Consider the following 55690-nt stretch of genomic DNA (forward strand, 5'->3'; position numbering starts at 1 on the left):
CCTGTCTTCAGGTCCGAAGCCCCAGCGCCAGATCAGCACGCCGAACAACAGCAGGGTGCCGGGGATCGTCACCAGCATTTCCGGCAGTTCCGGAAGCGCCCTTGCCGCATAGCCGAACGCGAAACATGCTGCACCCGCCGCCAGCAGGCTCCACCGCCAGAAGCCGACGGGGGCGCCCAGCGCACGGCCAAGCAACCACTGCCGCGCGATGCCGGCAATCGCCAGCGCCAGCAGCAACGCCGCCGCAGCGCCGACGTCCCCCAGCCACGGAATCAGCGCAAGGCTGAGCACCCCCTGCAACGCCAGCCCCAGCGCCGCGATCAGCAGATTGGCCTTGGGTCGTGCGAAGATCAGCCCCATTTCCGGGATGCTGCTGGTGGCGGCGGCCAGTTCGGCGGTCAGCAGCAGCGCCATCACCAGCGCGCCGCCCGCAAATTCCGGACCGAACAGGCCCAGCACCCCTTCGCCGGGAAGCCCCAGCGCCAGCACCACCGGAATCTGGAACGCCAGCACCCAGAACCCCACCTGCCGCACGTGGCGCGCCGCTTCGTCGGGCCGCCCGGCCTTCAGCGCAACCGACAGCATCGGCGCCAGAATCGGGTCGAAGCTGACGCGGATCTTGCCGGCCAGCGTCGCCACTTGCTGCGCAACATAATAAACACCGACCACCTGCGCGTCGGCAAACCGCCCAAGCAGGAACACATCGAGGCGGCGCGTCGCCCATTCCACCAGATCGGCGCCCGCCAGCGGCAGATTGCGCACCGCAATCGCCTGCATCCGCGCAATCGACGGGCGCCAGCCCTGCGGCAACCCGAACAGCCGGTAGGCCGGCCAAAGCGACGCAACGACCGCCGCCGCCATCGACAGCGCATAGGCCAGCAGCAGGCCGTCTTCCTTCAGGGTGGTGAACGCCAGCACCGTGGCGGCGATCGTCAGCACCCATGGTTCGATCAGCGAGCGGGCGCGGACGGCTGCATCGATACGGTGGCGAAAGGCAAGCCCCGCCAGCGCCACATCCGACAGCGCAACCGCAGGCACGATCAGCGCCAGCCAGCGCTGGCCACCCACCGAAACGCCCGCCGGGAACATCAGGCCGGGAAGCAGCAGCAACACCGCCACACCGACGCAGCTGAGCAGCAGCGACAGCAGCAAGGCATCCGCCAGCGCGTGCGTCTGCGGCTGGTCGTCGTGCGCCATTTCCGCTGCGATGCCGCGTTTCAGGCCGATCACCGCGATCGCCGCCACGAATTCCACCACCATCGACGCATAGGCGAAGCGGCCAAGTTCACCGGCGCCATACAGCCGCGCCGCCAGCACAAGGAACGGCAGCCGCGCCCCAAGGCGCAGCAGGAAGCCGGCGAAATTGGTGCGGCCTCCCCGGGCCAGCGCCGCGACCGACGTGCCCATGCTCTCGTTTGTTGCAGGCATCTGCGCTGCCCCTAGCGCCGCCTGCACCTTTCCTGCAAGAAGTGAACCGGGAGAGAAAAATCAGGAAGGGGAGAATTTGCGGGTCAAGCTGAGCCACCTGCTCGCCTGGTGCGGGCCTTGTCTTCCTGTGTCCGCACTTGGTTTGCCGCTGGTGGTGTTTCTGCCGCCACACTATTCCGGCACACTGGGCCTGCCGCTGACAACCGTCGGTTTCCTGTTCGCGATCGTCCGCGTGATCGACATCCCGATCGACCCGATCCTCGGAGCACTGATGGACGACAGCCGCACCCGGCTTGGCCAGTTCCGGCCGTGGATGCTGGCGGGCGGGCTGGTGCTGATGGCGGGAATCTGGCTGCTGTTCATGGCGGCGCCCGGCGTTTCGGCGATCGGCGCCTTCCTCAGCCTGTTGCTGCTCTATCTCGGCTGGTCGATGGTCTATCTGGCGCAGACATCATGGGGTTCAAGGCTGTCGCCCGACTATACCGAACGAACGCGCATCTTCGGCTACTGGACGGCGGCCAACATGCTGGCGACGCTGATGGTGCTGCTGATTCCGCCGGCGCTGGGCAGGCTGGCGCCCGAACAGCCGCCGGAATTCGCCATCCACGCGATGGGCTGGTTCGTGATCGCCCTCATCCCGCTGACCATCCTTCCCGCAACAACGCTGGTGCCCGAAGGCACCGCCGACGCCGAACGCCACCGTATCCGCTTTGCCGATGTGAAACGCGTGCTGGCCGACGGGCGCATGCAACTGCTGCTGGCCGGAGACCTGCTGCTCTGCATCGTGCCCGGCATCACCGGCGCCCTGTTCCTGTTCTTCTTCACCATGGCGCGCGGGATGCAGCCGGCCTTCGCCTCGGCGCTGCTCCTGGGCTATTTCCTGACCGGCCTCCTCTCGGCGCCGCTCTGGATGAAGGGTGCGCACCGGTTCGGCAAGCACCGCATGGCGGGCGTTGCCGGGCTGTGGATGGGGCTGGTACAGCTTCTGGTCTGGGCGGTTCCGGAAAGCGCCCCGGTTGGAATCGCCATCGCGTTTCTGGCAGCCGGGGTTCCGATCTCGGCGCCGCCGTTCCTGCTGCGGGCGATGCTGTCGGATCTGGGCGACGCGCAAGAGCTTGACCGCCGGCGTGCAGGGATCACCGCTGCCGGCACCACCGGGCTGAACTTCGCCATCCTGACCGCCACCCAGAAGCTTGGCTATGCAGTGCCGCTGGCAATCACTTTCCCGCTGCTGGGGCTGATCGGCTTCGATCCGAAGCCCGGTGCCATCAACAGCGACGAAGCGATCGCCGGGCTGTCGTTCCTGTTCGTGGTTCCGCCGCTGCTGCTGTCTATCCTGGCGGCGCTGGTGATCTGGCGCTGGCCGATCACTGCCGAAGTGCATACGGCCATCCGCGAGGAACTCGCTGCACTGTCCGCCAGTAGCTGACCCCGTTCAGCGCCGCGCGCCGTTCAGACGGATGGGCACGCCTGCCGCCCCCATACCGCGCAGCGCTTCCGGCAGCAGGTCTTCCGGCATATCCTGATAGCAGACGGGCCGCAGGAAACGTTCGATCGCCAGCGTGCCGACCGAAGTGCTCCGCCCGTCCGATGTCGCCGGGAACGGGCCGCCATGCACCATCGCGTGCGTCACCTCGACGCCGGTCGGCCAGCCGTTTGCCAGAATGCGGCCTGCCTTGCGTTCGAGCACCGGCAGCAACAACCGGGCAAACGGATGATCTTCGGCATCGACATGGATGGTCGCAGTCAACTGCCCCTCCAGCGCATGCAGCACGGCCAGCATCTCGTCGATGTCGGCGCACATTACTGCAATTCCGGTCGCGCCGAACAGTTCATGCCCCAGCGACGGATCGGCCAGAAGATCCGCCGCCGACAGCCGGAACAGCCCGGCGCAGGCCGAAGTCGGGCCGTCCGCCGCCAGCCCGTCGGCTGCGTGGCTGACCGCCGGATGGCTGCCAAGCCTGCGCCTGCCTTCCTGATATGCAGCGTGGATATTGGCGGTCAGCATCGGCTGTGCGGGAACCTGCGCCAACAGGCGGCCCGCTTCGTGCAGGAAGGCATCGAACGCCGGTCCGGCAATCCCCAGCACCAGGCCGGGATTGGTGCAGAACTGGCCCGCCCCAAGCGTCAGCGAACCGACATAGCCGGCAGCGATCGCCGCGCCGCGCAGCCGCAGCGCCGCCGGCAGCAGCAGCACCGGGTTCACCGCCGACATTTCAGCATAGACCGGGATCGGCACCGGGCGCGACGCCGCAATCCGCATCAAGGCCGAACCGCCCGCGCGCGACCCGGTGAAGCCGACCGCCATGATGCGCGGGTCGGCCACCAGCGCCGCGCCGACATCGTTCGAGGTTCCCTGCAACAGGCTGAACAGGCCGGACGGCATCCCGCACTCGGCAATCGCCGCCAGAATCGCGGTTGCAACCAGTTCCGAGGTTCCGGGGTGCGCGGGGTGGCCCTTCACCACGACCGGGCAGCCTGCCGCCAGTGCCGAGGCGGTGTCGCCCCCGGCGGTGGAAAAGGCCAGCGGGAAGTTCGACGCGCCGAACACCGCCACCGGGCCTAGCGGCACCGTGCGCAGGCGAAGGTCGGGCCTGGGCGGCACGCGGCCGTGATCGGCCTCGTCGATCCGCAGTTGCCGCCAGCCGCCATCCAGCACTTCGCGCGCGAACAGCCGCAACTGGCCGGCGGTGCGCCCGCGTTCGCCCTGCAACCGGGCCGTCGGCAGCCCGGTTTCCGCCGCTGCACGTTCGACCAGTGCATCGCCCAGCGCCTCGATCCGGCTGGCAATTGCTTCCAGAAAGGCCGCGCGGTCGGCCAGCGGGCGGGCGGCGTAATCGGCAAAGGCGGTTTCGGCACGGGCGCAGGCGTCGGCGATGTCGGCCATAGTAGCTTCGGCGAACTGCGGCGCAGCGATCGCCTGCCCCCGCACCGGATCATGGGCGGTGAACCGCCGCTCCGATACGCGGCGTTCGCCGCCAATGAACAGGTCGCCGGTCAGCATGGCCAATGTTGCTCCGTCAGGGATTGCAGGATGCGGGGCCGATACCGCCGCGCCACCGCCCGAGGCAAGGCCGCATCCGGTCTGGCACGCGATCACTGCCCCATGCTAGAAAGCAGCCATGGCCGACTCTCCTGATGCGGTGCCGCAGCCGCGCGAAAAGCAAAAGCCCCGCTACCTGCCGTCGCGGCGTGGTTTCCTGATCGGCACCGGCGCTGCGATCGGGCTGGTGGTGGGCTATGCGATCTGGCCGCGCGATTACCCCGGCGGCATGACCGCGCACGACGGCGAGACGCTGCTTGGCCCATGGGTGAAGATCGGTTCCGATGGCCAGGTAACGGTGCCGGTGCCGCAGGCGGAAATGGGGCAGGGCGTCTGGTCGGGCTTCGCCCAGATCGTCGCCGACGAACTTGGCGCAGACTGGCGGCGGATGGCAGTGGAGCCGGCGCCCTTTCACCCGGCCTACGCCAACATGGCGATGGCGCGCGATGGCGCTGCCGGCCTGCCGCCGATGGTGCGCGGACTTGTCCGGCGGGTGGGCGAAGAAGTGGTGCGCCGACTGGACATCCACCTGACGGGCGGCAGCACCTCGATCCGAAGCTTTCACGATGATCTGCGCCTTGCAGCCGCCGAAGCGCGGCAGCGGCTGGTGGCGGCGGTCGCCCGCGAATGGGAGGTGTCGGCCGATCTGCTGGACACGCAGAACGGCCATGTCGTCTACAAGGCGAACCGCATGGCCTTTGCCGACGCGGTGAAGCTGGTCGACCCGTCGGCCGAACCGCCGCCCGCAAAGCTGCGGCCGGAAAAGTCGCGGCTGCTGGCCGGCCGGGCGCTGCCGCGTATCGATCTGCCGCCCAAGGTGGACGGCAGCGCGCAATATGGCGCCGACGTGCGGATACCGGGCATGGTGTTCGCGGCGATCCGGCACGGCCCGGTCAGCGGTCGGCTGAAGGCAGCAACCGCGCCCAAAGGCGTGGCGCTGGTGAAAGGCCCGAACTGGGTTGCAACCACCGGCCCGACCAACTGGGAAGCGCGCCGCGCGCTGGATTCGGTGAAGGCGGAATTCGTCGCCGAAGGGCGCGCCGCCGGGCCATGGATTGCCACCGAGCTGGAAAAGGCCGCACGCGGGACGGGCGGCAAGGCCGTCGCCGAACATGGCGACGTGGACGGCCCGCTTGGCAATGCATCCGGTGTGGTGACGGCTGAATACCGCCTGCCCTATCTGGCGCACACCTGCATGGAGCCGATGACCGCGACCGCCCGCATCGTCGGCGGACAGGCCGAAGTATGGGGACCGACCCAGTCGCTGACGCTGGCGCACTGGCAGGTGGCGGATGCACTGGGTGTGGATGCAAACGCCGTCACCATCTATCCGACGATGATGGGCGGCGGCTTCGGCCGCAAATCGGAACCCGACGCCATGGTCGAGGCTGTGCTGATCGCCAAAGCCGTCGGCAAGCCGGTGCAACTGACCTGGAGCCGCGAAGAGGACATCGGCTCGGACCGTTTCCGCCCGCCTGTTGCGGCGCTTATGCGCGGCAAGCTCGATGGCGCCGACATCGCTGCATGGGAGGCCCGCGTTGCGGTGCCGACGCTGGGCGCCAGCTTCATGGGCCGCAACGTGCCGAAATTCGCCGCGCCCGATCCGGAAAAGCCCAACGCCCACGACATCGAGGGACTGGACGAAACCCCTTACACCGTCGGCGCGTTCCGCGCGGTGCATGTGCCGGTCGCGCAGCCCGCGCCGCTTGGGTACTGGCGATCGGTCGGGCACAGTTTTTCCGGCTTCGTCAAGGAAAGCTTCATCGACGAACTGGCGGCGGCCGCAGGCGCAGACCCGCTGTCGTTCCGGCTGCGGCTGCTGGAAAACCAGCCGCGCCACGCCCGCGTGCTGCGGGCCGCAGCCGACGCTGCAAACTGGACCGAACCCGCGCCGAAGGGCTTTGCGCGCGGGCTTGCCGTCCATGAATGCTTCGGTTCGATCGCGGCGATGGTGGTGACGGCCGGGATCGTCGGCGGCCGGGTAAGGATCATCGAAGTGGCAAGCGCCATCGATTGCGGCCGGGTGGTCGCGCCCGACAGCGTCCGCGCCCAGTTGCAGGGTGCAGCGGTGATGGGGCTTTCGGCGGCGCTTGGCGAAGAAGTCACCTTTGCCGACGGTGAAGCCGAGCAACGCAACTTCCACAGCTATACGGTTGCGCGCATGGCCGACATGCCATCCCGCTTCGTCACCGTGCTGGTGGAAAGCGGCGAAGCGCTGGGCGGAGTCGGCGAACCAGGGCTGCCGCCTGCCGCGCCGGCGCTGGCCAATGCCCTGGCCAAAGCCACGGGAAAACGCGCACGAACATTGCCGCTGGCCGGGCTTTACGCCTGAGATGACCGTGCTTCGGAGTGATGCGCCGGGAACCGCCCGGCGCGTGGGGGTGCTGCTGGTCAATCTGGGCACGCCGGATGCGCCGGATACGGCGTCCGTCCGCCGCTATCTGAACGAATTCCTGTCTGACCGGCGCGTCGTCGAGCTGCCACCATTGCTGTGGCAGCCGATCCTGAAGTGCTTCGTGCTGACCGCCCGCCCGGCGCGGACGGCGGCAAACTACGCCAAGATCTGGGACCGCGAAACCAACGAAAGCCCGCTGGCGCGGATCAGCCGCGAACAGGCGCAGGCGGTGGCGGCAGCACTGGGGCCGGACATCGAAGTCGCCTATGCGATGCGCTACGGCAACCCGCCGATCGAGGCGGGGCTTCGCGCACTGGAAGGCAAAGGCTGCGACCGGATCTGCATCGCCCCGCTCTATCCGCAGTATAGCGGCGCAACGACGGGATCGGTGCTGGACGAGGTGTTCCGCTGCCTGCGCGGACGGCGCCACATGCCGGCCATACGCTCGGTCGCACCCTATTTCGACCACCCGGCCCACATCGACGCGTTGCGCGAATCGCTGAGCCTGCATCTGGGTGGCCTCGGGTTCGAGCCGGAACGCATGATCCTGAGCTTTCATGGCATGCCGCGCCGCACGACCGAGCGCGGCGACCCCTATCATGCCCAATGCCTGGCAACCGCCCGCCTGCTACGCGAAGCCTCGGGGATGGACGAGCAGCATATGCCGGTCGCGTTCCAGTCGCGATTCGGCAAGGGCGCGTGGCTGCAACCCTATCTGCTGCCGATGGTCGAGCGTCTGGCAGCCGACGGCGTGCGGCGGATCGCCGTGATGGCGCCGGGATTTGCCGCCGACTGCATCGAAACGCTGGAGGAAATCGACATGCAGGTGCGCGACGCGTTCATGGCCGCCGGCGGCACCCATTTCGCCGCGATCCCGTGCCTGAACAGCACCGAACAGGGCACCCGGATGCTGCACCGGATTCTGGCCGACGCACTGGCCGGCTGGGACTGAATATTCTCTTTCGTCCGCAGCTTGTGCAAGCCAAAGCTTGGCGGTAGCCTCACTCCTCAGGTCACCAAGAGGGAGGCGGACATGGCGCGTGTAGCACTTGTTACCGGGGGAACCCGGGGGATCGGCGAAGCGATTTCGCTTGGCCTGCAAGCGGCCGGATTCAAGGTCGCGGCGAATTATGTCGGCTCGGACGACCGGGCGAAGGCCTTCACCGATCGCACCGGGATCAAGGCGTGGAAATGGAACGTCGCCGACCATCAGGCAACGCTCGATGCAGTGGCGGCGATCGAGGCTGAACTCGGCCCGGTCGACGCCGCCGTGAACAACGCCGGCATCACCCGCGACGGCACCATCCTGAAGATGACCTTCGACGCATGGAAGGAAGTGATCGACGTCAATCTGGGTGGCTGCTTCAACGTCGCCAAGGCGGTGTTTCCCGGCATGCGCCAGCGCGGCTGGGGGCGGATCGTCAACATCGGTTCGATCAACGGCCAGGCCGGCCAATATGGGCAGGTGAACTATGCCGCCGCCAAAAGCGGCATCCACGGCTTCACCAAGGCGCTGGCACAGGAAGGGGCAAAGTTCGGCGTCACGGTGAACGCAGTCGCGCCGGGCTACATCGACACCGACATGGTGGCCGCCGTGCCTGCCGATGTGCTGGAGAAGATCGTCGCCAAGATTCCGGTCGGCCGCCTTGGCCATGCAGCCGAAATCGCCCGCACCGTGGTATTCCTCTGTGCCGAAGATGCAGGCTTCGTCACCGGAAGCACCATTTCGGTGAATGGCGGCCAGCACATGTACTAGGGCGTTCTGTCGCCCGCAGTTCACCGATGCTGATCAAAAGATCGTTCACCATTCAGGGCCACCGCACGTCGGTGGCCCTTGAAGCGGAATTCTGGGCCGCATTCGATGCTGCCGTCGCCGCCGATGGGCTGACACCGACCAGCTGGCTGACGCGACTGGATGAAGCCCGCAGCACGCCCCTTGCCAGCGCCATCCGGGTGGAGTTGCTCAGACGAGCGTCAGCAGCATGAGCAGCCGCGTGTCGATCGCGCACCCACGCGCGCGGGCGGCAGCCAGAAAAGCGGCAATATCCGCCAGCGGCACCAGATGCGTGGTGATCCCCTCAGAACCGACGCCGCCGCCCGCCCCGGTGCGCTGCAAGCCGGTCGCGCGGAAGAAATGGAAGCTTTCGCCAACCATTCCCGGAGAGGAGGCGAATTCGCCGATGGCTTCCCAGCAATCGGCTTCATAGCCGGTTTCCTCGAACAGTTCCCTTCGCGCCGAGTGCAGGGCTTCCTCGCCCTCGGTTTCGTCGCCGACGAGGCCGGCTGGAAACTCGATCGCCGAGCGTCCGAGCGGCGGCCGGTATTGCTCGACCAGCACCACTTCACCGGCGGCGGTCAGCGCAAGAACCACTGCCGCCTGCACAGAGCGCACGCGCTTCACATATTCCCAGCGGCCGCCATCGCCATAGGGAACGACGTGCATTTCCAGGAACTGCCCGCACCAGGCCGGCGTTCCAGTCATCGGTCCGCCCTCGCCCGCGCTCAGGAGGCAGGCTTTACATAGGGGACGGGCAGCCCGTCAGCGCGCGGCGTCGCAGCAAATTCCGAACCGGCGCGCATCAACTGCCGGCCGATCGCATATTTGTGCACTTCGGTCGGCCCGTCATACAGGCGGAACGGGCGGATATCGCGGTAGATCATCTCGACGACGGTTTCGTCGGTGACGCCGATGCCGCCCAGCACCTGCACGCAGCGGTCGACCGTCTGGAACAGCCGTTCCGAGATTTCGGACTTCGCGATCGAGCTTTCGTGGCGACCCTTGGCGCCCTGGTCCATCGCCCAGGCGGCCTGCCAGATCAGCAGCCTGCTTACCTTCAGATCGATTTCATTCTGCGCCAACTGGAACGAAACACCCTGATGTTCGCCCAGCGGCTTGCCGAACGCGGTGCGGGTGCGGGCATGGTCGATCGCGATCGACTGCGCGCGCGACGCAGCACCCAGCCACCGCATGCAATGGGTCATGCGGGCGGGCGCAAGGCGCATCTGCGCATAGCGGAACGCTTCACCCACCTCTCCCAGCACGGCGTCCGCCGGCAATTGCAGATTGTCGAAGCGGACGACGCCATGCCCCTCGACATAGTTGCGATCGATCGAGTTCATCGTCCGCTCGATCGAGATTCCCGGCGTGTCGCCGCGGCAGAGGAACAGCGTCGGCCCGTCCGGCCCGTGCGTGTTGGGTGCGACGCGGGCCATGATGATCCATGTCCGCGCGCCATGGGCGCCGGTGATCAGCCACTTCAGGCCGTTGATGCTGTAGTTCCGGCCATCGAAGCGGGCTTCGGTCTTCAGTTGCGCCGGGTCGGCGCCGGCGCCGCCCGGTTCGGTCATGGCAAAGACCGACCGCTGGTGCCCCTCGACCACCGGACGCAGGAACTCCTCGGCCTGGTCCTCGCGGCAGATCTTCGACAGCAGGAACATGTTGCCCTCGTCGGGCGCGGCGCAGTTCATCGCCACCGGACCAAGTGTCGACCAGCCAGCAGCCTCCAGCACGACCGCCGTTTCCATGTGGCCAAGGCCCATGCCGCCGAATTTTTCCGGCGTCTGGATCGAGAGCAGGCCAGCCGCGCGCGCCTTTTCCACCATTTCCTGCCGCAGCCCGTCGGTCGGGCCGTGCTGGGTCAGTCGCGAATCGCGTTCATAGGGAATGATCTCGTCGATGACGAAGCTGCGCGTGCGTGCGGCGAGGGCTGCAAGTTCGGGCGTCAGCGAAAAGTCGATCATGCAAATTCTCCGGACTGGTCGAGTGCTTGCGACAAGATGGCGCAGGCGATGGTTTCGAAGCCCGCATAGCGCGGGCCGGCAAGCCTTCCCTGCTGCCACAAGCGATAGAGTTGCATCCAGGCCGTCGCAAGCCGCAGGCGTGCCAGCCCCAGATACCAGCCAAGATCGGCGGGTGCGCCGCCCGCTGCGCCGCCATAGGCCGCGACCACCGCCGCGCGGCCCGGCCATCCCGGCACCAGCGAGGGGACGGCGTTCAGCGCATGCGTCGGCGGCGGGTCGGATGGTTCGATCCAATAGGAAAGCAGCACCGCAAGATCGAACGCAGGCGGGCCTAGCGTGCCCATGTCCCAGTCGATCATGGCGGTGGCGGAACGGCGTTCCGGATCGATCAGCAGATTGTCGAACTTGGCGTCCATGTGCAGCACGCGGGCGGCGGTGTCGGCCGGCATGCTGCGGCCAAGCAGATCGACAAGCTGCCCAAGCATTTCTGGCGCGCTTTCGCCAAAGGCCTGTGCTGCGCGCCGTTCCCAGCCGCGAAGCTGCCGCTCGGCAAAGCCAGTCGGCCTGCCCAACACCGCGATCTCCGGCAGGCCGGTGTCGATCGCGTGCAGCGCCGCAAGCGCACCGCACAGCGCATCGACCAGCCAGCCGCTGTCGGCGGCTGCCATGCCGGCGGGCAGGCTGCCGCCGATGGCGATGCCGGGCCGCCACTCGATCAACTGAAACGGAACACCCAGCACCGACGCATCGGCACAGAATGCAAGCGCGCGTGGCGCCAAGGCAAACATCGGTGCCAAGGCAGAAAGCACCCGCGCTTCGCGCTGCATATCCGACGCCCCGTGCGCAAGCGCGCCCGAAGGCGGGCGGCGCAGCACCGCAGGCTTCCCATCGACTGCAACCAGGTAGTTCAGATTGGCAAGCCCGCCGGCGAACTGGCGCGGCGGTTGCGGCAGGGAAAGACGAAGCCCCTGCGATTGCGCCCAGCGCTGAATGGCACCCCAATCCTGCGGCAGCGGATCGGCGCGGAACGGGTCAGGCGGCGTGGCCTCAACCATCGACGCTACTGCTTTGGCGGCTTTCCTTCGTCGGCCGGCTTTTTCGCAGTCTCTTTCGGCGGTTCGGGCTTTAGCGGTTCGGCCTTCATGGTTTCGATCTTCGGCGGCTCGGGCTTTTTCGGTTCCGGCGCCACCTGCATCGCGGGCGATTCCACGGCAGGTTTCGCCGCTTCGGCCGCAGGCTTCGCCTCGGCTGGATTTATCGCTTCGGCGGGTTTGGCTGCCTTCAGCTTCCGGGCCGAACGGACGACGCCGGAAAAGGCGCGCGGAAGCGAAAGCGCCGCATCATTGCCGCTGACGGTGATGCAGTTGCCGCCAAAGAAAGCCCTCGGGCAAAGCAACCAGCGTTCCCCGTCGATGGTGCGAACCGACCGGGGCGAAAAGGTCATGTTCGAGCTATCCCGATCGAGGGAATAGCGTGCGCCCTGAAAATTGCGCTGGCTGAACATCGCAATCTCGGCGCTGGCGGATGTCCCGCCAAGCAGCAGCATTGCCATGCACGACACGGCGATGGCGGGCGGCAGGCTGATCTTCATCCGTTACACCTTTGCTCGGGCAGGGCACATCCCGCACTGCAACCTGCATCCTGCCAACTTTCCCCCGCACCTTCAACCAGTCGCTCTTCAACCGGGCGTCGGCCGCACTTGCAATCTTGCGTTGCGTGCGTAAGCAGGGGGCGGTCCCCGCCGGGTGGAGAGTTCCGGAACGGGGTAGTCTGGGAGTGGTCTATGGTCGAGCCTGGCTCGAACCTGAAGGAACAGGTGGCGCAAGTCACCGTCATGTCGGTCAAGGATATCCGCCCCGCGGCCGAAGCGCTGCGAGACATTGCATGGAAACGCGCCAGCTTCCGGGTAGCCGTCGCCGACAACATCGCCAGCAAGACCCCGCTGATGGACGAGGATGGCGCGATCCTCGCGCCGGAAGTGTTCGGCTGGAACGGGCCGGATGAACGCTGGTGGGCCGACAGCCGGATTGCGCTTTCCTCGCCGCTGCCGCGCGCCTGCCGCTACGAAAGCGAACCCTTCTGGGTGAACGCCGACGGGTTCCGCACCCGGCAGCCTAACCGGTACCTCGAAGCAATCGATCTCTCGAACTTCGAAAAGCGCGCGTTCTGCCGGTCGGCGATCGTCATTCCGGTGCACCTGCCGTTCGGCCAGATCGGCATCGCCACGTTCGGCATCACCGATCGCCTCGACCTGACCGCCGAGCACGAAGAACATGCCGACGATCTGTATCTGCTGACGCACCGCTTCCTTGCGGGCTGCGTGAAAGCGCTTCGCACACGGCAATGGCTTCCCGCCGACTGCCAGCTCACCAAGCGCGAAGTCGAATGCCTGCGCTGGGCGTCGATCGGCAAGACCGACAAGGAAATCTCGATGATCCTTGGCCGCAGCCACGCCACGGTTCGCTTCCATATCCAGAACGCCGGCGAAAAGCTGGATGCGGTGAACCGCAGCCAGACCATCTTCAAGGCGGCGCAACTGGGGTATCTGGGCTACGCAGCCTGACCCGTCAGCCGGAACGCAAGGGAACGCACGACATGCAGGGGGATCGCATCATGAAGACCATCTTTCGCCTGATGATCGTGCTGGTCGGGCTGTTCAACGTCATGGTCGGGCTGTCGTTCCTGCTCGATCCCGCCGGCATGGCGGCAAAATTCTTCCTGGTGCCGCAGGGGTCGCAGGGGCTGGCCACCGTACGCGCCGACTTTACCGCCTTCTTTCTGGCCGCCGGGCTGTTCGCGCTGGTGGGGGCATGGCGGGCGGACCCTGCACCGCTAAGGGTGCCGCTGCTGCTGATGGCGGTCGCGCTGTTCGGGCGCACGGTAAGCCTCGTCCTCGACGGTGTTGCGCCCACCGCCTTTCCGCCGATGTTCGCCGAAGCCGTGATGCTGCTGATCCTGCTGGGGGGGATGCAGGTGTTCCGCCGGGCCTGACCGGGCGCCTAGCGCGCCTGCTGCGCCCAGAAGTCGAATGCCTGCTGCTGCTGTTCGTGCACGAACGCCGCCGCCTCGGGGCCGACGAACAGGCCCTTCCATTCGCCCTGCGGCAGCGACAGCCACCAGCCCTGCCCCGGAAGCCCGTCTGACGCGCGCACGACGAGGCTTGCCAGTTCGGGCCGTTGTGTCGCGCGCTGGCGGCTGTCCACCTCGGACAGGGCGGCGCAGAGCTGCCCCACCTGAAAGCGCTGAAACGGCATCCCGAACCACTGGAACACTGCGCCATAGCTGACGGCCTGCGCGTTCGACGCCTTCAGGATCAGCAGGGCTTCCAGTTCATCGATCGGGAACAGCGGCATCGCAACGTCGAGGCTAGCGCGTGCGGCCCGCGCGCGCTACAGGCGCCTGCGATGAGCATCGGGAATTTTCCGCAGACGCGGATGCGCAGGCTGCGCCGCGCCACCTGGTCGAGGGCGATGGTCGCAGAGACCGGCCTGTCGCCCGCCAACCTGATCTGGCCGCTTTTCGTGTGCGAGGGGCGCGACACCAGCGAAGCCGTCGGCACCATGCCGGGGGTCGAGCGCCATTCCGTCGATCGGCTGCCCGCCCTCGCCCGCGAGGCCGAGCGGCTGGGCATTCCGGCGATCGCGCTGTTCCCCAATACCCCGCCTGAACGGCGCACCGCCGACGGAGCCGAGGCGCTGAACCCCGACAATCTGGTCTGCCGGGCGCTGAAAGCGATCCGCGACAGCGGCGCCAACGTCGGCCTGCTGGCGGATGTCGCGCTGGACCCCTACACCAGCCACGGCCACGACGGCCTGATCGACGACGACGGACGGGTGCTGAACGACGCCACCTTGGACGTGCTCGTCGGCCAGTCGCTGAACCAGGCCCGCGCCGGCGCCGACATCATCGCTCCTTCCGACATGATGGACGGGCGCGTCGGCAAGATCCGCTCTGCACTCGAGGCCGAGGGCCACACAGACGTGCAGATCATGGCCTACAGCGCCAAATATGCCAGCGGCTTCTATGGGCCGTTCCGCGATGCGGTGGGGGCCGGCGGCTATCTGAAGGGCGACAAGAAAACCTATCAGATGGACCCGGCGAACGCCCGCGAGGCGCTGCGCGAAGTGGCGCTGGATATCGCCGAGGGCGCCGACAGCGTGATGGTCAAGCCGGGGCTGCCATATCTCGACATCGTTCGCCGCGTCGCCGAACGGTTCGAAGTGCCGGTGTTCGCTTATTGCGTTTCAGGTGAATATGCGATGGTCGAGGCAGCTGTCGCAGCCGGCATGCTCGACCGCGACCGTGTGGTGATCGAACTGCTGACCGCCTTCCGCCGTGCAGGCGCGTCGGGCGTCCTTACCTATCATGCGCTGCACGCAGCCCGGCTTTTGAACGGATGACCGGGTTCGACCGCCTGCTGGCCCCCGATCAGGGCGGCCCGGCAAGCCAGATCCACCTCGTCGGCACAGACGGTTTCGCCGCCTTCCAGGCCGGGCTTGGTGAAACCGCACGCGCGGCCGTTGCTGCATCGGGCTTTCGCGCGCGTGAAGATACCGCCTGCTTCCTGCCAGACGGCGCAGGCACCGGCTGGTCGCTGGCGGTCGGGCTGGGGGAACGCAAAACCGCCGGACGCTGGACGCTTGCAGCCGCTGCCGCGCAGCTTCCCGAAGGGCGCTACCGCATCAACGGGCCGGTGCCGGCGGTGGCGCTGCATGGCTGGCTGATGGCGCAGCACCGCTTTGGCCGGTATCGCCGCGCCGACGACGAACGCGGACCACGGCAGTTGCTGGTATCGGATCCCGGCCCGATCGATCGCGCGCTTGGCGATGCACGGGCGACGGCGCGCCTGCGCGACATGATCGACACCCCGGCCGAAGACATGGGCCCGGCCGACATCGAAGCCGAAGTGCAGGCGCTGGCACAAGCCACCGGCGGGCGGCTTACGGTCGAACAGGGCGACGCGCTGCTGGCGCACAATTTCCCGGCGATCCACGCCGTCGGCCGCGCATCGCCGCGCCAGCCGCGCCTTGTTGCGATGGACTGCGGCGACGAACGGCACCCGCTGGTCGCCATCGTCGGCAAGGGCATCTGCTTCGATACCGGCGGCCTGAACCTGAAGCCCGGCACGTCGATGGGGCTGATGAAAAAGGACATGGGGGGCGCGGCCCATGCGATCGCGCTTGCCCGCATGGTGATCGAACGGCGGCTGCCGGTTCGCGTCAGGCTGGTGGCGGCCGCCGCCGACAACGCGGTCGCGGGCGGGGCGATCCGTCCCGGCGACGTGATCGCCACCCGCAAGGGCCTGACCGTCGAAGTGGGCAACACCGACGCCGAGGGCCGGCTGGTGCTTGCGGATGCGCTTGCCTATGCCGCCGAATCGGCGCCCGCCCTGATTCTGGATTTCGCCACGCTGACCGGCGCTGCCCGGGTGGCGCTCGGCCCGGACCTTCCCGCCATGTTCGCAAACGACGACGCGCTGGCGCAGGCGCTGCTCGATGGCGGTGCCAGCCATGACGACCCGGTCTGGCGGCTGCCGTTGTGGCAGCCCTATCGGCGGCTGTTCCGTTCCGCGATCGCCGACTTGAACAACAACGCCGAAAGCGGCTTTGCCGGGGCCATCGTCGGCGCGCTGTTTCTGCAACGGTTCGTGCCTGCCGACGTGGCATGGGCGCATTTCGACATTTACGGCTGGAACCCCACGCAAAGGCCGGGCCGCCCCAAGGGTGCTGCGGCGATGGCGCTGTTCGCGGCGCTGGATATGCTGGAAAGACGATTCGCATGAACAGAACCAGCCGCATCACCGGGCCGCGAACCGCCGGGCCGATGTCGCCGCTGGACCCGCGCGACCATGCGTGGCGTTCCGATCTTGCCGACATCGCGCTTGCTTCGCAGGTGGCAGTGCCCTGCTACGTCGAACCGCTCATCCGCGAGGCCGCGCGCCAGACGGCGGTGTTTTCCTCCGACGATGTATCGGCGCCCGCTGCATCCGAACTGCTGCCCGGCGAACGCTTCGCAGTGCTGGACATCGGCCATGGTTTTGCGTGGGGCTATTCCCTTGCCGACAATTATGTCGGCCATGTGCCCGAAAATGCCTTGCAGGCGCCGGCAAGCGGCGACACCGGCCGCATCGGCCCCGGAGACGCGCTGCTGTTCCGCGAGCCGGCGATCCGCGCCGCTGTCGCCGGAACACTGCCCCTCGGCGCGCAGATCCATTTCGAGGACGCCGATGATCGCTTCGTGCGGATCACCGCCGGTGCCTTCGCCGGTTGCTTTCTGCACCGCCGGCACCTGCTGCAAGCCGATGGCACCGCCATCGACTGGGTAGAGGTGGCGCTGGGCTTTCGCGGCGCGCCGTATCGCTGGGGCGGCCGCAGCCGGGCCGGGATCGATTGCTCGGGCCTGATTCAGGTTGCGCGCCAGGCTGCCGGTTTCCGCTGCCGCCGCGACAGCGACATGATCAGTGCCGACGCCGAAACCGATGTAACCCCGGCCGACGCCCGGCGCGGCGACATCGCCTGGTGGCCCGGCCACATCGGCATCCTGCTGGATGGCGCAACCCTGCTGCACGCCAACGCGTACTGGATGGCCTGCGTCGTCGAGCCGCTGGCCGACGTGATCGGCCGGGCGGAAGCCACGGGCGGCCCGTCTGTCCCGCGCATCAGGCGTTTCTGAAGCGCAACACCCACGGTAATTTCGCCGCAGGCGGCAGGCACTTCGCTTGCCCCGCGCCCGCCCCTCGGCTAATGCCCGCGACGGGACGGGAAGGATGCGCCCGAAAGGCCATCCCCCCATTGTGAGGCTGCCGACGGCTGCGTAGCGCGAAGCAGGTGGACAACCACAAGCGAGCGAGGCCGACGGAGCGCGAGGGAGTTTGTTCGTGACGGAATCCGTAAGACAGTCGATCAGTTCCGATACCCCGGACCATATAATGAACTACGACGGTCTGGCCCTGCCGGCAGACTATGTCCCGACCGAAGCCGAGCCTTTCATGAACGACCGGCAACTGGCCTATTTCCGCACCAAGCTGCTGAAATGGAAGGAAGACATCAAGGCCGAAGCCAAGGCGACGCTCGACTCGCTGAAGGAAGGCCCGATCCAGGAGCCTGACCAGACCGACCGCGCATCGTCGGAAACCGACTGGGCGCTGGAACTGCGCACACGCGATCGGCAGCGCAAACTGATTTCGAAGATCGACTCCGCCCTGCGCCGGATCGACGAAGGCGAATATGGCTATTGCGAAATCACCGGCGACCCGATCTCGTTGCAGCGGCTCGAAGCACGGCCGATCGCAACCATGACGCTCGAAGCGCAGGAACGCCACGAGCGCGAGGAGCGTTCCTCTCGCGACGACTGATGCTGAACTGCTGGAACGGCGGCAAACCCGCGCTTCCGGCCCGGTGTAGGCCACCGAACCGGAGCGCACCGTTCACGCCCGCATGAGGACTATGCCCCGCGCTGGATTTCCTCTTTCACTTTCAGCTTCTGCCGTTTCAGTTCGGCGATCACGGTCGTGTCTGGCAGCGGGCGGTTCATCTCTGTGTTGATCTTCCCGTCGAGCAGTGCGTGGCGGGCGTTCAAGGCTTCGAGATGGGCGCTGGCCATGATGGCGGATCCTTTCCTGATCGCATTCCTGCCAAGCCGGCCCCGGCCTGGCCAAAGGCAGTAAATCACGCTTTGCGGGGCTTGTCAGCCTTGCCGCGACATTCGGCTTCCGACCCCACATGTGGTGCGACAATGCTGCGCACAGCCGCCACATGCAGGAGCGCGGTGCCAAATCGAAACCAGCCCGGTCCGAATCGGCTTCTCAGGTTGACGGCGGCTTCCTGTTTGCGCCATGTCGTCGGCCATTCGGCAGCCGGTGCGGGACATTTCTTCAGCATGGACGAGACGGAGCTTAGGGCAAGGCTGCACGCGCTGACGCTGGAGCACCGCGACCTCGACGCTGCAATCGACGCGCTGTCGCGCTCGTCGAGTGTCGATGTGCTGCAGGTCGCCCGGCTGAAAAAGCGCAAGCTTCGCCTGAAAGATGAAATGTCGGCAATTCAGGACCTGCTGATCCCCGACATCATCGCCTGACATCCGGTTCCGTCAGTGCAGCGGGCAGGTTGCCGCCGACGATCCGCACCCGCTTCCAGCGCGCGTGCGCACCCGAAACCAGCGCAACATCGCGCCGCGCGACGCCGAAACTGACGGCAAGAAACCCCAGCAGCCGTTCGGTCGCGCGCCCGCCTTCGGCTGCCGCCGCCACCTCGACCAGCAGCAGCCCCGCCTGCACGCCGCGTATCCGGTCGGCGCGCGCGCCGGGGCGCGCTTTTACGTTCAGCAGCCAGTCGTCACCGTCGCGGCGGATCGCGGGTTCGTCGCTCATGCAGGCCGGCGTCGGCGCAGCAATGCCTCCTGCACGACGGTCGCCACCAACCGGCCGTCACGGGCATAGATCAGCCCGCGCGCAAGGCCCCGCCCGGCCTGCGCCGAGGGGCTGTCGGTCTGGAACAGCAGCCATTCGCCGACATCGACCGGCCGGTGAAACCACATCGCATGGTCGAGGCTCGCCATGAAAAGGTCCGGGCCAGGGCCGGGCAGCGTGTGCGACATCGCCGCCGTTCCCGCCAGCCAATAGTCCGACATCCACGCCAGCAGGCAGGCCTGACGATCGGGCGTTGCGCCGCCGCCGCTTGGCACACGCATCCAGATCGACCGGCGCGGTTCGGCCCCCTCGACGAAGGTGAAGCTCGACGGCTCCACCGGCTTCACTTCGACCCGCCGCTCGGTCTGGCGCCAGCGGTTTCGCAGCCAGTCCGGGGCGTCGATATCGGTGGCGTCGGCCAGTTCCTGCAACGTCTTCAGCGATTCCGGGCCGGCGACGCCGGCGGGCAGCGAAGTCTGGTGGTCGAAGCCTTCCTCTCCGGCGTGAAAGCCGCATTCCATGTGGAAGATGGGTTCGCCTTCCTGAATGGCGATCACCCGCCGGGTTGAAAAACGCCCGCCATCACGGGTGCGATCAACCTGAAAGATCGCCGGCACATCGGCGCGGCCCGCGCGCAGGAAATAGCCGTGCAGCGAATGCACGGCGCGGTTGTTGCCGATGTCGCCCACCGTCCGTGATGCCGCCGTCAGCGATTGCGCCAGCACCTGCCCGCCGAACAGCGCGCCGTTGGCATTGCTCTGATTCAGGTGGTTGCGGAACAGGTCGCGGTCGAGACGTTCGAGCGTCATCAATTCGGGCACGCTGTGGCCATCCCACTCCTGAACCTGCTGCATGCGCGTCTCCTCGTGCGTCGGACTGTTGATGAAATCGTGCCTCGCAGGATTGACCGGTTGCGTAAAGCCGTCCGCTGCGGCGATGGTGGGCGAATGCACAGCCCAGATCCCGCCGGCGCCATTCCTGCCGCCACCGTCATCATCGCCCGCGACAGCCGGGCGGACCTCGAGGTTCTGGTCATCGAACGGGCCAAGGGCATGGGCTTTGCCGGTGGCGCAATCGCCTTTCCGGGCGGCAAGGTAGACCAGACCGACCTGCCCGAAGGCGCCGGTTTCCTGCACTTCGACGGCATCGAACGCGACTGCGCGATCGCACGCGTGACGGCCGCGCGCGAAGCCTTCGAGGAAACCGGCATCCTGCTGTCGGCCGGAACCGCCGTCGATGCCGATGCACGCGCCCGGTTGCGCCCGGCATCGGATCAGCACCTGATCGGATTCGCCGACCTGCTGGCGGAAATCGGCCACCGGCTGGATGCAGCCAAGCTGATCCCGTTCGCCCGCTGGCTTCCGCCGCACGGGTTGCACAAGCGGTTCGATACCCGCTTCTATCTGGCCTCGCTGCCGGACGGAGAGGAAATGATGGCCGACGGCCACGAGGCAGTGCACGCACGCTGGGCGCACCCGGCCGATCTGCTGGCCGAGGCCGACGCCGGCAAGATCAGCCTGCTGTTCCCGACGCGCTGCAACATCGCCCGGCTGGCGCAGTTCGAAACCGTTGCCGCCCTGCTGGCCGACGACACCCCTGCCCCCTTCGTGCAGCCGGAAATCGGCGGCGATGGCTGGCTGACCATCCCCGAAGGCATCGGCTATCCCTACCGGCGCGAACGGCTGGAAGGGCTGCGCCGCGAATAGCCGGGCCGAACGCAGCGCCAAACCGTCAGCGGCGGCGCGCGACCAGAATGCCGTCCCAGCCCTTCACGCCCACCGTCTGCAACGCGGACGCGTCGAAGCGCCGGTCGGAGCGCATCGCGGCATAGAGGCTGCGCGTGCCCGTTACCGCCGGGTCGTCGCTGTGTTCGTCGAGGATGGCGCCGCGCCGCACCACATTGTCGACGATCATCAAGCCGCCGGGCCGCAGCAGGGTGCCCGCCCAGTCGGCATAGGCGGCGTTGTTTTCCTTGTCGGCGTCGATGAACACCATGTCGAAGGCGCGCCCGCCGGCGCCAAGATCATGATCGACGAGCGTCGGCAGAACATCGAGCGCGGCACCGACATGAAGGTCGATGCGATGCGTCAGACCGGCGCGCGCAAAGTTCGCGCGGGCAACTTCGGCGTGGCGCGGATTGGCTTCGATCGTCACCAGCTGGCCCCCATCCGGCAGCGACCGCGCCAGCCAGATCGCGGAATAGCCCGCCAGCGTGCCGATTTCGAGGATGCGCCTTGCTGCAACCGCCTGCGCCATGATCGCCAGAAACCCGCCCAGCATCGGCGATACGTCGATCTGGGGAAGGCCCGCCGCGCGCCCGGCGCCAAGCGCCTGTTCGAGGATCGGGTCGGCCGGCAGAAGGTGCAGCGCCATCCAGCGGTCGACTGCGGCGAAACGATCCTGATCCATCGGTCTATCCTCTCGGGGTGAACATAACCCCATGCACCGCGCACAGAAAGGGGGAGGAACGGTCGGCCCCTCCCCCTTTCTGTTCAGGCGGTCAGGTCAGGATGCGGCGAAGAACTGCTGCGTGCCGTGCGCCTCGATCGCTTCGGCCAGCCGGCCAAGCGCGTGCACATAGGCGGCGCTGCGAATGGTGATGCCGTGCGTCTTTGCGCGCTCCCAGATCGCCCGCCCCTCGGCTTCCATGCTGCCGCGCAGACGGTCGTGCACTTCGCCGACGGTCCAGTAGAAGCCCTGCCGGTTCTGCACCCATTCGAAATAGGAAACCGTGACGCCACCTGCATTTGCCAGAATATCTGGCAGCACCACGACGCCCTTGCGTTCCAGGATTTCGTCGGCTTCGGGCGTGATCGGCCCGTTCGCCAGTTCCAGCACGACCTTCGCCTTCACGCTGTCGGCGTTGCCGGCATGGATCAGGTTTTCCATCGCTGCCGGCACCAGAATGTCGCAGTCGATGCCGACAAGTTCGTCGGGGTCGATCGCCTTCACGCCATCCTGGCCGACGAGGCTTGCAAGCCCCGCACCCTTCTTGGCTTCGATCAGCTCTGCAAAGCCGATGCCTTCCGGCGCATGGATCGCATGCCGCGAATCCGACACCGCGACAATCTTGTAACCAACATCATCAAGCAGGCGCGCAATGTGTGTGCCGGCATTGCCGAAGCCCTGGATCACCACCCGGCCACCCGGCGCGACGCCCAGTTCCTTTTCCAGATGCCTGATCAGATAAAAGCCGCCGCGTGCCGTTGCGTCGTCGCGGCCCAGCGAACCGCCAAGCGCAATCGGCTTGCCGGTGATCACGCCCGGCGTCACCCGGCCGACGATGGTTGCATATTCGTCGGCCATCCAGCCCATGATCATGGCGTTGGTATAGACATCCGGGGCCGGAATATCGCGCTCCGGCCCGATCATGCTGGAAAACGCCTGCATATAGGCGCGCGACAGCCGTTCCAGTTCGGCCTTCGACAGCTCGCGCGGGTCGACCTGCACCGCGCCCTTGCCGCCGCCATAGGGCAGATTCATCACCGCGCACTTGAACGTCATCCAGAAGGCGAGCGTTTCCACTTCGTCGACATTGGCTTCCGGATGGTAGCGGATCCCGCCCTTCGTCGGCCCACGGGTGTCGTCGTAACGGCATCGCCAGGCCATGAACGATTTGCGCGATCCGTCGTCCATGCGAATCAGCAAACGGGTTTTCACCGTTTCACGCGGATATTTCAGCTTTTCGAGGACGTCCGGGTCGATCGACAGGTGATGGGCTGCATCATCGAGTCGCGTCAGGGCCTGGTCGAGCATGGTAGAAGTCATGGATACTCCGTCAAACTGGTCTTCGTCGTTGGTCAATCCCGGCTGGCCGACTGGATCACCTCCACGATCTTCAACTCGCGCTCATGGCCATCGCGGTCGGGCCACAGGATGGATTGCCCTTCCCTTAGCCCGATGAGACCCGCGCCAACCGGAGTGAGGATCGATATGCGACCAGCCGAGATATCGGCGTCCTTCGGATAGACCAATTGGTAGCTGTATTCCTTTCCGCTCGCCTCGTCGACGAAACGGACTGTCGCATGCATTGTAACAATATTGCTGGCTATGCGGTCGGCACTGTGAACGTTCGCGCGCTCAATCTCGGTCAGCAGCAACTTGCTGACTTGCGGCAGCCGCTCCTCGATGCTGATGGCAAGGCCTGCAAGGCTGTCGGCCTCGGTGTCGATCATGTGAATCGGCGGCCGACGGGTCGGCTTCTTCGCTGTCATGATGCTGTGCTTTCCTGTTGAACCGCGCGCGGGCGGCTGATCGTTCTGCGCTGTCGTGGTGCGTGCGGCGGCCATCGTCGTGGCGCTCGCTGTCGATGTGGGGTGCCCCGAGTTCGGGGCAAGGTCGCGCCGGAACCCGGGGCTACGCGCCCGAGATGGTCTGCCCTCCGACGAGGCAAATTCGCTTGATCTGGCGCTGATTCCGCATCCGCCAATGATGGTGTCGCAGATGCCTCAAGTCAAACGCTGAAGCCGCGAATCAGCCTTTCGGGCCGGAAACCGGCGCGCAGACCGGCTTCAGCAGGCCGTCGGCGACCGCATAGACCCAGCCGTGCAGCACCAATTCGGCGCCACGATCCCATGCGGCGCGCACGAACGGATTGGCCGCCAGCGCTTTCACCTGCTCGCGGACGTTGCGTTCGCAAAGCGCGTCGGCCTCGGCACTTGTTGCAGGTTCGGCGCAGGGGTGGGCGTGGTGCAGGGCGCGGATCGGCGCGATCCAGCGCCCGATCGAATCCGCCGTTTCGGCCTCCATCGCCGCCCGGATGCCGCCGCAGCCATAGTGGCCGACAACGATCACATGCGCCACTTCCAGTGCTTCGATCGCGAACTGCAACGCGGCCGAGAAGTTCGGATCGTCGGCGATGGCAAGATTCGCGACATTGCGGTGCACGAACATTTCGCCCGGATCGAGATCGACGATCTCGGTCGCGGGAACCCGGCTGTCGGAACAGCCGATCCAGAAATAGCGCGGCTGCTGCTGCCCGGCCAGCCGCTGAAAGAAGCCGGGATCGATGTCGGTGCGCGCTGCTGCCCAGGCACGGTTACGCAGCAACAGCGGCGCGAGGCCCTGTTCCCCCTGCTCGGCGCCGAAGTCCGCCGTCCTGCTGCGGTTGCCTGTCATGCTGGTTGTTCCCCTTTTTTCCTTCGTGTGCGTAGAATGGCCCGCAGCCGAACCCCAATGCGCCCGTTCGGCCATCCTGAAAAGGCCGGAACCTTGGAAAACGAACCATCTTCCCCCGCCTGTTACGCTGCAAGCGCCGACGACGCCTACATGGGTTATGCCAGTCGCGACGAAATCCTTGGCGCCCTGAACGAATTGCTTGAGGCCGAGCGCGCCGGGGCGCGCGTGGCGCTGGCAAGCTTCCGGCTGGACGCGGATGCCGCTTTCGGTGAACTGATGCACGCCGTCCGCCTGGACGAGTCGCGCTGGTGCGCGATGCTGGCGCGGCAGATCGGGCGGCTGGGTAGCGCGCCATCGGGCAGGATCGGCGATTTCCGCGACAAGGCACTGGCAATCGCCGACCCGTGGGAACGGCTGGCGTTCCTGAATCGTGGGCAGGGCTGGGTCGTCCGCCGGCTGGAAGCCCTGCTGCCGAAGATCCGCGACGACGCCCTGCACCACGACCTGAAGGATATGCTGGACTGCCATCGCCGGAACATCGAACAGGCAAACGGCCTGCTGCGCCAGCGCGGCTGACCGGCGCGCGAATTGCACCAGCACAGGCCTTCGCCTAGGAATCCACAAAGGCACCAGCAGCACCGGAAAGGCGACAGATGCCCGAAATCAGCCACGACGGCGGCATGGATCGCGACATATTCGAGGCATTTGTCGAACAGCTTGATCGCTATGTCCGCGACCGGCTGATCCCCGCCGAAGCCGAGGTGCTGGAAACCGATCGTGTGCCGGCGGAAATCCTTCGCGAAATGCGCGAACTGGGGCTGTTCGGAATCACCATTCCGGTGGCCTATGGCGGCTCCGGCATGAACGTCTCGCAATATGTCGAGACGATCCGCCGTCTGGCCTATGCGGCGCCCGCCTATCGTTCGGCGATCTCGATCGGGGTCGGCATGGTGACGTCGGCGCTGAAAAACGGCGGCACCGAGGCGCAGAAATCGCGCTGGTTGCCGGAACTCGCCTCTGGCGCGATCGCCAGTTTCGGCCTTACAGAACCGGGTTCGGGTTCGGATTCGGCCGCACTGCAAACGCGTGCCGTGCGCGTAGAGGGCGGCTATCGGCTATCGGGCACCAAACGCTACATCACCAACGCGCCGCAGGCACAGATCGCGCTGGTGATGGCGCGCACCAACACGGAAAATCTGCCCGGCAACGCCCATGTCTCGGCGTTCATCCTGCCCATCGGCACGCCCGGCCTCTCGATCGGCAAGGCCGACGCCAAGATGGGCCAGACGGGCGCGCTGATCGCCGACATCATGCTGGATGATGTGTTCGTGGCCGATGAGGGCCTGCTGGGCGGCGTCGAAGGCAAGGGCTTTCAGCACGCCATGAAAAGCCTCGACAATGGCCGCCTCTCGGTTGCGGCGGCGGCCACCGGCTATGCCGAACGCGCTCTGGATGCGGCGCTTCACTATGCAACCGAGCGCAAGGCCTTCGGCGAGCCGATTGCCAGCTTCCAGTTGATTCAGGCGATGCTGGCCGACAGCAAGGCGGAAATCTATGCCGCCCAGTGCATGATCGCCGACGCCTGCCGCCTGGCCGACACCGGACGCCGGGTGACGATCGAGGCGTCGGCGGCAAAGATGTTCGCGTCGGAAATGTGCGGCCGCGTCGTTGATCGGGTGGTGCAGATCTTCGGTGGCGCCGGTTATCTGCGTGAATATCCGGCCGAACGCTTTTTCCGCGATGCGCGCCTCTATCGCATCTACGAAGGCACGACGCAGATTCTGCAACTGGTGATCGCCCGCAACATGCTGAAAGAGGCTGGCACCGCGATCCGCTAGCCGCAGCCCCAGTATTCGGCGGCCATTGCGGGCATTAGTCTGCCAAACGGGTTGAAAATCCTGCCCGACAGGCTCATGGGCAAATCGTCATGCTGAACATGAAGACCCGCTATGCGATCCGCGCGCTGGAATTTCTGGCGCGCCACCATGGCGAAGGTCCGATCCAGATCGGCGAAATCGCTGAATCCCAGCGCATTCCCCGCAAGTTCCTGACGGTCATTCTTTCCGAACTCTCGCGCGAGGGGCTGGTCGGCACGCGGCGCGGGCGCGCCGGCGGCTACTGGCTGGAGCGCGCACCCGCCGACATCAGCTACGGCGATATCGTGCGCATCACCCGTGGTTCGATCGCCCTTGTTCCGTGCGCTGCGCGGCTTGGCTACACCCCGTGCGAGAATTGCGTCCCCGAAGACGAGTGCCATCTGCGGCTGGTGATGCTGGCCGTGCGCGATGCGACCTCCGAAGTCCTCGACGGACTGACCCTTGCCAACCCGCCGCCGGTCGAAGTGACGATGCAGTCGAACGCCAAGGCGAAGGCCGCCGACGAACCGGCGCCGAATCACCTGGCAGCGGGCTGAGCCTTCGGCTCACTTGGCAGCGGGCTGAGCCTTCGGCCTACCAGGCAGCTTCCTTTTCGGCGGCGCGCCGGTCCAGTTCGGCGCGGCTCATTTTTTCCGACGAGGATTTCAACTGCCCGCAGGCGGCCATGATGTCGCGGCCGCGCGGCCGGCGGATCGGCGCGGAAATGCCCGCCGCATAGACGATGTCGGAAAAGCGCTGCACCTGCCGTTCGCTTGATGTTTCGAACGGCGCGCCCGGCCACGGGTTCCACGGGATCAGGTTCACCTTGGCGGGCAGGCGATACTTCTGCAGCAGCCTGACAAGTTCGTGCGCATCCTCGTCGCGGTCGTTCTTGTCTTTCAGCATCACATACTCGAAGGTGATGCGCCGGGCATTGTTGGCGCCGGGATAATCGGCGCAGGCCTGCAGCAGTTCCTCGATGCCGTATTTCTTGTTCAGCGGCACAATCTCGTCGCGCACTTCCTTGGTGACGGCGTGCAGCGAAACCGCCAGATTGACACCGATTTCCGCACCGGCACGGGCCATCATCGGCACCACGCCCGATGTCGAAAGCGTGATGCGCCGCTTCGACAGCGCCAGCCCGTCGCCATCCATCACGATCTTCAGCGCATCGCGGACATTGTCGAAATTATACAAAGGCTCGCCCATGCCCATCATCACGATGTTGGTCAGCAGGCGGCCGTCGGGCTGGCTTGGCCATTCGCCCAGATGGTCGCGCGCCAGCATCACCTGGCCGACGATTTCCGCCGCCGTCAGGTTGCGCACAAGCTTCATCGTGCCGGTAAAGCAGAAGCGGCAGTTCAGCGTGCAGCCCACCTGTGACGACACACAAAGCGTTCCCCGGTCGGCGTCGGGGATGAACACCATTTCATATTCCTCGCCGCCGGACCGCAGCAGCCACTTGCGGGTGCCGTCGGTCGAGACATGCGCCTCGACCACCTCGGGGCGGCCCACCACGAAATGCCTGCCCAATTCTTCGCGTAACTGCTTCGACAGGTCGGACATGCGGGCGAAATCGGTTTCGCCGCGATTATAGATCCAGCCCCAGATCTGGCCGCTGCGCATCCGCGCCTGCCGCGCGTCGGCAAGGCCGGCTTCGATCAGCAGTTCGGCGATGCGCGCACGGGCAAGCCCCACCAGATCGACGAGGCCGTCGCTTCGTGCAGGCAATGGGCGGGCAACGGGAACGGCCTCGGCCAGGCCCGGAATCGACATCAGTTCGGTCGGCATGGCGGGCGCCATAGCCGAAAGCGCGGAAAACCGCCAGCCGGGCCGCAACACGGCGCGGTAACAGTCGTTAACTCGCTAAGGAGCGATGGCTGGAATAGGAAAAGCGCCAGCCGTCGCAAGGGTCGGGGCGGCACCGAATAACGAGGATTTATGAGGCTGATCGAACATTGGTTGGGAACGGTTGCCGGAGCGATGATTCTGGCAAGCCCGGTACATGCCGCCGACTGGGTGAACGTCTGGCAGACGAACTTCGACAACAACCAGATCTTTCAGCAGACCGGCCCCTTCGCTGCGACCACCGCTTATGCGGCAGGCGGCGCGCAACTGACGAACGCGCAGGCGCTTCCCGGCTTCGGCACGCGCTATCTGCGCAACGCCACCACCGGCACCACCCGGTTCAGTTTCACCGACATGGCGGCGCACGACGCGCTGAAGCTGACGTTCGACATGGCGTATCTCGACAGTTGGGATAACCCCGCCAGCAAATGGGGGCCTGACTATCTGTTCGTCACTGTCGGCGACACCACCTACCAGTGGGCGCCCGCATGGCCCGGCACGTTGGTGGGCGCCGGCAAATTCGCGCAGTCCGGCGGTTACGGCGACGCCGTCTATCATTATGAATTCATTATCCCGCACACCGGCGGCGCGTTCGATTTCGCAATCCGCGCCGGGGGCAAGGGCTTTCAGGGCGGCACCGACGAAAGCTGGGGTGTCGACAACATCCAGTTGATGGCGTCGGCCGTGCCGGAAGCGCCGACCTGGGCCATGCTGATTGCGGGCTTCGGCATGGTCGGGGCACTGACGCGCCGTCGGAGGGAATCACCAGTCTGCTGACAACCCAGGCTTGGACGGGAAGTCGGCAAGAAGGGGCGCTGTCGCCGGGGGGTGACAGCGCCCCTGTTTGCAGGTTGGCTATGCAGGCAGACACATGCCGACCGGCCGTTGCCGATCGGCACATGCCTTGCGCTTCAGGCTGCCAGGTGCGCGATCCGGCTGCTGCGGCGGCCGCGCAGCGACACACCGACCAGACCGAAGCCCGCGATCATCATCGCCCAGGCCGCCGGCTCGGGAACACCGCCGATGCCCGGAGGCTGGTTGGTGATGCCGGTGATCGTCACGCGGACTGGCGCGCCCATGGTATCCACACAGCAGTTCGTGCCGGTGAAGAAGTCATAGACGCCGTTCCCCAGAGGGATGGGGTTCGTGAACATCCAGTCGTTGTAGGTGCCACGGCAGCAGTTCACCGGATCGGCCTGTGCCCCGGTCAGGCCAAGGGCCGCTTCCAGCGTGTTGTTGATGACGCCGCCCCACTGCACGGTGATCGTGGCATTGGTCACGGTATCCGTGATGTGGAGGCCGCCATTGTCGCTGTAGGGGGACATGAGGTCGCCATGCCAGTGCTCGGCATAGAGAACGGTGCCGGCGTTGGTTTCAAGCCAGCCGAACGTCACCATATGAGCGTCTGCTGCAGTTGCGAACCCTGCCATGGCAAAGGCCGCGACCGAAGCCGCCCTGAGAAATGATCCGATTTTCATAAAATACTCCCCTGATTTGAGCGTAGTCCGGCAACACGCCCAAAGCAGCGGGAATTTCTACGACACACGGGGAAAATGCCCCAAGCGCCGCGCCCGATGCAGCCACCTGACAAATGTTATATTACACCCGTGGATAATTCTTCTGCAAGCGGATTCGCGCGGCCCTGCCGGGCTGCCCTCAGCGGCAGCGGCCCTTCTTGTCGCAGTTCTGGATCGGTGGAACCTGCGCCCATTCGAGCCGTGGCAGCAGCACGGCCGGGATGTCACGGCTGACGATCAGGCTTTTGCGCAGCTCGTCCAGCTCGGCAGCGGCGAATTCGCCGAACTTGCCCTTGGGCACGGCCAGCGCGCGGCGGCCGACCATCGCAGCCGCGTTGCAGAAGCTGTATTGGGCGTCGAAGGTCGCCCAGCTCTGGTTGGTGCGGGTCGCATAGGTATCGAAGGCGCGCTGCCCGACCCTCGGCCCCTGCCGACGGACGAAATAGCCGGTCATCGATTTGAAACTGTCGGCCAGTTCGTCGCTGTGCTGGCGCAGCAGCGCGTTATAGGTTGGCACCGTCGCCAGAAACGGCGAAAACTGGCATTGCAGCGCCGCGACGTTCAGGCCGGCGCGCAATGTCCAGACATTGTCTGCAATCACTTCCTTCGGCGTGAGGCTGGGAAGCGGTGCAGAGGCGACGGACTGGGCCGACACCTCCGCAGCAATACCAAGGATGCAGGCGACGGCCAGCGATGCCCGGAAACCGACGCCGAGGCCGACGATGAAACCTGCACCCCTGCGCATCAGCCCAGGATCTTCCCGAGCTGCATGGCGATGCCCATGTCGCCTTCGACCTTGAGCTTGCCCATCATGAACGCCATCTGCGCGTTCTGCTTGCCCGACGCGATGTCGGTGAAGTCGGCCATCGAAACTTTCACACGGCAGTCGGTGTCGCCATCGTCGTTCGAGACGCTCGCCGGGCTGGCCTTGCCGTCGATACGGACGACGCCGTCGCCGCCGAAGTCGAAGGTGACGATTTTGCCGGCAATGCCGCCATTGCTGGCTACCTTTTCGCTCATGGCGCCGGTGATTTCTGCAAGACTCATGCTGTTTCCTCCCTCGGAATCAATCGGGAATCCCGGGATACACGTAATAGAAAGGCCGCCGTTTTCAGGGCGGCCTTTCCAAACTTGCCCGGCAGCGCGTCAGCGCGCCGGACCGGTCCTGTTACTGCTTGGCCGGTGCGGCGGGAGCAGCAGCCGGAGCAGCGGCCGGAGCGGCAGCAGCGTCGGCAGCGACGGCGCCAGCGGCGGCGTCGGCAGCTACTGCGGTGTCGGCAGCGGCGGTTGCAGCGTCGGCGGTTGCAGCGTCGGCAGCAGCGGTTGCGTCGACAGCAGCGGTGTCGGCCGATTCAACCGGAGCAGCTTCGGTCGCAGCCGGCTCGGCCGGCTTCTGGCCGCAGGCCACAACGAAAAGTGCAGCACCGGCAACAACGGCGGCTGCCTTCATCTTCAGAAGAACTTCACCCATTATCTGACTCCTGATGGTCTGTTACGAGTTCCGGGTCATGTTTGTCCTGAACCCCGAACCGGGCGCGAACGTAACGGCAAATTCGATCCGCCTCAAGCATGTTCATCCCGGCGTTGCGACGGCTCGCCGAGAGTGACCAGCATTGCAGGCAGTCGGCGGTGCAGCGCCTCGTCCAGTTGGGCCATCGTAGCACCCGGCACCAGATCGGCCAGCCGCGCGACCCCGTGATCGGCGATGCCGCACGGAACGATGGCGCCATAGTGGGAAAGATCGGTCGTCACGTTGATGGCAAGCCCATGAAAACTGACCCATTTCCTGACCCTGACACCGATTGCGCCGATCTTGGCGATATCGCCCCCGGCGCGAACCCAGATGCCGGTTCCCGCCTGGTGGCAAAACGCCGCAACCCCGAAATCCGCAAGCGCGGCGATCATCCAGCCCTCGAGTGCGCCGACATAGGCGCGGACATCGCGGCCGCGCCGGCCAAGGTCGAGCATTGGATACACGACGCGCTGCCCCGGCCCGTGATAGGTGAACCGCCCGCCGCGCCCGGCTGCAACTACGGGAAAGCGCGCAGCATCGACCAGTTCGGCAGCAGCGGCGCTGGTGCCTGCGGTAACGACAGGCGGATGTTCCACAAGCCAGATCTGTTCGCCCGCTTCTGCACGCAGCATGGCCGCCACATGCGCCTCCATTGCAGCCAGCGTGTCGGCATAGGGCGAAAATCCCGCCCGCACCTGCCAGTCCGGCTGTTGCCTGAAATCCTCAGTCGCGATCATCCGCGACGGATAGCCCCTGTTTGACGACGACGCCAGCCAGCGAAAGTGCTGCGGACTCTTGGCGGGATTCCGTGAAACTGTTAGGATTCCTCCATGAAACACCGTCGCATGATCCGGTTTGTTGCGCCGCTGCTTTCGGCGCTGGTTCTGGCGCCCGCTGCCGCCAATGCGTCCAGCCTTTTTCCGCAGCCGAAATACGCCGCCTACATGGCCGACGCCGACACCGGCGAGGTGTTGTATTCCCGCGCGGCCGACCAGCAGCGTTTCCCGGCGTCGATCACCAAGGTGATGACACTGTATATGGTGTTCGAGCAACTGGCTGCCGGAACCCTGAAACTCGACGATCAGGTGACGTTCAGCCGCCTCGCCGCCAGCCAGAAGCCATCGAAGCTGGGCCTGAAAGCCGGGCAGACGCTGACCGTCGATCAGGCGATCCGCAGCCTTGCCACGAAATCCGCCAACGACGTGTCGGTCGCGCTTGCCGAACATGTTTCCGGCAGCGTCGAGAATTTCGCCCGCCTGATGACGACGCGGGCAAAGCAGCTTGGCATGCGCAACAGCTATTTCGTCAACCCGAATGGCCTGCCCGACGCCCGGCAGGTGACGACGGCGCGCGACATCTTCCTGCTGTCGCAGGCGACGATCCGGCACTTCCCGCAATATTACAGCTATTATCAGCAGCAGCAGTTCGTGTTCGGCAGCCAGGTGCTGGCAAACCACAACCACCTGCTGCGGACGATGCCCGGCGTCGACGGCATCAAGACCGGCTATACCAACGCTGCCGGCTTCACCCTGGCGGCATCGGCCGTTCGAAACGGCCGGCGGCTTATTGCAGTCGTGCTTGGCGGCCCGTCACGGATCGCGCGTGATAATAATGTCGAAAGCCTGCTGAATGCGGGCTTCACCGTGCTCGACGCCCGTGCGAAAGGCCGCCTGATCGAGGTGGCCGACCTGCTGTCCGAGCCGGGCGACCTGAATGACCGGCTGCTGGAGCGTCTGGTCGAGCAGGGAAGCAGCGACCCGGCCCCCGCAACACCGAAGCGGCGCTGACCGGCCGCCTGCAAACCGCGCCCTAGCGCGCGGATGCGCCGCCCGCCACGATCCCCAGTTTGGGCAACCGTTGTTCGACGGCCCGCACATGGGTGCGGCTGACCGGCGTTTCGGTGCCGTTCGACAGGTTGAGAATGCCGGTGTGGCCGGTTCGGCGGAAGCCCCTGATCGCGCGATCCGCCACCCAGCACGTCCGGTGCACCTGCAGGCCGGTGATCGGGTGCGCCAGCGCAATCGCATCACCAAGCCGGGCAAACGTCAGCAATTCGCCGGTATCGGTGATGATGCGGACATAATGATCGTTCGATCTGAGCGCGACCAGATCCGGCCGCGCCACGAGCGGCTGCCGCAGGTCTGCCGCTGGCCCCTCCGGCGCATCGGCGGGGCGCAGAACTGGCGCCTGATCCCGTGCTTTCGGCGATGTCTGCGCCGGATAGCGGTAGCGCGGGATCCCCAGCAGACGATCGAAAACATGGTTCGCCAGCATCCACGCCAACGTCCCCGGCGCCAGCTTTTGCAGGAACTGCGAAGCGAACGACAGGCTGAACGCGAGCGGCACCGGCTCGCCGCCGGGTGGCCGGGTGGATTGCAGCGACGCCGCAAGGTCGAGGATCTCGATGATGGGCTGCCTGAGCAGAAGCGCCGACAGCAGCGCCCCCGAGAGGGTGATGACCCAAAGCGGCGGCCTGAGCGGCGCGAGCAGACGGTGCACGACAGCGCTGCCCAGGGCCGCCGCAAGCCAGCCGACCATCACTGTCGCGCCCCACAGATACAGCGCGAGGACGAGGCTGGTGCCCGGTCCCACCGTTACCCGGAACAGCGCCAGCGGCAGCGCCATGAACAGCAGCGGCACGACCACATAGAGCATCAGCCCGGGCGAGTTTCTGAGCATCGCCATACCGGCGATCGGGCCGGCGATTGGCGCCTGCGATGCCGCCCGTTCATCGGCCGGCAAGCCCGGATCTGGTGGTGTCGCAGACGTGGGAGAGTTGCGAGGTGAATCGCCACCTTCTCCCTCGGGTGTTTCGCGAACAGCCATCGTCATGGCGTTTCGCGAACGGTCATGGCTGTTCCCGAACAACATGCGGCCCCCTTTGGCTCGCTGCGAAAAAGACCGTGCGCCTTGTTTCGCGTTGCGGCTAATTTGTCCAGTCAAATTCGGCCCCGCCCAACGGTGCCGAACAACCGCCGGACGATGGCGGAGCGATTGGAGAGGGACTGGCTTGAGCGAGAACAGCGGCAACGCCCGCCAGTGGCGGATGGCATCGATCCGTCAGGCGATCGCGAAGTGCATGGGCCAGACGGCCGCTGCTGGTGTGGCCGGGCTGATTCTGGCACCCGCCCTGTCGGCGACCGCTGCGCACGCCGCGCCGGCAGCCCCGGTCGTCGCAATCCAATCCGGCAAGGTTTCGGGCGCGGCCGAGGGAAATGCCCTCGTCTGGCGCAACATTCCCTTTGCTTCGGCGCAACGCTGGGAGGCACCGACCGCCGCGCCGACATGGCAGGGCATGCGCGACGGCACGACACCCGGCCCGATCTGCCCGCAAAAGGCCGAGGGCGACGCCCGCAATTTCGCCCAGAGCGAGGACTGCCTGAACCTGAACGTCTGGGCGCCTGCCGCCAAGGGCGGCAAGCCGCTGCCGGTGATGGTGTGGATCCACGGCGGCAGCTTCCGGGTCGGCAGCGGCTCGCTGCCCTTGTACGACGGGCAGCAGATCGTCTCGCGCGGGGTCGTGCTGGTGACAATCAACTACCGTCTGGGGCTGCTGGGCCGCTTTGCCCACCCCGATCTTTCGAAACAGCAGGCAGGCGCACCGCGCGCCAACTATGGCCTGATGGATCAGGTGGCGGCGCTTCAATGGGTGCAGCGCAACATCCACGCATTCGGCGGCGATCCCGCTAACGTCACCATCTTCGGCTATTCGGCTGGCGGTGTTTCCGTCAATTATCTGATGGCCGCGCCGGGCGCCTTCGGCCTGTTCCACAAGGCCATCGCCCAGAGCGGCGGAATCCAGATTGAGACGACGCGCCATATTTCCGAGCAGCGCCCCGGCCTCCTTGGCAAGCCGCTTGAAAGCGAAGGTCTGGCGACGGCCAAAAACTTCGGCACGGAAGGGCAGCCGCTGTCGCTTGCGGGGCTGCGGCAGGTGCCCGCAGTCGACCTCGTCGCCTATCAGGAAAAGACGCTGATGGGTTCGTTGAACCCGGTCGTCGACGGCGTGCTGATCCCCGACGATATCGGTCGCACCTTCCGCGACGGCAAGCAGGCCCGCGTGCCCTACATGGCCGGCTCGACAAGCTGGGAAGCAAGCCTGATCAGCTATACGACGCCCAAGCTGCCGCCGCGCGCGGTGCTGTCGGGGATCGACGATCTGGACGGCGCCCGCAAGGCGTTCGGCGGCCTCGATGATCCGGCGATGGCCGATGCATGGTTCGCCGATTCCGTGTTTCTGGGCACCGCACATTATCTGAGCCGCGCGCAGGCGAAAGCCGGCCAGCCGAGCTTCCTGTATCTGTTCGACCATGTGCCAGCCGCGATCCGCGGCACGGTTCCGGGCGCCGCGCATGGCGACGAGGTGCCGTTCATCTTTGGCACGCTGCCGAACAAGATCCGTGGCCTGACCGCCGACAAGGTGAGCGCCGTAGACCGCCGGGTCTCGGCGATGATGACCGACTACTGGACCCGCTTTGCCAAGGCGGGCGACCTTTCCCCCAAGGGTTGGCCGCCGCTCGCCCGGCAGACGGCGACCGGCACGTCGATCAACATGCTCGATGCCGATCCGCGCGTGGTGACGAAGTTCAAGGTGAAGGAAATGGACTACCTCGACGGATATTATGCCAAGCGCATCGATCTGTCGAAGTGACTGGCAAGCCATATCAAATGATAAGCAACGGGAGAGAGTTCAACATGCTGCGTTCGATCATCCTTGCAGGCTGCGCGCTTGCCTGCGCCTCGGTAGCGATGCCGGCGGCCGCCCGCATGCTGGATCCGGCCAAGCCCGAAGACGCGCTGGAAATCGGCAAGCGCGTCCAGTGCGGTATCGAAGGCAAGCCGGCAGTGATGTACTGGTCCGGCAAGGTCTATTCGCGTGTGCAGGGCGAACCTGATCGTCATCTGTTCAACGGCGAAGGCATGAACATCCGCCAGTGCGTGCCGCTGACCGACGCCAAGCGCGGCAACGGTTTCCGGCTGGTCAGCCGCGAGGTGATGTTCTTCACCGACCCCAAGACCGGCGAAATCATCCGCAAGTGGCAGAACCCCTGGACGGGCGAAACCGTCGACGTGATGCAGATCGCCAACGATCCGGTGAACCAGCCGCCGATGTTCGCGCGCGGACCGAACGGCGAAGCGCCGCCGCCGATGCGCCTGAAGCAGATCGGCGGATGGACGCTGATGCCGATGGAAATCCCGCTGTTCTATACCAACCCGCTGGGCGGCGATTACCAAGATTATGTCGGCAACAAATACCACGCCATGGAAATCTTCGACTGGACGGCACAGACCAGCGAACTGTTCGACACGCGCAAGCCCACGGCCTTCCCGAGCGTCGCCTGGGTGCGCATTTCCGACTGGATGCCGTGGATGAAGATGCGCGGCCGCCAGGGGCAGATGGTGTTCAACGCCATGGGCGCCAAGATCGCGAGCTTCGACGAACTGCCGAAAGTGATCAAAGACGAGATCGCAGCCAACTATCCGGAATATGTGGCGCCGCCTCCGGTCGACGACAAACGGCCGAATGCCACCACATGGACCGTGTTCCGCCAGAAGATCGACGCCGAGCGCAAGGCGAATCCGCCCGTCGCGCAGCCGCGCCCGACCCACTGATGGGCGGTGCAGCCCACGACCCCCGGCAATTCCAGACATTGAAACAAGCCTGAAATCCGAACACCGAATATCCGAACGAGGAGGAACTACGTGAAACGAACTGCACTTCTGAAGCTGTCGGCAGCGGCGATCGCCTACTTCCCGGCGGCTGCCTACGCCCAGCAAACCGCTTCCACCGGCACCGAATTCGAAGCGTCGGAAATTCTGGTGACGGCCCGCAAGCAGACGGAAAGTCTGGCCGACGTTCCGCTGGCGATCAGCGCCTTCGATTCGCGCATGATCGAAAACGCCGGCATCCGCGACCTGAACGACGTCGCCCGCCTGACCCCCGGCTTCAGCTTCACCTCGGTCATCGGCGAATTCATGCCGACCCCGATCATCCGCGGTGTCGCCCAGACCGACCTGTTCGGCTCGGACCCGAACGTCGCCATCTTCATCGACGGCGTCTATACCGGCGCCCGCGAAGCGCTGAACTTCGCCCAGGCCGACATCGAGCGCATCGAAGTTGTGAAGGGTCCGCAAAGCGCGCTCTATGGCCGCAACGCCTTCGCCGGCGCCATCAACATCATCTCGAAGCGCCCGACCGACGATCTGTCGGGCCGCGCCGAAGTGACGTACGGCACCAATGGCCGCTTCTCGGTCATCGGCTCGGTTTCGGTGCCGCTGGTCAAGGACGTGCTGGCCATCAAGCTGACCGGTTCGCACAGCGAATATGACGGCAGCCACAAGAATCTGACGGGCGGCCCGAACCTCGGCGGCTACAACTACAACACCTTCCAGACCACGATCCGCCTGACGCCGGCACCTGGCTTCGAAATGGTTGGCGGTCTCTATTACTCGGACGACAAGATCAGCCCGCCCGCAGCCTCGACGCTGTATCCCAACTGCGAAATGGTCCGTGGCGTCTACCAGACCTATTGCGGCACGGTTCCGACCCTTGCGACCAACGAACTCAGCTCGCACCCGTCGGCCTATGGCCAGAAGCGCAAGACCCTGCGCACCTTCCTCGACGCCCGGCTCGACATCAACGACTGGGAGTTCGGCTGGCTGACCGGCTATAACAAGGTCGATCTGGCAGCGCTGACCGACGCCAGCCGCGGCATTCCCGATACCTTCCGCTATCTGGCCCCCGGCGGCGCCATCAAGACGTTCAGCACAACCCTGCTGCGCGACGAGGGCGAGCCGATGTTCCGCGAGTTCAGCCAGGAAATCCGCCTGACCTCGCCGCAAAGCGAACCGATCCGCGGCAGCGTCGGCACCTACTTCTTCTCGGGCGTGCAGACCCGGCCGAACTTCGACGGCATCAGCACCGAGCCGCGCCCGGCCGACTTCATCATGACCTTCCCGATCCCCGGCCCGTGGAACACTTTCTTCGACGGCCGGATCTTCGACAAGACGGTCCGCCGGCAGGTCGAGAACATGGCGGCCTTCGGCTATCTGGAAGGCGACGTGACTTCGAAGCTGACGCTGCGCGGCGAACTGCGCTACAGCGTCGAGCGCCAGCACACCACACGGCCGGCCTCGAACATCGGCCAGCCCACTGCGGCCATCAACAAGAAGCTGGAGTTCAAGACCTGGACACCGCGCTTCGGCATCCAGTACAAGGCAAACCGCGACCTGATGATCTACGCTTCGGCGGCACGCGGGGCGAAGTCGGGCGGGTTCGATCTCAGCGCACCGACCGAGCAATATGATCCGGAATATAACTGGACCTATGAACTGGGTGCAAAGGGCGCGGTCCTCGACGGCAAGCTGATGTTCGACGTCAGCGCCTTCTACATCGACTGGTCGCGCATCCAGATTCCGGTGCTCGACCAGACGCAGGCGCCGCCCGTCACCGTGACGCGGAACCTCGGCGATGCGGAAGTGAAGGGCTTCGAAGCCCAGATCACGGCGCGGCCGGTGCAGCAACTGACAGCCGGCGTGGGCGTTTCCTACACCGACTCGAGGTACACCAAGGCGCTGAACGCAGGCTTCGCCGGCTTCCCGTCGTTCGCGCCGAACGGCGATGTCAGCGGCAATGTCCTGCAGGCAACCGCCAAGTGGCAACTGTCGGGCACGCTGGATTATCGCCAGCCGATCTCGGACGAGTTCACGGGCTTCCTGCACGCCGACGCATCCTGGAAGTCGAAGCAGTTCGTCGATGCCACCAACCTGACGGTTCTGCCGAGCCGTGGGATGGTCAACCTGCGGATCGGTGCCGAAAGCAGCACTTTCCGGGTTGAAGGCTTCGTCGAGAACCTGTTCGACAACCGCCGCCCGACCTTCGCTTTCCGCGATGTGTTCCTGGGCAACTACATGAACGGGATGTCGGTGATTTTCCCGCCGCGCATCACCGTCACGCATCCGCGCGGTCGTGAACTGGGCGTTCGCGCCTCGGTCCGCTTCTGAGGGATGGCTGACTGCCGGGGGATAACCCCGGCAGACCGGAAAATGGCCCCGCCCCGGCACTGTCGGGGCGGGGCTTTTTCGTTTGCGTCAGTGCTCAGGCAGCAGCGACAGGCCGCCCGCGCCGCACCAGCCTGCCGGGCAGCGCGCCCGTCGGCTGGCCGTGGCGCCAGGTCACTTCGCCCGACACGATGGTGGCGACGATGCCGTCCGCCTTCTGGTGCATGCGGCGGCCGCCGGCGGGCAGGTCCTGCACGATCGTCGGCAGATGCAGCTTCAGCGCCGCCATGTCGATCAGGTTCAGATCGGCCTTCATGCCGACGGCGATGCAGCCGCGATCGGCAAGGCCGGCAAGTGCGGCCGGGCGGCTGGTCAGTTCGGCAATCGCATCGGCAAGCGCGATCTTCTGCGCTCCCTCAGCGTCGCGCGCCCATCGTTGCAGGTAATAGGTCGGGAAGCTGGCGTCGCAGATCAGGCCATAATGGGCGCCACCATCGGCCAGCGCCATCACCGTATGCGGATGGCCCAGCATCTCGCGGACGGCATCGAGGTTTCCGTCGGTGTAGTTGGCGGCCGGCAGATAGAACAGCGCATGGCCGTCATCAGCCAGCAAGGCATCCAGCATATATTCGGCGAACGGCACCCCCGCCGCCTGCGCGCGGGCTTCCATGCGTTCGTCGGCCGTCGGTTCATAGTTCGGCCGGTCGGCCCACTGGCAGGCAAGGCGCGACGCCTCGATCAGCATCAGCGTCGCCGGGTTGCTGTGCTCGGGCTGTTCGGCCAGCAGGCGGCGGCGGAAATCGGGGTCGCGCAGGTGGCGCAGCCGTTCGCCAGGCGGCCGATCGGCGATTTCCTTCCACGAAGGGTGGGCGCTGAAATAATGCAGGCTGACATCCAGCCCGAAGAACATGCCGACCGGGCGCGGCGCCACCTGGCCGCGAATCTTCAGGCCGTCGGCGGCTGCCTTTTCCAGTTCGGCCAGATAATGCCGCCAGCCCGCCCCCGGCTGCGCCGCCACATCGAGCAGCGTGAACGATACCGGGCGGCCGCCCCGTTCCGCCACCCGCCGCAGCAGCGGGAACTCCTCCTCGGCTGCTCCGCCCGGCGCCGGGATGATCTGGAACACACCGGCGCCCGCATCGCGCAGCCCGTCGGCCAGCGCGCAAAGCTCGTCGGCGTCAGAGTGCAGGCTGGGGGCCAGCTCTCCGGCGCGGGTGCGGTGCAGCAGGTTGCGCGAGGTGGTGACGCCGAACGCGCCGGCGCGGATCGCCTCGGCAACCAGTGCGCGCATGGCGGCAAGGTCGGTCGCGGTCGGCGCTTCGGTGCGTGCCGCGCGTTCGCCCATCACGAACACCCTGACAGCGGAATGCGGCACCTGCGCCGCCACGTCGATGTCGAACTGTCGCTGGTCCAGCGCGTCCAGATATTCGGGGAAGCTTTCCCAGTTCCAGGGGATGCCCTCCACCATCACCACTTCGGGGATGTCCTCGACCCCCTCCATCAGCTTGACCAGCATGTCGCGCTGTTCAGGCCGGCACGGGGCAAAGCCAACTCCGCAATTGCCCATCACCGCAGTGGTGACGCCGTGCCCCGACGACGGCGCAAGGCGGTTCTCCCACGTCACCTGCCCGTCATAGTGGGTGTGCACATCGACGAACCCCGGCGTGACGATCAGGCCATCGGCCTCCAGCACTTCGGCGGCATCGCCTGCAAGGTCGCCGATCGCCGATATGCGGCCGTCGCTGATTGCGATATCCGCGCGCCGGGCTTCGGCCCCGGTGCCGTCGTGTACGGTGCCGCCGCGGATGATGAGGTCGTAACGTGGCTTGGCTTCCATCCGTGCTTCCCTCCGTGTTTGCCTCGGTCGCGGGCGTTGCGCCCGGCTGCGGCAAAGGTTTCAGCATGGCCCCCGGTCGGCAACCGCCATTCTTGCCAGCCCGCAGCAGGTGCAGGCGGCGCCTGGTTCTACGCAGCAGGCAATATCCGGATGGCATGGCTCATGCGGGTTCCCCGATCGCCATTATGTCGGCGTGAAGGCGCGCCGGGATGCGGACACCTTCGCGGCGACTGATGGCGCGCGCCGCATAGCGCCGGGCCGATGGCAATCTGGCGCCCTGCCCCTCGATGCTGGCGAACATCGCTTCCGCCGCCGCAAAGCGGTCGGTCAGGTCGCCTCCGAGGAAGCCTGCCGGGTCCAGTGCGATCACCAGTTCGCCGCCGATCGGCGAGCCGCCGCGCCCGGCATCGAGCGCAATCGACTGGGCGCTGGTCAGGTCGCCGATCAACGGCCCGGCAAGCAGCTCGACCATCGCCGCCAGCGCCGAACCCTTGTGGCCGCCGAAGGTCCGCATGGCGCCCGCCAGCACCTGTTCGGCGTCGGTCGTCGGGTTGCCGCCAGCGTCGTAGCCCCAGTCGTCGGGCACGGGTTTTCCGGCGCGGCGGTGCAGTTCGATCTCGCCGCGCGCCACTGCGCTGGTGGCGAAGTCGAATACGAACGGATCGCGGCCGGGCCGCGGCCAGCCAAAGGCGATTGGGTTGGTGCCGAACACCGGGCGGGTGCCGCCGGCGGGCGCCACCCAAGCGTGGCTGGGTGTGCAGGCCAGCGCAACCAGGCCATGCGCGACGACCGCTTCGACTTCGGGCCACAGCGCCGCGAAATGGACGCAGTTGCCAAGCGCCATCGCCGCGATGCCATGCCGCCGCGCCTTGTCGACAAGCAGCGGCAGGCCCATCCGGAACGGAAGTTGCGCAAAGCCACGCCCGCCATCGACGCGAACCACGGCAGCTGCCGGTTCGGATACCACAGGTACGGCATCCGGCACCACCACGCCTGCCTTCACGCTGTTGGCGGCGACCAACAGTCGATAGATGCCATGGCTTGCACAACCGTCACCCTCTCCGGCGACCATGGTTTCTGCCACTGCGTCGGCATGATCGGGCGCGAGGCCCACGCTCCGCAGTTTCGCCCGCGCCAGCGACCGCAGTTCGTCCAGCGTCATGAGCACGTCGGCCAACGCAGCCTCCATCATCCGGGTTCAATATCGTATACCGTAGACAGTTTAGAGGCTGGTGGTCAACCGTGCGGGCTGCGCGCTATTCCGCCCCGAACTGCTTTGCAGCCTCAAGCGCCTTTGCCGCATACATCGCGCTTGGCCCGGCGCCCATATAGACCGCAAGCCCCAGCGTTTCCGCGATCTCGGCCTGGGTAGCGCCTGCCTTCACCGCCGCCTTGGCGTGGTAGGCGACACAGGGGTCGCACCGGACGGCAACCGAAATGCCGAGCGCCACCAGCTCCTTGGTTTTGGTATCCAGCACTGCGTCGGCGGTTGCGGCCTGCGCCATCTGCCCGAATGCGCGCATCACATCGGGCTGGGCGCCGCGAAAGGCTGCAACCTGCGGGTTCATTTCCTGTACCAGTCCGGGCCAGTCTGTGGTCATGATATTCTCCGTCTTTGGCTTAAGATGATTGCGCGAATGCGCGGATCTGCGGCGCCGGCAATGCGCCCGACACGCGGTTTATTTCCCGGCCGCCGCGAAACAGCACCATCGTCGGCACCGACTGGATCGAAAGCGCCGCCGCCAGCGATGGGGCAGCATCGATGTCGACCTTGGCCAGCCTGACGTGCGGCTCCAGTTCCCGTGCCACCTGCTCGTAGGCGGGCGCCATCGCCCGGCACGGCCCGCACCATGCAGCCCAGAAATCGACGACGAGCGGCAGGGTCGAACGGTCGCGGTGCAGGCGGAACCCTGCCTCGTCCAGCATCAGCGGATGGCCGGGAAACAGTGGCGCATGGCATTTGCCGCAGGCGGGGCGTTCGGCAAGGCGGGCGGCCGGCACCCGGTTCACCGCGCCGCACGAAGGGCAGGGGCAGAGTTCATTGGTGTCAGCCATGTCGCACCGCAACGTCGGGCACGAAGGGATCGAGGCGCGAGGGCGGCAGCCCGGCTTCGCACAGGTCGCACAGGCTTTCCATCACTGCGCGCACACGCGGATCGAGCAGCCGATAGCGCACCGACTGGCCTTCCCTTCTGGTGGCGACAACGCCGGATTCGCGCAGCAAGGCCAGATGCTGCGACACCCGCGACTGCGACAGCCCCGTCAGCTCGACCAGCTCGCCGACGGTCGGGGTGATGCCGCCATCCATGTCGCCCATGCCCATCCGGCACAGCATTTTCAGCCGGTCGGGGTTGGCCAGCAGCTTCAGCGTTCGCGCGATCGCGTCGGCGTCGCGGGCAAGGGCCGTTGCAGGCGGCGATATCGCTTCATGCTTCATCGGCTCGTCATCCATGTTGCTTCGTCGGTTCGCCATGCCAGTCACCGGCTTCGGCCGCTTCCGCAAGGCCGTCGTCCCGCAACATGATATAGATGGCGGGAATGACAAGCACAGTCAGCAGCGTCGAGGAAGCCAGACCGAACAGCAGGCTGATGGCGAGGCCCTGAAAAATCGGGTCCATCAGGATCGTGGCGGCGCCGATCATTGCGGCAAGCGCCGTCAGCACGATCGGCTTGAAGCGGATGCGCCCCGCTTCCAGCAGTACGTTGCGCAGCGGCTTGCCCGGTGCCCGCGCATGGTTGATGAAATCGACCAGCAGGATCGAGTTGCGCACGATGATGCCGGCAAGCGCAATGAACCCGATCATCGAGGTGGCGGTAAAGGGCGCCCCGAACAGCATATGGCCAAGCACGATCCCGACCAGCGTCAGCGGAATGGGGGTCAGGATTACAAGCGGCAGCCTGAAGCTGCGGAACTGCGCGACGACCAGCACATAGATCCCAAGCAACGCAACCAGAAACGCCGCCCCCATGTCGCGGAACGTTACCCATGTGATTTCCCACTCGCCGTCCCACAACAATGTCGGGCGGCTTTCGTCGTCGGGCTGGCCGTTCAGCCGGATCACCGGCTTTTCCAGCCCGGCTGCCTGCCAGTCGAACCCGTCGATCGCATCGTGCACCGCCTGCATGCCGTAGATCGGCGCCTCGCGGCTTCCCGCCAGTTCCGCCATCACCATGTCGGCGGCGCGCCCGTTCCGGCGAAACAGCATCTGGCTGCCCATGCCCTGATCGGCGCGGACCAGTTCCCCCAGTTCAACCAGGCGTGGGCCGCCTGCCGTCTGCGCAACCGCAACCGGCGTTGCCTGCAACGCCCCGTCCCAGACGCGCCCCGGCTGCTCGAGCGAGATTTCGATCGGCAGCGGCTTCAGGCCGTCGCCGCGCGGCGCATGGCCGACCACGCGATTGCCGGTAACAGCGCCGATGCTGTCCAGCAACTGGCCCTCGGACAGACCGAGGTGGTCGAGTGCGGCCCTGTCGGGCAGCAGACGCAGTTCGGGCGGGCGCGTGCCGAAGCTGTTGTGCACATCGACGATGAAATCGACCGAACGAAACAGCCGTTCCACCTGCATCGCCGTCGCCCGCCGGCTTGCCTCGTCGGGACCATAGATTTCCGCCAGCAGCGTCGCCATGACCGGCGGGCCGGGCGGCGTCTCGACGACGCCGAGCGTCGCACCCGCCGGCAGCGGCGCTTCCCGCAGGGATTCTCGTAGCGCCAGCGCGATGTCGTGGCTTGAACGATCCCGCGCCGAACGATGCTGCAACTGCACCATGACATCCCCCTGATCGGGATCGCGGCGCAGGAAATAATGGCGCACCAGTCCATTGAAGTTGAACGGTGCGGCCGTGCCGGCGTGCAGGTCCATCGCCACGACTTCGGGCATACGCCCGGCAATGTCGGCCAGCGCGATCAGCGTTCGCTGGGTATCCTCGAGGGCGGTTCCAGCCGGCATGTCGAGGATCAGTTGCAGTTCCGACTTGTTGTCGAACGGCAGCAGCTTCACCGTCACCGCCTTCAGATAGAACATCGAGCCGGCGACGATCGTCGCAAGCCCCACCGCCAGCAGGAACAGGCGCGCGGAACGGCGTGACGCGATCACGCGGCGCGCTACGCTTTCATAGGCCCGGCCAAGGCGGCCGCCATGCGCGTCGTCGTGATGGGCCGCCCGGCCGAAGATCGCCATGCGCGCGAAGCGGACCATCAGCCACGGCGCAATGATGACGGCAACGAAGAACGAGAAGATCATCGCCGCCGAGGCGTTCACCGGGATGGGGGCCATATACGGCCCCATCAGGCCCGACACGAACAGCATCGGCAGCAGCGCCGCAACGACGGTCAGCGTTGCGACGATCGTCGGATTGCCCACCTCGGCGACGCCGTCGATCGCGGCTTCGACCCGGCTGCGACCGTCAGCCATGGCCCAGTGGCGGGCGATGTTTTCAATGATGACGATCGCATCATCGACCAGAATGCCGATCGAGAAGATCAGCGCGAACAGGCTGACGCGGTTGATGGTATAGCCCATCAGGTTCGACGCGAACATTGTCAGCAGGATCGTCGTCGGAATGACGACAGCCGTCACTGCGGCTTCGCGCCAGCCGACGGCGAACCCCACCAGCACCACGATCGACACCGTTGCCAGCGCCAGATGGAAGATCAGTTCGTTCGCTTTTTCGTTAGCGGTTTCGCCGTAGTTGCGGGTGATTTCGGCACGCACGCCCTGCGGGATGAGTGGGCCGCGCAGACTTTCCAGCCTTTCCGATACCGCATCGGCCACGCGCACGGCGTTGGCATTCGCCCGCTTTGAGATCGCCAGCGACACGGAAGGCGCCAGCGAAAAGCCCTGATCGCCCGAACGAGCCTGATCGCCCGAAACACCCTGTTCAGCGGTTCGCACCATGCGCCATGCGCGCGCCTGCCGGTCGACCGGTTCCTGCCGGACTTCGGCGACATCCGAAAAAAGCACCGGCGCCCCCGTGACCGAGCGCAACTGCAACTGTTGCAGATCGGCCGCCGAAGAAATCCGGCTTCCGGCAACCAGCAGGTCGGCGCGCCCGGATTCCCGCAACTGCCCGGCCGGGAATCGCCGGGCCGCCTGCCCGACGCCTTCCATCACCGTGCCCAGCGATACGCCGTGCGCGGCAAGGCGGGCAGGATCGGGAATGATGCGGATGGCATCCTCGCGGCCGCCAACGATGAAGGTCAGGCCGACATCGGGCACTTTCACCATCTCGTCGCGCAACCTCTCGGCAAGGCGGTACAGTTCGCGATCCGACCAGTGCCGGGCGGCGCCCGCTTCCGGCGACAGCGTCAGCACCAGGATCGGCACATCGTCGATCCCTCGCACCGTGACCCTGGGCCAGGGAACGCCTGCCGGCGCGCGATCGGCGTTGGCGTCCAGACGCTCGGTCACCCGGATCGCCGCATCCTCGGGCCTGGAGCCGACTTCGAACCGCGCCGTCACCAGCACGCCATGGTCGCGCGCCTGCACATAGACATGCTCGACGCCGGGCGTGCCCAGCAGGATCTCCTCCAGCGGCTTTGCCACATGCTCGACCGCGTCGGTCGCGGCCATGCCGGGCACGGCCACCTCGATATCGACCATCGGCACGGAAATCTGCGGCTCTTCTTCGCGCGGAATGGTGATCGTCGCCAGCAGCCCGACGAGAATGCTCGCCAGCAGGATCAGCGGCGTTAGCGGCGACTGGATGGTCGCACGGGTGAGCCAGCCGGCGATTCCCAGCGGCACCTTTGGCCGCGCCGTCATCGGCCTTGGCCTGCGGGCAGCACGACCACATCGCCGGGTTTCACCCCCGACAGCAGTTCCACATCACCGCCGGCCAGCGTGCGCACTTCGACCGGCACGTCATACGCGCGCTTCCCGTCTGCCGACAGCAACCGCACGAAATTCAGCCCGAACCGCTGCTGGACGAAACGACCGGGCACGGCGATGCCCTGCCGTTCCCCCAGCACGACTTCCGCCGTAACGCGCTGGCCCACCAGTTCCGGCGCAAGGCCCGGCACCACCACGTCAGCACGGCGGCGACCTGCCTGCACCCCCGGATATGTTCTGGCGATGCGGCCGCTGACGGTTTCGCCGGCCTGCCTGCCGGCAAGGCCCGCGATCCGCACCGCCATCCCGTCGGCAAGGCGTTTACCCAGCCCTTCGGGCACATCGAGGCGTACGACCGGCGGCCCGGCGGTGATGGTTGCAACCACCACGCCGGGCGCCACCGCCGATCCTTGCGGAAGGTCCGCCACCAGAACCGTCCCGGCAGCCGGCGCGCGCACGACGCCCTGCCCCTCGGCCGCGCGCACCGCGCCCTGTTGGGCGCGCGCGGCCGACAGCATGGCGTCGGCCGAACGCGAAGCAGCCTGCGCCTCGTCGAGCCTGCTTTGCGCATAGACGCCTTCGCGGTGCAGCAGCCGGATGCGTTCGAGGTCGGCCTGCGCCCGCGCCGCCTGCGCGGCTGCAGCCGTGACACCGGCGCCCTGCGCGGCGGACTCCTGCGCCAGCCGGCTGTCCTCTATGACGGCGATCGGCTGCCCTGCCGTCACGCGGTCGCCGGCGCGCACCCGCAGCGACGCCAACACACCGGGGATACGGGCGCGGGCTTCCGCCATGTCGCGCGTAGTGACCGTGGCCGGCACTTCGGCCGTGTCGGGCAGACGACGCATGGCGATCGCCAGCCGCTCTCCCCGGACATCGTGCGCCACCGGCGCCTTTTCCGCAGGCGTCGAATCACAGGCGGCCAGCGCCAGTGGCAGGGCCAGCAGGAATTGCACACGCATCGTCAGGCGCCACGCGCAAGCGGCAGTCCGGCCGCTGCCCAGGCGCCGATGCCGCCGGCCAGGTGCCCGTCGACCACCGCCCTTGCTGCCTCGCAGGCGGCAAGGGCGCGCGCCGAGCGCCCGCCCGCAGCGCAGTTCAGCACCAGCCGCCGCCCTTGCGCATCGGGCAGTTGCGCCGGCGAGAAGCGCGAGAGCGGCAGGTTCAGCGCACCCGGAATGTGAGCCGCAGCAAACTCGTGCGGCTCGCGCACGTCCACCACCAGCGCATCGCCTGCCTCTAGAAGTGCCGCCAGCGCGGTGGCGCCGATGTCGCGCGGATTTTCCCGCCTGCCGAATCCGAACATGCGCAATCTCCAGATAATTCTTACTTGCGCATATCATGGAATATGAATATATAGTCAAGCAGGAAGTTGACAAACATCCGGGAGGAGCATCGTCGTGACGTTACCGCGAATCGTCGTGCTGGGTGCAGGCCTTGGCGGCACCATTGCCGCCTATGAAATCGCCGGCGCCGTCAAGGGACGGGCCGAGACGATGGTGGTCGCCAACTCCGAGGACTACTGGTTCGTCCCCTCGAACCCGTGGGTGGCGGTGCGCTGGCGCGAACCCGAGGCCATCCGCGTGCACCTGCCGCCGGTGATGCAGAAAAAGGGCATCGGCTTCACGGCCGTCGGGGCAAGGCGTGTCCACCCGGCGGAAAACCGGCTGGAACTGAACGACGGCACCAGCCTGCCCTACGACTGGCTGGTGATCGCCACCGGTCCCGACCTCGCGTTCGACGAGATCCCGGGCTTCGGCCCTGGCGCCAACACCGTCTCCATCTGCGAGACCGGCCATGCCGCAGCCGCAGCCGAAGTCTTCGATCGGCTGGCGGCCAGCCCTGGACCGGTCGTCGTCGGTGCAGCGCAAGGCGCGTCCTGTTTCGGACCGGCCTATGAATATGCAATGCTGCTCGACACCGAGCTGCGCAAGCGCAAGCTCCGCGACCGTGTGCCGATGACGTTCATCACCCCTGAACCATATATCGGCCACCTCGGCCTGGACGGCGTCGGCGACACCCGGGGCCTGCTCGAAAGCGAAATGCGCGAGCGCCATATCAAATGGGTGACGTCCAGCCGCATCGTTTCCGTCGACCCCGGTGTCGTGCACATCGAAGAGGTCGGCGAGGACGGCGCTGTAAAGAAGGCGCATGCGCTGCCCTTCCATCTGGCGATGATGATGCCACCGTTCCGAGGCGTGCCGGCGGTGCGCGATGTCGAGGGTCTGGTGAATCCGCGCGGTTTCGTGCTGGTCGACCGGCACCAGCGAAACCCAACGCACCGCAATGTCTTCGCGCTGGGTGTCTGCGTCGCCATACCGCCCACCGGGCCGACTGCGGTTCCGGTGGGAGTGCCCAAGACCGGCTTCATGATCGAATCGATGGTGACGGCGATCGCCCGCAACCTCTCGGACCTGCTCGACGGCCGCGAACCCGGCTTCGAAGCAAGCTGGAATGCCATCTGTCTGGCCGACTTCGGCGATGGTGGCGTCGCTTTTGTCGCGCAGCCGCAGATCCCGCCACGCAACACCAACTGGTCGTCCAGCGGCAAATGGGTGCACCTCGCCAAGATCGCCTTCGAGAAATATTTTCTGCACAAGGTGCGCCGGGGCGAAGCCGAACCATTCTACGAAAAGCTCGCCCTCGATGTGATGGGCGTGAAAAAACTCCGTTCCTGACACCAGAAAAGGACCATCCCGATGAACGTCGACCGTGCCGTTTTCGCCTTTGCCGGCATCGTGGTGCTGGCAAGCCTCGCGCTCGCCCACTTCTTCAGCCCGAACTGGCTGTGGCTGACGGCATTCGTCGGCTTCAACCTGTTGCAGTCGGCCTTTACCGGCTTCTGCCCGATCGCCAGGCTGTTCGCGAGGCTCGGCCTGCCATCCGGCCACGCCTTCCGCTGAGGCTGCATCATGCGTCTGCTTGCCGCCGCCCTGCTGCTGGGTGCCGCCACTCCCGCCGCCGCCGTGACCCCTGAATCCGTAACCCTTGAACAGGCGATCGAAGCGGCGCTGGCCACCAATCCGGGCATCGATGCGGTGGACGCCAGACTGAAAGCCGCCGAAGCCCGCGTGTCGCAGGCAAATGGCGCCCTGCTGCCGACCGTCACCCTGTCGGGCACCTGGGCCACCGGACGGCTGGACCCCGGCGGCTATTTCGGCCTCGCCGCCGCCGACGTGCAGCCGCGCGCTGCCGTTGCCACGCTGGAGCAGCCGCTGTTTGCCGGCGGGCGTATTCTGGCCGGGCGCGAAGCCGCGCGCGCCGCCCGCGGCAGCGCGATGGCAGCCGCAGAACTGGTGCGGGCGCAACTGTCCGCCGAAGTCGCGGCCAGCTTTGCCGCAGTCGTCACGGCGCGGCGCGAAGTACATTTGCGCGAGCGCCAGTTGGCAGAGGTGCGCGAGATCGAACGGCAGGCTGTCGTGCGTTTCCGGGCAGGCGACGCACCCTCGACCGATGTCGCGCAGGCGCAGGCGCGGGCAGCCGGGGCCGAAGCCGGCCTCGCCAGTGCGCGCGCCGCCGAGGCAGGCGCCGCCGCCCGCTTCCGGGTGCTCACCAGTCTCGCGCCGCTGAATCTGGGCGCCATCCCGACACCGCCCGCAACCGCCGCCAGCCGCGACGAAGCCGTGACGCAGGCGCTGGCCCACAGCCCGGCGCTGGCAGCGGCAGACGGCGCAGCGCTTGCGGCAGAGGCTCAGGCGAAAGCGGCCCGCGCCGACTGGCTGCCCACAGTCGCCGGCTTTGCCGAAGGCTCGACCGCGCGCGACCAGTTTTTCCCCGGATACCGGGGCGATCAGGCCGTGGTCGGGGTGCGCGCCCGCTGGGTACTGTTCGATGGCGCCCGCATGGGCCGCATCGACGAGGCGCGCGCCAGCGCCAGCGCCGCCCGAGCCGACGCCAGCGCCGCCCGCCGCGAGATCGAAGCCGAGACCATTGCCGCCTACGAAGGCCTTGCCGCCGCCCGGCTGATGGCGGAAGCCACCCTGCGCCAGCAACAGGCGGCCAGCGAGGCGTTGCGATCCACCCGTCTGGAAGTGAAGACCGGCATGAAGCCGCAACTGGCGCTGCTGGACGCCGAGCGGGAATCGCTGGACGCTGACGTGGCCGCTGCCCGCGCCGAGGGTGGGTTACTGGTTGCCGGCTGGCGGCTGAAGGCGCTGACCGGCTAGACTGCAGGCCGCCCCTCGCGCACCGTTTCCATCGCAACATAGGTGGACGTGCTTTCGACGTGCGGCAGGCTGGAAATGCGCTCGCCCAGCACGCGCCGGTAGGTGCGGATGTCGGCGGTGCGGACCTTCAGCAGATAGTCGAAGCTGCTGGCGATCATGTGGCATTCCTCGATTTCCGGCACCTTCAGCACCGCAGCATTGAACTCCGCCAGCGCCTTCTCGCGCGTGTCGGACAGCTTCACTTCCGCGAATGCCACATGCTCCTTGCCCAGAAGCGCCGGGTCGACGATGGCGCGGAATCCGCGAATCACCCCGGCCCCTATCAGCCGCCGCAGGCGAAGCTGCGTCGGTGTGCGGGTCAGGCCGATGCGATCGGCAAGGTCGGCGACGGTCATGCGGCCGTCGGCCAGCAGCGCCCGCACGATCCTGTGATCGAACTCGTCCAGATCACTATCACTATCACTCATACTTATCATATAAACCATGGTATAGCGTATAAATAGCCGTTTTGGCGTGAATCAGTGTTGTTTTTAGCCGCGTCTGTCGTCTGCCGTCATGCTATGGTCCCGGCCATGACCAGCCCCTTCGATTTCAGCGCGTTCGCGCCCGCCGTCGCAGCGCCCACCACCCTCAGGCAGGCGATCACCGCCGCTTATCGCCGCCCCGAGCCGGAGTGCGTGCCGCCGCTGATCGAAGCCGCCTCGCTGCCGCCGGAAACGAAGGCGGCCGTGGCCGCAACGGCGCGCGCGCTCGTCGAAGGACTGCGCCGCGACGGGCAGGTCAGCGGCGTTGCCGCGCTGGTGCAGGAATTTTCGTTGTCGAGCCGCGAAGGAGTCGCGCTGATGTGCCTTGCCGAAGCGTTGCTGCGGGTGCCCGATGCAGCAACCCGCGATGCCCTCATCCGCGACAAGGTGGCCCCCGGCGACTGGATGGCCCATGTCGGCGGCGATCGTTCGCTGTTCGTGAACGCCGCCACATGGGGGCTGGTCGTGACCGGCAGGCTTACCTCCAGCGTCAGCGAGGACGGGCTGGGAGCTGCGCTGACACGCGTCGTCAACCGCTTCGGCGAGCCGGTGATCCGCAAGGGCGTCGAGCTGGCGATGCGGATGATGGGCGAACAGTTCGTCACCGGCGAAACCATCGACGAGGCGCTGCAACGCGCCCGCGAACTGGAAGCGCAGGGCTTCAGCTATTCCTATGATATGCTGGGCGAAGCGGCGATGACCGCCGCCGACGCCGCCCGCTACAACCGCGACTATGAAACCGCGATCCACGCCATCGGCCGCGCCTCGGCCGGCAAGAGCGTCGTCGCCGGGCCGGGCATTTCGATCAAGCTGTCGGCGCTGCACCCGCGCTATGCCCGCGCCAAGGCCGACCGGGTGATGGGCGAACTGCTGCCGACAGTGAAGAAGCTGGCGCTGCTGGCCCGCAGCTATGACATCGGCCTGAACATCGACGCCGAGGAAGCCGATCGGCTGGAACTGTCGCTCGACCTGCTGGAAAGCCTCGCCCTCGACCCCGAGCTTGGCGGCTGGAGCGGGCTGGGCTTCGTGGTGCAGGCCTATGGCAAGCGCTGCCCGTTCGTGATCGATCATGTGGTCGATCTGGCCCGCCGGTCGGGCAGGCGGATCATGGTGCGCCTGGTGAAGGGGGCCTATTGGGATTCCGAAATCAAGCGCGCGCAACTGGACGGGCTGCCGGGCTTCCCGGTCTATACCCGCAAACTTCATACCGACATCGCCTATATCGCCTGCGCGCGGAAGCTGCTGGCGGCGCGGGCGCATGTCTATCCGCAGTTCGCCACCCACAACGCGCAGACACTGGCGACGGTGTTCCACATGGCCGGCCCCGACTTCACAGCCGGAGACTATGAGTTCCAGTGCCTGCACGGCATGGGCGAACCGCTGTATCGGCAGGTGGTGGGCGACAAGGGCCTTGGCCGGCCGTGCCGGATCTACGCGCCGGTTGGAACGCACGAGACGCTGCTTGCCTATCTGGTGCGCCGCCTGCTGGAAAATGGCGCCAACTCGTCGTTCGTGAACCGGATCGCCGACGAGGCGGTCGCAGTCGAGGAACTGATCGCAGACCCGGTCGACATCGCACGGGCGATGCCGGTTGCAGGCGCCCCGCACGACCAGATCGCGCTGCCCGCCAACCTGCTGGACCACCGGCGTAATTCGCGCGGCCTCGACCTGAGCGACGAAGGCGTTCTGGCGGCAACGTCGGATGCGCTGCGGACAAGCCTTTCGCAGCAATGGACTGCGGGCGAAGGCAAAGGCCCTGCCCGCGACGTGCTGAACCCGGCCGACCACCGCGACGTGGCCGGCCGCGTGACCGACGCCAGCGAGGAGGAAGCCGCACGCGCGGTGGAAACTGCGGCTGCCAGCGCATGGGCCGAGGTGCCGGTCGGCCAGCGCGCCGCCATGCTGGAACGCGCCGCCGACCTGATGGACGAGCGCATGCCCGAGCTTTTGGGCCTGATCATGCGCGAAGCCGGAAAGTCGCTGCCGAACGCGATCGGCGAGGTGCGCGAAGCGGTAGACTTCCTGCGCTATTACGCGGTGGAGGGCCGCAGCCGCCTGACCGCGCAGCACAGCGCCGTCGGGCCGGTTGCAGCGATTTCGCCGTGGAACTTCCCGCTGGCGATCTTCACCGGGCAGGTGGCGGCGGCGCTGATGGGCGGCAACCCGGTGCTGGCAAAGCCCGCCGAGGAAACGCCGCTGATCGCCGCCCAGGCCGTGGCCCTGCTGCACGAAGCGGGCGTTCCGGCCGACGCCTTGCAACTGGTTGCCGGAGACGGGCGCATCGGCGCCGCGCTCGTTGGTCATGCGAAAACCGCCGGCGTGCTGTTCACCGGCTCGACCGAGGTGGCGCAGATCATCCAGCGGACGCTTGCCGCGCGCCTTTCGGTCGAAGGCAGGGCGATCCCGCTGATCGCCGAAACCGGCGGCCAGAACGCCATGATCGTCGACACTTCGGCGCTGACCGAGCAGGTGGTCGCCGATGTGCTTGCCTCGGCCTTCGACAGCGCCGGGCAACGCTGCTCGGCGCTGCGGCTGCTGTGCCTGCAGGAAGAAGCCGCCGACCGGACGCTGGCAATGCTGAAGGGCGGTCTGGCGGAACTGTCGGTCGGCCCGACGGACAGGATCAGCACCGACATCGGTCCCGTCATCAGTCAGCCCGCACAAGCCGGCATCGAAGCGCACATCGCGCAGATGGCGGCAGGCGGCGCCCGCATCACCCGGCTGCCACTGGGGCCGGAAACCGCCAATGGCACCTTCGTCGCGCCCACCATCATCGAGATCGACAGCGTCGCCCAACTGGGCCGCGAGGTGTTCGGGCCGGTGCTGCACGTGCTGCGCTACAAGCGCGACGATCTGCGCACACTGATCGCCGGCATCAACGCGACCGGCTATGGCCTGACCTTCGGCGTCGAGACGCGCCTCGATGAAACCGTCGCCGAGGTGACGGCCGAAGTCCATGCCGGAAACATCTACGTCAACCGCAACATCATCGGCGCGGTGGTCGGCGTCCAGCCGTTCGGCGGACAGGGTCTGTCGGGCACCGGGCCGAAGGCTGGCGGGCCGCTCTATCTGGGGCGGCTGGTGAACGGGCCTGCGTTCACCGTCGATGATGCGCGCGCGCCCGATCCGGTGCTGGCCGAGTTCATCCGTTGGCTCGACCGTGCAGGTGAAAGCCGCGCTGCCGCGTCGGCGCGTGCGGCCGCCGCGCAATCCTCGCTCGGCGCCGACCTGCTGCTTCCAGGCCCGGTCGGCGAGGACAACCGCTATCAGGTAAAGCCGCGCGGCACGATCCTGCTGCGCGCAACGACGCGCGCCGGGCTGTTCAATGCAATTGCCGCAATCCTGGCAACCGGCAACGACGCAGCGCTGGATCTGGGGCCTGATTTGCAGGACGCAACCTCGGGCCTGCCGGAAGCTGTGGCCGCACGCCTTGCAGGCGGTATGGCCGCACTTGCGGGCGCGCTGATCGAAGGCGATGGCGCCGACACCAGCGCAAGGCTTGCCGAACTGGCGGCAAGGCAGGGGCCGCTGGTGCCGGTGCAGGTGGAAACGCCTGCTCGGCTGGCGGCAGGGCTTGGCTGGCGGCTCGACTGGCTGGTGCATGAAGTGTCCACCTCGACCAACACCACCGCGTCGGGCGGCAACGCCACGCTGATGGCGATCGCCTGACCGGACTGGCCTGACTAAGACTGGACAGTCGCCGCCATTGACGCCAGACCGGCGCTCGATGGCGGCCGACGAACCACGCAGCGCAAAACCCATGCCGGACATGGTGCCGCTTCCGGGTGGCCGGTTCCGCATGGGTTCGGACCGACACTACCCCGAGGAAGCACCCGCCCACGAGGCTGTCGTCGGCCCGTTCCGGATCGATCGCACGCTGGTCACCAATCGCCGGTTCGCGGCGTTCGTAATGGCAACCAGCTACCTGACCGTCGCCGAAATCGCTCCCGATCCGGCCGACTATCCGGGCGCGCCCTCGGAACTGCTGGTGCCGGGCAGTCTGGTATTCACACCGACCACGGGGCCGGTTCGCCTCGACGACTGGAACCAGTGGTGGCGCTGGGTGCCCGGCGCCGACTGGCGCCACCCGACCGGTCCCGACAGCAGCCTCGACGGATTGTGGGATCACCCGGTGGTGCAGGTGGCCGCCGCCGATGCCGAAGCCTATGCCGCATGGGCCGGGCGGCGCCTTCCGACCGAGGCCGAATGGGAATATGCCGCGCGCGGCGGCGGCGCCGACAGCGAATTCGCCTGGGGCAGCGATCTGGAACCCGGCGGCCGGCATATGGCCAATGTCTGGCAGGGCGCATTCCCGCACGGCAACAGCGCCGCCGACGGGTTCGTCCGCACATCGCCCGTCGGCCATTACCCGGCGAACGGGTTCGGCCTGCTGGATATGATCGGCAATGTCTGGGAATGGACGGCCGACTGGTATGCCGACCGCCACAGCATCGCCGCCGATGGCTGCTGC

The 55690-nt window shown here is 66.6% G+C and carries 56 protein-coding genes (1 of these 56 cut by a window edge); 26 read left to right on the forward strand and 30 right to left on the reverse strand.

What is annotated here, in order from left to right:
- The coding region (locus AC16JP_RS07235) for a lipopolysaccharide biosynthesis protein (protein ID WP_484339936.1) at nt 1-1428 on the reverse strand (1428 nt) is incomplete at its 3' end.
- Between AC16JP_RS07235 and AC16JP_RS07240 the strand changes: the two genes are divergently transcribed.
- A complete protein-coding gene (locus tag AC16JP_RS07240) occupies nt 1406-2857 on the forward strand; it encodes an MFS transporter (RefSeq protein ID WP_484339937.1) in 1452 nt (483 codons plus the stop codon). The genes AC16JP_RS07235 and AC16JP_RS07240 overlap by 23 nt on opposite strands.
- Nucleotides 2858-2863: 6 nt before the next feature.
- Here AC16JP_RS07240 and AC16JP_RS07245 read toward each other — a convergent pair whose 3' ends face one another.
- Complete coding sequence (locus AC16JP_RS07245; RefSeq protein ID WP_484339938.1) at nt 2864-4432, reverse strand: aldehyde dehydrogenase (NADP(+)); 1569 nt, start codon at nt 4430-4432, stop codon at nt 2864-2866.
- Nucleotides 4433-4550: 118 nt separating this feature from the next.
- Between AC16JP_RS07245 and AC16JP_RS07250 the strand changes: the two genes are divergently transcribed.
- The 4 genes from AC16JP_RS07250 (at nt 4551) to AC16JP_RS07265 (ending at nt 8852) form a co-directional block, all read left to right on the forward strand.
- Nucleotides 4551-6803, forward strand: coding sequence for a xanthine dehydrogenase family protein molybdopterin-binding subunit (locus tag AC16JP_RS07250; protein ID WP_484339939.1), 2253 nt, complete (start codon nt 4551-4553; stop codon nt 6801-6803).
- A gap of 1 nt (nt 6804) precedes the next feature.
- Entirely contained in the window at nt 6805-7818 is a 1014-nt protein-coding gene (hemH, locus tag AC16JP_RS07255) for a ferrochelatase (RefSeq protein ID WP_484339940.1), read from the forward strand.
- Nucleotides 7819-7899: 81 nt separating this feature from the next.
- Nucleotides 7900-8622 carry an acetoacetyl-CoA reductase gene (gene phbB / locus AC16JP_RS07260; protein ID WP_484339941.1) on the forward strand — a complete coding sequence of 241 codons (723 nt, stop codon included), beginning with the start codon at nt 7900-7902 and terminating at the stop codon, nt 8620-8622.
- A 26-nt stretch (nt 8623-8648) separates the two neighbouring features.
- A complete protein-coding gene (locus AC16JP_RS07265) occupies nt 8649-8852 on the forward strand; it encodes a ribbon-helix-helix domain-containing protein (protein ID WP_484339942.1) in 204 nt (67 codons plus the stop codon).
- Here the strand turns inward: AC16JP_RS07265 and AC16JP_RS07270 are convergent.
- From AC16JP_RS07270 to AC16JP_RS07285, 4 genes are read right to left on the reverse strand one after another with little or no spacing between them, the layout of a single operon-like run.
- On the reverse strand, nt 8830-9348 hold the full coding sequence (locus AC16JP_RS07270) for an NUDIX hydrolase (RefSeq protein WP_484339943.1): 519 nt from the start codon (nt 9346-9348) through the stop codon (nt 8830-8832). The two genes, AC16JP_RS07265 and AC16JP_RS07270, sit on opposite strands and share 23 nt — an antisense overlap.
- A 20-nt stretch (nt 9349-9368) precedes the next feature.
- Nucleotides 9369-10607: an acyl-CoA dehydrogenase family protein gene (locus AC16JP_RS07275; RefSeq protein ID WP_484339944.1), complete on the reverse strand. Its 1239-nt coding sequence runs from the start codon at nt 10605-10607 to the stop codon at nt 9369-9371.
- A complete protein-coding gene (locus tag AC16JP_RS07280; protein ID WP_484339945.1) occupies nt 10604-11662 on the reverse strand; it encodes a phosphotransferase family protein in 1059 nt (352 codons plus the stop codon). The genes AC16JP_RS07275 and AC16JP_RS07280 overlap by 4 nt, the downstream gene beginning before the upstream one ends.
- A 5-nt stretch (nt 11663-11667) precedes the next feature.
- Nucleotides 11668-12198 carry a hypothetical protein gene (locus tag AC16JP_RS07285; RefSeq protein WP_484339946.1) on the reverse strand — a complete coding sequence of 177 codons (531 nt, stop codon included), beginning with the start codon at nt 12196-12198 and terminating at the stop codon, nt 11668-11670.
- Nucleotides 12199-12390: 192 nt separating this feature from the next.
- On the opposite strand from AC16JP_RS07285, the gene AC16JP_RS07290 reads away from it, so the two are divergent.
- A complete protein-coding gene (locus AC16JP_RS07290) occupies nt 12391-13170 on the forward strand; it encodes a helix-turn-helix transcriptional regulator (RefSeq protein WP_484339947.1) in 780 nt (259 codons plus the stop codon).
- A 50-nt stretch (nt 13171-13220) separates the two neighbouring features.
- Complete coding sequence (locus tag AC16JP_RS07295; RefSeq protein WP_484339948.1) at nt 13221-13598, forward strand: DUF4345 family protein; 378 nt, start codon at nt 13221-13223, stop codon at nt 13596-13598.
- A gap of 8 nt (nt 13599-13606) precedes the next feature.
- Here the strand turns inward: AC16JP_RS07295 and AC16JP_RS07300 are convergent, their stop codons facing one another.
- Nucleotides 13607-13960, reverse strand: a complete 354-nt coding sequence (locus tag AC16JP_RS07300) for a ribose-phosphate pyrophosphokinase (protein WP_484339949.1) — start codon at nt 13958-13960, stop codon at nt 13607-13609.
- A 51-nt stretch (nt 13961-14011) separates the two neighbouring features.
- Between AC16JP_RS07300 and hemB the strand changes: the two genes are divergently transcribed.
- The 4 genes from hemB (at nt 14012) to dksA (ending at nt 17961) form a co-directional block, all read left to right on the forward strand.
- The gene (gene hemB / locus AC16JP_RS07305; RefSeq protein ID WP_484339950.1) at nt 14012-15007 is read left to right on the forward strand and encodes a porphobilinogen synthase; all 996 of its coding nucleotides are present in this window, start codon (nt 14012-14014) and stop codon (nt 15005-15007) included.
- Entirely contained in the window at nt 15004-16389 is a 1386-nt protein-coding gene (locus AC16JP_RS07310; protein ID WP_484339951.1) for a leucyl aminopeptidase family protein, read from the forward strand. The genes hemB and AC16JP_RS07310 overlap by 4 nt, the downstream gene beginning before the upstream one ends.
- Nucleotides 16386-17279, forward strand: coding sequence for a C40 family peptidase (locus AC16JP_RS07315; RefSeq protein ID WP_484339952.1), 894 nt, complete (start codon nt 16386-16388; stop codon nt 17277-17279). The genes AC16JP_RS07310 and AC16JP_RS07315 overlap by 4 nt, the downstream gene beginning before the upstream one ends.
- A 256-nt stretch (nt 17280-17535) precedes the next feature.
- A complete protein-coding gene (gene dksA, locus AC16JP_RS07320; protein WP_484340000.1) occupies nt 17536-17961 on the forward strand; it encodes an RNA polymerase-binding protein DksA in 426 nt (141 codons plus the stop codon).
- An 89-nt stretch (nt 17962-18050) separates the two neighbouring features.
- On the opposite strand, the gene AC16JP_RS07325 is transcribed toward dksA, so the two are convergent.
- Nucleotides 18051-18209 (reverse strand): YdcH family protein, encoded by a 159-nt coding sequence (locus AC16JP_RS07325; protein ID WP_484339953.1) that lies wholly within the window; start codon nt 18207-18209, stop codon nt 18051-18053.
- A gap of 276 nt (nt 18210-18485) precedes the next feature.
- Between AC16JP_RS07325 and AC16JP_RS07330 the strand changes: the two genes are divergently transcribed.
- On the forward strand, nt 18486-18683 hold the full coding sequence (locus tag AC16JP_RS07330) for a YdcH family protein (RefSeq protein WP_484339954.1): 198 nt from the start codon (nt 18486-18488) through the stop codon (nt 18681-18683).
- Here AC16JP_RS07330 and AC16JP_RS07335 read toward each other — a convergent pair.
- Together AC16JP_RS07335 and AC16JP_RS07340 are read right to left on the reverse strand one after the other, a co-directional pair.
- Nucleotides 18673-18975: a DUF167 domain-containing protein gene (locus AC16JP_RS07335; RefSeq protein ID WP_484339955.1), complete on the reverse strand. Its 303-nt coding sequence runs from the start codon at nt 18973-18975 to the stop codon at nt 18673-18675. The genes AC16JP_RS07330 and AC16JP_RS07335 overlap by 11 nt on opposite strands.
- Nucleotides 18972-19868, reverse strand: a complete 897-nt coding sequence (locus AC16JP_RS07340) for an acyl-CoA thioesterase (protein WP_484339956.1) — start codon at nt 19866-19868, stop codon at nt 18972-18974. The genes AC16JP_RS07335 and AC16JP_RS07340 overlap by 4 nt, the downstream gene beginning before the upstream one ends.
- Before the next feature lie 93 nt (nt 19869-19961).
- Here AC16JP_RS07340 and AC16JP_RS07345 point away from each other — a divergent pair, with 93 nt between their 5' ends.
- Complete coding sequence (locus AC16JP_RS07345; protein ID WP_484339957.1) at nt 19962-20720, forward strand: NUDIX hydrolase; 759 nt, start codon at nt 19962-19964, stop codon at nt 20718-20720.
- Nucleotides 20721-20745: 25 nt separating this feature from the next.
- On the opposite strand, the gene AC16JP_RS07350 is transcribed toward AC16JP_RS07345, so the two are convergent.
- From AC16JP_RS07350 to AC16JP_RS07365, 4 genes are all read right to left on the reverse strand, one after another.
- The gene (locus AC16JP_RS07350) at nt 20746-21423 is read right to left on the reverse strand and encodes an O-methyltransferase (RefSeq protein WP_484339958.1); all 678 of its coding nucleotides are present in this window, start codon (nt 21421-21423) and stop codon (nt 20746-20748) included.
- A gap of 96 nt (nt 21424-21519) precedes the next feature.
- Nucleotides 21520-22782, reverse strand: coding sequence for a Glu/Leu/Phe/Val family dehydrogenase (locus tag AC16JP_RS07355; RefSeq protein WP_484339959.1), 1263 nt, complete (start codon nt 22780-22782; stop codon nt 21520-21522).
- Between the two features lie 32 nt (nt 22783-22814).
- Nucleotides 22815-23303, reverse strand: a complete 489-nt coding sequence (gene rnk / locus AC16JP_RS07360) for a nucleoside diphosphate kinase regulator (RefSeq protein WP_484339960.1) — start codon at nt 23301-23303, stop codon at nt 22815-22817.
- 184 nt (nt 23304-23487) lie between these two features.
- A complete protein-coding gene (locus AC16JP_RS07365) occupies nt 23488-24132 on the reverse strand; it encodes a carbonic anhydrase (protein WP_484339961.1) in 645 nt (214 codons plus the stop codon).
- Nucleotides 24133-24225: 93 nt separating this feature from the next.
- Between AC16JP_RS07365 and AC16JP_RS07370 the strand changes: the two genes are divergently transcribed.
- From AC16JP_RS07370 to AC16JP_RS07380, 3 genes are all read left to right on the forward strand, one after another.
- Nucleotides 24226-24708, forward strand: a complete 483-nt coding sequence (locus AC16JP_RS07370) for a DUF6306 domain-containing protein (protein ID WP_484339962.1) — start codon at nt 24226-24228, stop codon at nt 24706-24708.
- A 77-nt stretch (nt 24709-24785) separates the two neighbouring features.
- A complete protein-coding gene (locus tag AC16JP_RS07375) occupies nt 24786-25970 on the forward strand; it encodes an acyl-CoA dehydrogenase family protein (RefSeq protein WP_484339963.1) in 1185 nt (394 codons plus the stop codon).
- An 89-nt stretch (nt 25971-26059) separates the two neighbouring features.
- Nucleotides 26060-26545: an RrF2 family transcriptional regulator gene (locus AC16JP_RS07380; protein ID WP_484339964.1), complete on the forward strand. Its 486-nt coding sequence runs from the start codon at nt 26060-26062 to the stop codon at nt 26543-26545.
- Nucleotides 26546-26582: 37 nt separating this feature from the next.
- Here AC16JP_RS07380 and rlmN read toward each other — a convergent pair whose 3' ends face one another.
- Nucleotides 26583-27779 (reverse strand): dual-specificity RNA methyltransferase RlmN, encoded by a 1197-nt coding sequence (rlmN, locus tag AC16JP_RS07385; protein WP_484339965.1) that lies wholly within the window; start codon nt 27777-27779, stop codon nt 26583-26585.
- Between the two features lie 150 nt (nt 27780-27929).
- On the opposite strand from rlmN, the gene AC16JP_RS07390 reads away from it, so the two are divergent.
- Entirely contained in the window at nt 27930-28613 is a 684-nt protein-coding gene (locus tag AC16JP_RS07390; RefSeq protein WP_484339966.1) for a PEPxxWA-CTERM sorting domain-containing protein, read from the forward strand.
- Between the two features lie 134 nt (nt 28614-28747).
- Here the strand turns inward: AC16JP_RS07390 and AC16JP_RS07395 are convergent, their stop codons facing one another.
- The 5 genes from AC16JP_RS07395 to lipB all read right to left on the reverse strand — a co-directional run bounded on the left by AC16JP_RS07395 (nt 28748) and on the right by lipB (nt 31603).
- Nucleotides 28748-29314 (reverse strand): PEPxxWA-CTERM sorting domain-containing protein, encoded by a 567-nt coding sequence (locus tag AC16JP_RS07395; protein ID WP_484339967.1) that lies wholly within the window; start codon nt 29312-29314, stop codon nt 28748-28750.
- Nucleotides 29315-29492: 178 nt separating this feature from the next.
- A complete protein-coding gene (locus AC16JP_RS07400) occupies nt 29493-30098 on the reverse strand; it encodes a hypothetical protein (RefSeq protein WP_484339968.1) in 606 nt (201 codons plus the stop codon).
- Complete coding sequence (locus AC16JP_RS07405) at nt 30098-30400, reverse strand: SCP2 sterol-binding domain-containing protein (RefSeq protein ID WP_484339969.1); 303 nt, start codon at nt 30398-30400, stop codon at nt 30098-30100. Before AC16JP_RS07405 ends, AC16JP_RS07400 begins: the two co-directional genes overlap by 1 nt.
- 121 nt (nt 30401-30521) lie before the next feature.
- Nucleotides 30522-30824, reverse strand: coding sequence for a hypothetical protein (locus AC16JP_RS07410; RefSeq protein ID WP_484339970.1), 303 nt, complete (start codon nt 30822-30824; stop codon nt 30522-30524).
- Between the two features lie 92 nt (nt 30825-30916).
- Nucleotides 30917-31603, reverse strand: a complete 687-nt coding sequence (lipB, locus tag AC16JP_RS07415; RefSeq protein ID WP_484339971.1) for a lipoyl(octanoyl) transferase LipB — start codon at nt 31601-31603, stop codon at nt 30917-30919.
- A 93-nt stretch (nt 31604-31696) separates the two neighbouring features.
- On the opposite strand from lipB, the gene AC16JP_RS07420 reads away from it, so the two are divergent.
- Nucleotides 31697-32653, forward strand: a complete 957-nt coding sequence (locus AC16JP_RS07420; RefSeq protein WP_484339972.1) for a D-alanyl-D-alanine carboxypeptidase family protein — start codon at nt 31697-31699, stop codon at nt 32651-32653.
- A gap of 22 nt (nt 32654-32675) precedes the next feature.
- On the opposite strand, the gene AC16JP_RS07425 is transcribed toward AC16JP_RS07420, so the two are convergent.
- On the reverse strand, nt 32676-33737 hold the full coding sequence (locus AC16JP_RS07425; RefSeq protein WP_484339973.1) for a LytTR family DNA-binding domain-containing protein: 1062 nt from the start codon (nt 33735-33737) through the stop codon (nt 32676-32678).
- Nucleotides 33738-33876: 139 nt separating this feature from the next.
- On the opposite strand from AC16JP_RS07425, the gene AC16JP_RS07430 reads away from it, so the two are divergent.
- The 3 genes from AC16JP_RS07430 to AC16JP_RS07440 all read left to right on the forward strand — a co-directional run bounded on the left by AC16JP_RS07430 (nt 33877) and on the right by AC16JP_RS07440 (nt 38870).
- Nucleotides 33877-35517 (forward strand): carboxylesterase/lipase family protein, encoded by a 1641-nt coding sequence (locus AC16JP_RS07430; RefSeq protein ID WP_484339974.1) that lies wholly within the window; start codon nt 33877-33879, stop codon nt 35515-35517.
- 44 nt (nt 35518-35561) lie between these two features.
- A complete protein-coding gene (locus tag AC16JP_RS07435) occupies nt 35562-36479 on the forward strand; it encodes a DUF1838 family protein (RefSeq protein WP_484339975.1) in 918 nt (305 codons plus the stop codon).
- Between the two features lie 90 nt (nt 36480-36569).
- Nucleotides 36570-38870 (forward strand): TonB-dependent receptor, encoded by a 2301-nt coding sequence (locus AC16JP_RS07440; RefSeq protein WP_484339976.1) that lies wholly within the window; start codon nt 36570-36572, stop codon nt 38868-38870.
- Between the two features lie 94 nt (nt 38871-38964).
- Here AC16JP_RS07440 and AC16JP_RS07445 read toward each other — a convergent pair whose 3' ends face one another.
- From AC16JP_RS07445 to AC16JP_RS07480, 8 genes are all read right to left on the reverse strand, one after another.
- Nucleotides 38965-40704 carry an N-acyl-D-amino-acid deacylase family protein gene (locus AC16JP_RS07445; protein WP_484339977.1) on the reverse strand — a complete coding sequence of 580 codons (1740 nt, stop codon included), beginning with the start codon at nt 40702-40704 and terminating at the stop codon, nt 38965-38967.
- A gap of 160 nt (nt 40705-40864) precedes the next feature.
- A complete protein-coding gene (locus AC16JP_RS07450; RefSeq protein WP_484340001.1) occupies nt 40865-41893 on the reverse strand; it encodes an Ldh family oxidoreductase in 1029 nt (342 codons plus the stop codon).
- 67 nt (nt 41894-41960) lie between these two features.
- A complete protein-coding gene (locus tag AC16JP_RS07455) occupies nt 41961-42305 on the reverse strand; it encodes a carboxymuconolactone decarboxylase family protein (protein WP_484339978.1) in 345 nt (114 codons plus the stop codon).
- A gap of 19 nt (nt 42306-42324) precedes the next feature.
- Nucleotides 42325-42759, reverse strand: a complete 435-nt coding sequence (trxC, locus tag AC16JP_RS07460; RefSeq protein ID WP_484339979.1) for a thioredoxin TrxC — start codon at nt 42757-42759, stop codon at nt 42325-42327.
- Nucleotides 42752-43177, reverse strand: coding sequence for an ArsR/SmtB family transcription factor (locus AC16JP_RS07465; protein WP_484339980.1), 426 nt, complete (start codon nt 43175-43177; stop codon nt 42752-42754). The genes trxC and AC16JP_RS07465 overlap by 8 nt, the downstream gene beginning before the upstream one ends.
- A complete protein-coding gene (locus AC16JP_RS07470) occupies nt 43149-46448 on the reverse strand; it encodes an efflux RND transporter permease subunit (protein ID WP_484340002.1) in 3300 nt (1099 codons plus the stop codon). Before AC16JP_RS07470 ends, AC16JP_RS07465 begins: the two co-directional genes overlap by 29 nt.
- A 14-nt stretch (nt 46449-46462) precedes the next feature.
- The gene (locus AC16JP_RS07475; RefSeq protein ID WP_484339981.1) at nt 46463-47491 is read right to left on the reverse strand and encodes an efflux RND transporter periplasmic adaptor subunit; all 1029 of its coding nucleotides are present in this window, start codon (nt 47489-47491) and stop codon (nt 46463-46465) included.
- A 2-nt stretch (nt 47492-47493) separates the two neighbouring features.
- Entirely contained in the window at nt 47494-47835 is a 342-nt protein-coding gene (locus tag AC16JP_RS07480; RefSeq protein WP_484339982.1) for a rhodanese-like domain-containing protein, read from the reverse strand.
- Nucleotides 47836-47929: 94 nt separating this feature from the next.
- On the opposite strand from AC16JP_RS07480, the gene AC16JP_RS07485 reads away from it, so the two are divergent.
- The 3 genes from AC16JP_RS07485 to AC16JP_RS07495 are packed head-to-tail and all read left to right on the forward strand — an operon-like array spanning nt 47930 to nt 50695.
- The gene (locus AC16JP_RS07485; protein ID WP_484339983.1) at nt 47930-49207 is read left to right on the forward strand and encodes an NAD(P)/FAD-dependent oxidoreductase; all 1278 of its coding nucleotides are present in this window, start codon (nt 47930-47932) and stop codon (nt 49205-49207) included.
- A gap of 21 nt (nt 49208-49228) precedes the next feature.
- Nucleotides 49229-49432 (forward strand): YgaP family membrane protein, encoded by a 204-nt coding sequence (locus tag AC16JP_RS07490; protein ID WP_484339984.1) that lies wholly within the window; start codon nt 49229-49231, stop codon nt 49430-49432.
- Between the two features lie 9 nt (nt 49433-49441).
- On the forward strand, nt 49442-50695 hold the full coding sequence (locus tag AC16JP_RS07495; RefSeq protein ID WP_484339985.1) for a TolC family protein: 1254 nt from the start codon (nt 49442-49444) through the stop codon (nt 50693-50695).
- Here the strand turns inward: AC16JP_RS07495 and AC16JP_RS07500 are convergent.
- The gene (locus tag AC16JP_RS07500) at nt 50692-51162 is read right to left on the reverse strand and encodes an Lrp/AsnC family transcriptional regulator (protein ID WP_484339986.1); all 471 of its coding nucleotides are present in this window, start codon (nt 51160-51162) and stop codon (nt 50692-50694) included. The two genes, AC16JP_RS07495 and AC16JP_RS07500, sit on opposite strands and share 4 nt — an antisense overlap.
- Nucleotides 51163-51267: 105 nt before the next feature.
- On the opposite strand from AC16JP_RS07500, the gene putA reads away from it, so the two are divergent.
- Both putA and AC16JP_RS07510 read left to right on the forward strand, forming a co-directional pair.
- The gene (putA, locus tag AC16JP_RS07505; RefSeq protein ID WP_484339987.1) at nt 51268-54888 is read left to right on the forward strand and encodes a bifunctional proline dehydrogenase/L-glutamate gamma-semialdehyde dehydrogenase PutA; all 3621 of its coding nucleotides are present in this window, start codon (nt 51268-51270) and stop codon (nt 54886-54888) included.
- A gap of 58 nt (nt 54889-54946) precedes the next feature.
- Nucleotides 54947-55690, forward strand: the 5' portion of a protein-coding gene (locus AC16JP_RS07510; protein ID WP_484339988.1) for a formylglycine-generating enzyme family protein. Its footprint extends 207 nt past the window's final position; 744 of the gene's 951 nt are visible here — the first part of the coding sequence; its start codon is at nt 54947-54949; its stop codon lies off the right edge, out of view.

The sequence above is a fragment of the Sandaracinobacteroides sp. genome, assembly GCF_057137845.1.

Excerpts from the sequence above, each read along its gene's own strand:
- AC16JP_RS07380 (WP_484339964.1), top strand. The coding sequence starts at position 26,060 with ATGCTGAACATGAAGACCCGCTATGCGATCCGCGCGCTGGAATTTCTG.
- AC16JP_RS07350 (WP_484339958.1), bottom strand. The coding sequence starts at position 21,423 with ATGGATCAGGATCGTTTCGCCGCAGTCGACCGCTGGATGGCGCTGCAC.
- lipB (WP_484339971.1), bottom strand. The coding sequence starts at position 31,603 with ATGATCGCGACTGAGGATTTCAGGCAACAGCCGGACTGGCAGGTGCGG.
- AC16JP_RS07325 (WP_484339953.1), bottom strand. The coding sequence starts at position 18,209 with ATGGCCAGCGCCCATCTCGAAGCCTTGAACGCCCGCCACGCACTGCTC.
- AC16JP_RS07500 (WP_484339986.1), bottom strand. The coding sequence starts at position 51,162 with ATGAGTGATAGTGATAGTGATCTGGACGAGTTCGATCACAGGATCGTG.
- AC16JP_RS07250 (WP_484339939.1), top strand. The coding sequence starts at position 4,551 with ATGGCCGACTCTCCTGATGCGGTGCCGCAGCCGCGCGAAAAGCAAAAG.
- AC16JP_RS07280 (WP_484339945.1), bottom strand. The coding sequence starts at position 11,662 with ATGGTTGAGGCCACGCCGCCTGACCCGTTCCGCGCCGATCCGCTGCCG.
- AC16JP_RS07450 (WP_484340001.1), bottom strand. The coding sequence starts at position 41,893 with ATGGAGGCTGCGTTGGCCGACGTGCTCATGACGCTGGACGAACTGCGG.
- AC16JP_RS07420 (WP_484339972.1), top strand. The coding sequence starts at position 31,697 with ATGAAACACCGTCGCATGATCCGGTTTGTTGCGCCGCTGCTTTCGGCG.
- AC16JP_RS07435 (WP_484339975.1), top strand. The coding sequence starts at position 35,562 with ATGCTGCGTTCGATCATCCTTGCAGGCTGCGCGCTTGCCTGCGCCTCG.
- trxC (WP_484339979.1), bottom strand. The coding sequence starts at position 42,759 with ATGGCTGACACCAATGAACTCTGCCCCTGCCCTTCGTGCGGCGCGGTG.
- AC16JP_RS07410 (WP_484339970.1), bottom strand. The coding sequence starts at position 30,824 with ATGGGTGAAGTTCTTCTGAAGATGAAGGCAGCCGCCGTTGTTGCCGGT.
- hemH (WP_484339940.1), top strand. The coding sequence starts at position 6,805 with ATGACCGTGCTTCGGAGTGATGCGCCGGGAACCGCCCGGCGCGTGGGG.
- AC16JP_RS07240 (WP_484339937.1), top strand. The coding sequence starts at position 1,406 with ATGCTCTCGTTTGTTGCAGGCATCTGCGCTGCCCCTAGCGCCGCCTGC.
- AC16JP_RS07285 (WP_484339946.1), bottom strand. The coding sequence starts at position 12,198 with ATGAAGATCAGCCTGCCGCCCGCCATCGCCGTGTCGTGCATGGCAATG.
- AC16JP_RS07295 (WP_484339948.1), top strand. The coding sequence starts at position 13,221 with ATGAAGACCATCTTTCGCCTGATGATCGTGCTGGTCGGGCTGTTCAAC.
- AC16JP_RS07335 (WP_484339955.1), bottom strand. The coding sequence starts at position 18,975 with ATGAGCGACGAACCCGCGATCCGCCGCGACGGTGACGACTGGCTGCTG.
- rnk (WP_484339960.1), bottom strand. The coding sequence starts at position 23,303 with ATGGCCGCCGCACGCACCACGACAGCGCAGAACGATCAGCCGCCCGCG.
- AC16JP_RS07340 (WP_484339956.1), bottom strand. The coding sequence starts at position 19,868 with ATGCAGCAGGTTCAGGAGTGGGATGGCCACAGCGTGCCCGAATTGATG.
- hemB (WP_484339950.1), top strand. The coding sequence starts at position 14,012 with ATGAGCATCGGGAATTTTCCGCAGACGCGGATGCGCAGGCTGCGCCGC.
- AC16JP_RS07310 (WP_484339951.1), top strand. The coding sequence starts at position 15,004 with ATGACCGGGTTCGACCGCCTGCTGGCCCCCGATCAGGGCGGCCCGGCA.
- AC16JP_RS07300 (WP_484339949.1), bottom strand. The coding sequence starts at position 13,960 with ATGCCGCTGTTCCCGATCGATGAACTGGAAGCCCTGCTGATCCTGAAG.
- AC16JP_RS07395 (WP_484339967.1), bottom strand. The coding sequence starts at position 29,314 with ATGAAAATCGGATCATTTCTCAGGGCGGCTTCGGTCGCGGCCTTTGCC.
- AC16JP_RS07375 (WP_484339963.1), top strand. The coding sequence starts at position 24,786 with ATGCCCGAAATCAGCCACGACGGCGGCATGGATCGCGACATATTCGAG.
- AC16JP_RS07245 (WP_484339938.1), bottom strand. The coding sequence starts at position 4,432 with ATGCTGACCGGCGACCTGTTCATTGGCGGCGAACGCCGCGTATCGGAG.
- dksA (WP_484340000.1), top strand. The coding sequence starts at position 17,536 with ATGAACTACGACGGTCTGGCCCTGCCGGCAGACTATGTCCCGACCGAA.
- AC16JP_RS07315 (WP_484339952.1), top strand. The coding sequence starts at position 16,386 with ATGAACAGAACCAGCCGCATCACCGGGCCGCGAACCGCCGGGCCGATG.
- phbB (WP_484339941.1), top strand. The coding sequence starts at position 7,900 with ATGGCGCGTGTAGCACTTGTTACCGGGGGAACCCGGGGGATCGGCGAA.
- AC16JP_RS07400 (WP_484339968.1), bottom strand. The coding sequence starts at position 30,098 with ATGCGCAGGGGTGCAGGTTTCATCGTCGGCCTCGGCGTCGGTTTCCGG.
- AC16JP_RS07480 (WP_484339982.1), bottom strand. The coding sequence starts at position 47,835 with ATGTTCGGATTCGGCAGGCGGGAAAATCCGCGCGACATCGGCGCCACC.
- putA (WP_484339987.1), top strand. The coding sequence starts at position 51,268 with ATGACCAGCCCCTTCGATTTCAGCGCGTTCGCGCCCGCCGTCGCAGCG.
- AC16JP_RS07270 (WP_484339943.1), bottom strand. The coding sequence starts at position 9,348 with ATGACTGGAACGCCGGCCTGGTGCGGGCAGTTCCTGGAAATGCACGTC.
- AC16JP_RS07445 (WP_484339977.1), bottom strand. The coding sequence starts at position 40,704 with ATGGAAGCCAAGCCACGTTACGACCTCATCATCCGCGGCGGCACCGTA.
- AC16JP_RS07275 (WP_484339944.1), bottom strand. The coding sequence starts at position 10,607 with ATGATCGACTTTTCGCTGACGCCCGAACTTGCAGCCCTCGCCGCACGC.
- AC16JP_RS07390 (WP_484339966.1), top strand. The coding sequence starts at position 27,930 with ATGAGGCTGATCGAACATTGGTTGGGAACGGTTGCCGGAGCGATGATT.
- AC16JP_RS07330 (WP_484339954.1), top strand. The coding sequence starts at position 18,486 with ATGGACGAGACGGAGCTTAGGGCAAGGCTGCACGCGCTGACGCTGGAG.
- AC16JP_RS07290 (WP_484339947.1), top strand. The coding sequence starts at position 12,391 with ATGGTCGAGCCTGGCTCGAACCTGAAGGAACAGGTGGCGCAAGTCACC.
- AC16JP_RS07495 (WP_484339985.1), top strand. The coding sequence starts at position 49,442 with ATGCGTCTGCTTGCCGCCGCCCTGCTGCTGGGTGCCGCCACTCCCGCC.
- AC16JP_RS07405 (WP_484339969.1), bottom strand. The coding sequence starts at position 30,400 with ATGAGTCTTGCAGAAATCACCGGCGCCATGAGCGAAAAGGTAGCCAGC.
- AC16JP_RS07425 (WP_484339973.1), bottom strand. The coding sequence starts at position 33,737 with ATGTTGTTCGGGAACAGCCATGACCGTTCGCGAAACGCCATGACGATG.
- AC16JP_RS07475 (WP_484339981.1), bottom strand. The coding sequence starts at position 47,491 with ATGCGTGTGCAATTCCTGCTGGCCCTGCCACTGGCGCTGGCCGCCTGT.
- AC16JP_RS07355 (WP_484339959.1), bottom strand. The coding sequence starts at position 22,782 with ATGACTTCTACCATGCTCGACCAGGCCCTGACGCGACTCGATGATGCA.
- AC16JP_RS07265 (WP_484339942.1), top strand. The coding sequence starts at position 8,649 with ATGCTGATCAAAAGATCGTTCACCATTCAGGGCCACCGCACGTCGGTG.
- rlmN (WP_484339965.1), bottom strand. The coding sequence starts at position 27,779 with ATGCCGACCGAACTGATGTCGATTCCGGGCCTGGCCGAGGCCGTTCCC.
- AC16JP_RS07345 (WP_484339957.1), top strand. The coding sequence starts at position 19,962 with ATGCACAGCCCAGATCCCGCCGGCGCCATTCCTGCCGCCACCGTCATC.
- AC16JP_RS07455 (WP_484339978.1), bottom strand. The coding sequence starts at position 42,305 with ATGACCACAGACTGGCCCGGACTGGTACAGGAAATGAACCCGCAGGTT.
- AC16JP_RS07465 (WP_484339980.1), bottom strand. The coding sequence starts at position 43,177 with ATGGCGAACCGACGAAGCAACATGGATGACGAGCCGATGAAGCATGAA.
- AC16JP_RS07365 (WP_484339961.1), bottom strand. The coding sequence starts at position 24,132 with ATGACAGGCAACCGCAGCAGGACGGCGGACTTCGGCGCCGAGCAGGGG.
- AC16JP_RS07490 (WP_484339984.1), top strand. The coding sequence starts at position 49,229 with ATGAACGTCGACCGTGCCGTTTTCGCCTTTGCCGGCATCGTGGTGCTG.